Genomic DNA, 56,682 nt, shown 5'->3' on the forward strand with positions numbered 1-56,682 from the left:
GATCGACAACCCGAACGCGACGGGCTCCTGCGCCTGCGGCGACTCCTTCAGCTGAGTCCCGGCCGACTGCCGAACCATCAGCCAGCCCATGCACCGCCGGCCAGGTTCAGGATCCGCCGGGTCCGGGTGACGGGCCGCCACACCGCCGACCGCTCGAGGTGCCGAAGGATCTCCCACCGGGTAGAGATCGTGTGGGGCCTCGGGTATGGAGTCGCGGATCAGCATGATGGTGGGATGCCACAGGGCGCGGGCCCTGCGAGCGGAGGCGTCGGCGTGCCGGAGCACGGCGCCGCCGGTCTTCCGGTTCCCGGCCGCCGCGCCGAACCGGACGATCGGTCGGTACCCCCATGGTGCCCCGCCGGGGCCGACCGGCCCCGAACGGGTGGCGCGTCGATCCGGCCCCGCACGGGGAGCGCGTCGATCCGGCCCCGTCGATTTCGGCGGCTGCCGTGGCACGTGTCATGTCCCCGGCCGCCCGCGTCCGCTGGGCCGCTCCTCCGGTCCCCGTCCGCCGCCCTCGTCGCGTGCCGACGGTATCCTGCGCCATACGACCCGGAGTGTCCCATGAACACACCCTCACTCGCGGTGCGCGATCGCATCCTGACCCTGCCGCCCACGGAACTTCCCGCCTACGTGTACGACTTGGCGGCACTGCGCGCACACGCCGCGTCGGTGCGGGCCGCGCTGCCCGAGCGCGTCGAGCTGTACTACGCGACCCAGGCCAACCGGGAACCGGAGATCCTGACCGCGCTCGCCCCGTACGTCGACGGCTACAAGGTCTCCACCGACAGCGAACTGGCCCACGTCACCCGGGCGGCGCCGGACCACCCACTGGCCTTCGGCGGCCAGGACAAGACCCCGACGGAGCTCCTGGACGCGCTGGAGCGGGGCGTGACACGCTTCCTCGTGGAGAGCGAGTACGAGCTGTACATGCTGGCCGGGCTGGCCCAGCGGCACGCTGCGGCCGGCCGGGTGGCGGTCCTGCCGCGCTTCAACCTCCCGGTGGCCGGCCATCTGTTCGCCGACGGCGGCCGGAACCGCAGGACCTCCGGCCTCGACCCGGCACAGGCGGACACGATCGTCGGCCTGCTCACCGACGGCAGCTACCCGAACCTCGAACTGCGCGGCGTGTACGCCCACTTGGCCAACGGCCTGCACGCCCCCGAACACCTCGCGGTGGCCGAGAGCGTCGTCGCCTGGACCGGTGAACTCGCCGCGCGGCACGGCCTGCGCCTCCCCGAGGTGAACGTCGGGGGCGGCATGGCGGTGGACTACGAGCACCCCGAACGCCGTTTCGACTGGCAGTCGTACGGCGAGGGACTCGCCCGACTCGTCGCCGCCCACCCGGAACTGACCCTGAGTATCGAGCCCGGTCGCGCGCTGACCGCGTACTGCGGCTGGTACGCGAGCGAGGTGCTGGATGTCGAGCACGGCGCACACGAGGACTTCGCCGTCGTCCGCGGTGGCGCGGTGAACCTGCGCACGTCGGCGTCCAGGAGGCCCGACCAGCCGTGGCCCGACCAGCCCTGGTCCGTACTCGAAGTGGACGTGTGGCCCTACTCCTGGCCGCGGCCCGTGGTACGCCGTGAACGGGTCACGCTCACCGGCCAGTTGAGCACCTCCAGGGACGTCCTGGTCCGGCACGTCCGGGCGCCGGGGCTGCGGGCCGGCGACCGTGTGGTGTTCTCCCTCGCGGGTGCCTACACCTCGTCCGTGCCCCACCGGGCGTTCGCCAGGTTTCCCGAGCCCGGCTTCCACTTCGTGGACCCGGGCACCGACGGCGACCAGTCCCGATAGCACCACGAGGAGCGGCATGACAGACGAACCGAACCGTTCGACGACGGCCGATGCCGCGACCGACTTCACGCACGGCATCACCGACGCCGTCGTCGACAGCCTCCGGGGCACGGCCGATCCGCGTCTGCGTGAACTGCTCGGCGCGCTCACCCGTCATCTGCACGACTTCGTGCGCGAGACGGAGCCGACGATGGCGGAATGGGAACGCGCGATCGGATTCCTGACCGCGACCGGACAGCAGTGCACCGACACCCGCCAGGAGTTCATCCTGCTGTCGGACGTGCTCGGTGTCTCGATGCTCGTGGAGACGCTGGGCGGCCACCGCGACCCGGGTGCCACCGAGTCGACGGTCCTCGGCCCGTTCCACCTGACCAGATCGCCGATCCGCGCACTCGGCGCGAACCTCGACCTGGTGGGCAGGGGTGAGCCGTGCGTGGTCAGCGGCCGGGTACTGGGCAAGGGCGGCACCCCGCTGCCGGGCGCGGTCCTCGACGTGTGGCAGGCCGACTCCGAGGGCTACTACGACGTCCAGCAGCCGGACGTCCAGCCGGCCGGCAACGGGCGGGGACTGTTCACGGCCGACGCCGAGGGCCGCTTCTGGTTCCGCACCTGCGTACCGAGCCCGTACCCGATCCCCACCGACGGCCCGGTCGGTGAACTGCTGCGCGCCACGGCCCGGCACCCCTACCGCCCCGCCCACATCCACTTCATCGCCTCGGCCGAGGGCCACGCCCCGGTCACCACGCACATCTTCGTCGCGGGCAGCGACTACCTCGACTCCGACGCGGTGTTCGCGGTCAAGAAGAGCCTGGTCCAGGACTTCACGGAGACCGACGACCCGTCCCTGGCGGGGGAGTTCGGCGTCCCGAACCCCTTCCGCCACGCCCGCTTCGACCTCGTACTGGAACCGGAACGAGCACCATGACCGACATGAACACCCCGCTCGACTTCTCGTACGAGACCCAGCCCGCGCGGATCGTCTTCCGGCCCGGCGCCGCCGTCTCCGCGACCCCCGACGAGGCCGCCCGGCTCGGGCTGCGCAGGGTGCTGGTGGTCTGCGGCGGCAGGGGCGAGGACACGGCACGCGCGGTCGCGGACGCCCTGGGCGACGCCTGCGCGGGGCTGCACGCCGAGGCCCGGATGCACGTACCCGTAGAGGTCGCCGACCGGGCCGTCGAGGCGGCGCGCGCGGCAGGCGCCGACGGGTGTGTCGCGGTCGGCGGTGGCTCGGCGATCGGCCTCGGCAAGGCGATCGCGCTGCGCACCGGCCTGCCCCTGATCGCCGTGCCCTCCACCTACTCCGGCTCCGAGATGACCCCGGTCTGGGGACTCACCGAGCACGGCGCCAAGCGCACCGGACGCGACCTCGCCGTCCAGCCCCGCAGCGTCGTCTACGACCCCGAGCTCACCCTCTCGCTCCCCGTGCCCCTCACCGTCACCAGCGGCGTCAACGCGCTCGCCCACGCCGTCGAGGCCCTCTACGCGCCCGACGCCTCGCCCCTCGTCTCGCTCATGGCCGAGGAGGGCGTACGGGCGATGACAGGGGCCCTGCCGCTGGTGGCCGCCGCCCCAGGCGACCTCGACGCGCGCGGCCGGGCCCTGTACGGCGCCTGGCTCTGCGGCGCCTGTCTCGGCGCCACCACCATGGGCCTGCACCACAAGCTGTGCCACGTTCTCGGCGGCACCTTCGGCCTGCCGCACGCCGAGACGCACACGGTGGTCCTCCCGTACGCCCTCGCTTTCAACGCGCCCGCCGCGCCCCGGGCGATCACCGCGCTCTCGCGGGCCCTGGGCTGCACCGACGACGTCCCCCATGCCCTGCGGGCGCTGGCCGGGGACCTCGGTGCTCCCCGGAGCCTCGCCGAACTCGGTCTCAAGAAGACCGACCTGGCGGTGGCCGCCGAACAGGCCGTCGCACAGACGTATCCGAACCCGCGCGAGGTCACCGTGGACGGTGTGCTGGCGCTGCTGACGGCGGCGTACGAGGGCAGGGAGCCGAGCGCCGACGCGTAGCAGCGGTGCCGTGCGGACCCCTCCCCCTGGGGCATACCGCGCCCGCCGGGCTATCCTGACCGCCGAACCGGACACGGGGTGCCCCGCACGAGGGCTGAGATCACACCCGTCGAACCTGAACCAGTTAGGACTGGCGGAGGGATGTCTCATGTCGTTGCCGTATGCCCGTAACGCTCGCGCTGAGGTGGCCGTCGGAGGCCCGCAGGGCGTATTCGACGGGCGGATGCCCACCGCCCCTGGGGATCTGCACGTCGAGGCGCGCGGAATCGCCCCGGTCCCGGAGGACCACCGCTACGGCGGCCCCGGCCGTCTGTTCACCGTGTGGTTCGCCCCCAACCTGACCATGACCGGCGTGTTCACCGGCACCGTCGGCATCGCGCTCGGCCTGGACTTCTCCACCGCGCTCGCCGCCGTCGTGCTGGGCACCCTCCTGGGGGCGGTTCCGACCGCGTACCTCGGCACCTGGGGGAGCCAGACCGGCGCCGGACAGCTGCCGCTCGCCCGCCTCGCGTTCGGCCGGGCCGTGGTCGTCCCCGGCGCCCTGCAGTGGCTGTCGTCCATCGCCTGGGACGCGCTGATCGGCCTCTTCGGCGGGGACGCGCTGGCCCAGCTGTGCGGCTGGCCGTTCTGGCTGGGTGTGCTCGTCATGATGGCGGCGCAGGGGGCGCTCGGCGTCCTCGGCTACGAGGCGATCCACCGGCTCCAGACCGTGATGACCTTCGCCCTCGCCGCCGCGTTCGTGGCCCTGACCGTGAAGCTCCTGAGCGGCGCCCACACCACCCCCGCCGCAACCGCCCATGGCGCCGACCGGGCCGGGGCCTTCGTCCTGACCTGCACCATCGCGCTCAGCCTTGCGCTGTCGTGGGCCCCGTACGCGAGCGACTTCAGCCGCTATCTGCCGCGCACGGCGTCCCGCCCGCGCATGTTCTGGTACACCCTGGCCGGCGTCAGCGTGTCCTTCGTGGCCGTCCAGGCGCTCGGACTGTGGGGCGCAGCCGTCTTCACCGACCAGACCGCCCGCGGCGTCGACACCCTGCTCGGCGGGGGCGCCCTCGGCGCGTTCGGCCTGCTCGCCGTGGCGCTCGCCGCACTGAGCAGCAACGCCATGAACGACTACAGCGGCTCGCTCGCCCTGCAGACCATGGGCGTACGGCTGCCGCGCCCGGCCGCCGCGGCGCTGGCCGCCGTCCTGGGCTTCCCGCTCGTGCTGTGGATGCACGCCGCCGACACCACGGCCCGCTTCCAGAACGTCCTGCTGTTCGTCGGCTACTGGATTCCCGGGTTCGTCGCGATCGTCGCCGTCGACTGGCTCGCCCGGGCCAGGGCCCGCGGCGGCGCACCCGTCGACCTGGCCGACGAGAGCGCCCGCCCGCGTCCGTGGTGGCCCGCGCTCGTGGCGTTCGTCGCCGCCTTCGCCGCCGCGGTGCCGTTCATGAGCACCAGCCTGTACGTCGGCCCCGTCGCGCATGCCCTGCACGGCGCCGACACCGCCTACGGGGTGGCGTTCGTCGCGGCCCTGCTGGTCTATGTCCCGCTGCGCCTGCGCCGCTGACCCCGCCCCCTCACCCCCTTCGTACGGAGTGACACCCACCATGCCCGCGAACAAGCCGACCGCCCCGCCCCGCGTCCTGACCATCGCCGGATCGGACTCCGGGGGCGGCGCCGGCATCCAGGCCGACCTGAAGACCATGCTCGCGCTGGGCGCGCACGGGATGAGCGTGCTCACCGCCGTCACCGCGCAGAACTCCCTCGGCGTACAGGGAGCCTGGGAGCTTCCCGCCGAGGCGGTGCGCGCGCAGTACCGCAGCGTCGTGGACGACATCGGTGTGCAGGCCGTGAAGACCGGCATGCTCGCCTCGCCCCTGCTCGTCGAGACCGTGGCCGAACTGCTCTCGGACGTCGGCGCGCCCGTGGTGGTGGACCCGGTGAGCGTCTCCAAGCACGGCGACCGGCTGCTGGCGGACGACGCGCTGGACGCCGTACGGACCGCTCTGCTGCCGCTGGCGACGGTGGCCACCCCGAATCTCGACGAGACCGCCGAGCTGACCGGGATCAAGGCCACCGGTGAGCGGGACATGTGCCGGGCCGCGGAACAACTGCTGTCGTACGGGCCCCGCTGGGTCCTGGTGAAGGGCGGCCACCTGCCCGGCGAGGCCGTCGACCTGCTGACCGACGGCACCGAACAGCACTGGTTCCGGGCCCCGCGCCACGACAACCGCCATACGCACGGCACCGGTTGCACCCTGGCCTCGGCCATCGCGGTGGGGCTGGCGCAGGGGCGGGCGGTGCCGGAGGCGGTGCGGCTGGCGAAGGAGTACGTCACCGGCGCGATCGCGGCGGGATTCGCCCTGGGCTCGGGCCTCGGACCGGTCGACCACGGCTGGCGGACGCGCGCCTGAACGCCGCGGGTCCGTCCGCACGGCGGACGAGGCCGTCGTCCGCTGCGACCGACGGGGAACCCGGACGTCAGCCGGTCGGCGTGATCGTTGTCTTCAGGACGTCCGCCAAGGCCGTCGTGGGGCGGTCGAGCAGGCGGCCCAGCGTGGGGTCGACCGGAGCGAACTGTCCCTGCCGGCTCGCGGCGAACAGGCCGAGAAGCAGGTCGGCGCCGGCCTCGGGCAGACCGCGGGCGAGCAGGCTCGCGCGGTAGTCGGCGTCGGAGACGACCACCCGGCGGACTTCGCGGCCCGTGAGCCGCGCGGCGATCGCCGCGATATCCGCCAGGTCGAGCGACTCGGGGCCGGTGAGCGCGGGTGTCGTCCCGTCGAGGCCCCCGCCGGTGAGTGCGAGCGCCGCAGCCTCGGCGAGGTCGGCGTGGGCGGTCCAGGCGACCGGTCCGTCCTCCGGCGCGGCCAGCTCGCCCGTCTCGAGCGCGTGGCCCAGCAGCATCACGGCTGAGGAGGCGTAGAAGCCGTTGCGCAGCGAGGTGAAGAAGACCCCGGACTCCCGGAGCGCCGCCTCGGTGGCGGCGTGGTCGCGCATCGGAGCGAAGGGGGAGGACGGGTCCGCGCCCATGTGGCTGGTGTAGAGGATGCGCTCGGCTCCGGCTGCCGCCGCGGCCTCGATGGCGGTGCGGTGGTGGTGGACGGCGTCCACGCCGGTGCTGTCCGTCGACACGACGAGGACCTGCTGGGCGCCCTCGAAGGCGTCCGCGAGGCCAGCGGGGTCGCCGAAATCGCCCTGGCGGACGCGCACGCCCCGGTCTTCGAGCTCCCGTGCCTTCTGCGGGTCGCGCACACTGACGCCGATCCGCTCGGAGGGGACGCGCTCCAGCAGCCGCTCGGTGATCAGCCGGCCGAGTGCGCCATTGGCGCCGGTGACGATGATCATGACAACCTCTTCCCTGTTTCCATCGATAACGCGATGACGGTACCACTGGAAACTCACATCGGTAACAGGATTCTGTTATCGTCGGAATCATGGAGAGTGAGGACGTCACCGCGGCGGACGGGCACCGTGAACGCATCGTCGTGGCCGCCGCCCGGCTGCTGGCCGAAGGCGGGCCGGACGCGGTCTCCACCCGGGCGGTGAGCGCCGCGGCGGGCGTGCAGCCGCCGGCCATCTACCGGCTCTTCGGCGACAAAGAGGGCCTGCTCGACGCGGTCGTCGCCCACGGCTTCACCGCGTACCTGACCAGCAAGACCGCCCGGAAACCCACCGATGACCCGGTCGAGGACCTTCGCGCCGGCTGGGATCTGCACGTCGGCCTCGGCCTGGCCAACCCTGCGCTGTACACCCTGATGTACGGCCGGTACCGCCCCGGCGCACCCTCGCCCGCGGCGCTCGCCGCCTTCGGGGTCCTCGCCGGGCACATACGGCGCGTCGCCGAGGCGGGCCGGCTGCGCGTCCCCGAGGACCGCGCCGCGGACCTCGTCCACGCGGCCGGCTGCGGTACGACGCTCACGCTCATCGCCACCCCCGAAGACCGCCGCGACCCGGAGCTGTCCCGCACCGCCCGCGAGGCGGTCATCGCGGCGATCGCCACGGACGCCCCTGCCGCGCCCGCACCCGGGCCCGTGGCTGCCGCCGTCACCCTCCGGGCCGTACTCCCGCAGACCGACGCCCTGACGGCGCCGGAACGCGGCCTCATGGAGGAGTGGCTCAACCGAATCGCCGACCGGGACTGAGGGCGGCTCGGTCGGGCGGGGTCGGCCGCCCCGTGCCTACGCGGAATCGGGTAGGACGGCCCACCGCATCCGAGTACGCGTACTCATGATCGACTTCCTTGCCTCGCGCAGGCTGGTCCCACAAGCCGTCCAAAGGGAGTCATCGTGGGTATGGCAAGCCGAGTTCACCGCCCGTCGTCCGTGATCAGCAGTGGCCCGGCCCGGTCCGCACTGGGCCTCGCGCTGGCCTGCGTGACCCTCGCGATGCTGACCGGCTGCTCCACCGAGGACGCGAGCTGCGGTGGTGGCGAGTACCCGGTCATGGCGGTGGGCGGCACCGGCAGCACCTGCGTGTCCAACGGTGACGAGCCGCCGAAGGGGTACGTCCGCTATCCCGAAGGGAAGGTCCCCCAGCACGTCGGCGACAAGTGGGACACCTACTGGAGCACCCACACCATCGACGAGAACGGCAAGATCATCGAGGCTCCCGACGCCGGGGTGTGACCACCGGCTGCTCGGCGACGCCCGGCCGCTTCGGTCAGGACCGGGCCGTCCGGCGGTGCATGGGCGGTCGATCAATGATCTCGATGTACATGATCCGGCCGTCCGCGACGTCCAGGATCAGCATGCCTTTCGAGGGCGTGAGCGGTACACGCCGATGGCCCGGGCCGAACGGCTTCCCCTGCGGATGATCTGCCGTCCGGATGCTCTGGCGGAAGTCGTCACCGCAGTCGCACTCACCCGCCAGGCGGACATCCCGCACGCAGATGGCCGGCTCGCTTTCCCCCTCCTCCTCCAGGAGGGTGGCCACAGTTCGGCGACGAGGTCCGGGAAGACATCGCGAACGAGGGGGTGCTCCTGCTTCGTGCGGGAGGGTGGCCGCAGCGGTCGACCGGGCGCCGATCAGGGCCGTCCACCGCTGAACGTCGCACGAGTGGCGGGTGGTCGTGCGCTGAAAATCGAACACGTGCTTGAATTCGGGTATGACGTACCCACACTTCCAGGGCCGGGATGCAGGCCGGGACCGGAGAGGCGAGGCTGGATCCATGTCTGAACCGTTGCCTGTCATCGTGGCTCCGCCGAGTGACACCGGTGGCCGCCGAGTCCGAGTGCACGGCGAGAACCTCGGGTTGGCCTACAACCTGGAGGACCTGTCCGAATTCCTGCGACGCGCGGGTCTTGACGTGGACCCCGTGACCGCGGCGGTGTCCCCCCTCATCGACTGGCGCGGTGTCGGTCCGGAGTACTGGGGGCCCGAGACCCGCAGATGAGGGCGCCCCTGTGGCCGCCCCGTGTGGCCGCCCCGCGCGGACTGCCACACGTGCAGCCGTCGTACGTACGTCCGTCCGACGGCACTGGGTGGTGCCGTCGATCGTGCGTCTTGTCGTGCCGATCGGTGACCGGTGCAACGGGAGCGTGACCGACCCGTTCGCGCCACCCCCGGAGGCGGGGTCCGCAATCGCTACGTCGGAGGGGCGGCGGTGGACCAAGGAGTCGGCCGGGGGCTTCTTCGCGGCCACCGCCGCCTTCGTGGTCGTGCAGGCGCTGGTCTTCGAACCCGTCGGCCGGTTGCTTCCCGACTGCACGCACCGTGTCACCACCCTGGCGGGGATCCTGGCCGCGACGCTCGCCTGCCCACTCGCCACCCGGTGGCTCAAGCGCCTGCCCTCGTCGGCTCCGCCGAAGTGACGTCCGGGGTGTAGCCGTACCCTCGGGGCGCCATCGAGGAAGACCCGTTGGACGGGGTCGCTCACCGCGCCCAGGTCCCGTGCGGCAGTCGCGGTGCAGCCGCCGCGCTGCCGTCGGGTGGCCTCGTCGTACTGGCCGTACCGGCCGCACTCGCGACACCGCCTCCTCGCGCGTGTCCTGCGCCGTGCGCCGTGCGCCGTGCGCCCTGTGCCCCGCGCCCCGGCGGCAGGGCGGGGCGCCGTTGCCAACTCCGCCTCCTTGTCAGTTGGTTGACCTTTCATCACTCAGACACCCCCTGACGCTTGCGTTGTCGACGAGAGGGGGAATGGTGATCTGGGCATGCCAATCCGACCGGGTGTGCCCGGCCCGCCCCCACATCGCGGTCGATCAGGAGGACGCAGTGAAGAGAAGCTCGCGCATCCGCAAGGTCTCGCTCATCCTCGGCAGTGCGGTCGCCCTGGTCGTCGCCTTCCCCGGCAGCGCCCTCGCCGCCCCGCCCCAGGCCCTGCCCGCCGACGCGGACGGACTGGAGCAGACGTTCCAGCCGGCCTTCGACTACGACACGGACGGCTGCTACCCCACCCCCGCCATCGGTCCCGACGGGACGATCAATCCCGGCCTCAACCCGTCCGGCGCCCTCAACGGTCAGTGCCACGACGCCTCGGACCTCGACAACACCAACGGCTACTCGCGCGAGAAGTGCAACAACGGCTGGTGCGCCATCATGTACGGCCTCTACTTCGAGAAGGACCAGGCCGTGCTCGGCAGCGGCCTCGGCGGGCACCGCAACGACTGGGAACACGTCGTGGTGTGGGTGCAGAACAACGAGGCCCAGTACGTTTCCACCTCCGCCCACGGCAACTTCAACGTCTACGGCCGTGACCAGATCCGTTGGGACGGAACCCACCCCAAGGTCGTCTATCACAAGGACGGTCTGAGCACCCACTGCTTCCGCCCCGCGAACGCGAACGACGAACCGCCGGAGAACCACTACCACGCCTGGCAGTTCCCCGACCTGGTCGGCTGGAACGGCTACCCCGCCGGTCTGCGCGACAAGCTGAGCGCCTACGACTTCGGCAGTGCCGTCTTCGGCCTCAAGGACGGCAACTTCAACTACCACCTGGAGAAGGCGAAGCCGGCCGGTATCCCGTTCGACCCCAATGCGTGATAGTCCGTCAATTGAGGTGACACTCGGATGAGTTGATGAGGCTATCGGCCACTCTCGACGCGTGATCGTGGCGTACATCACCCCTGGAGGGGGTGGAAACGTGAAGCAGGGCTTCACGTCTTCATGGCATGCTCACATCTAGTTACTCGCTGGTAATCCCATGCCACCCCCACCCCCCCCTCAGGACTGATCTTGCGCATCCGCAAGCGGCCCTTGCGCGCCCTCGTGCCCGCGCTCGCCGCCTCCGCCCTCCTCCTCGCCGCCGGCTGCTCCGCAGACCCGGGCCAGAGCTCCGCCGCCGAACGGACCCCGGACTCCGGCGCATCCGCGACCGCGACTGCGAACAGCGACCAACCGCTCGCCGTCGCCGCCGCCCCCGCCGCGGCGGCCACCTCGACCGCCGTCGCGCGCCCCGGTACGGCCGGCGGGAAGGCCCGCAAGACCTCGCTCACGGTGAAGTCGTACGACAACCACACCCGACGAGCCGTCATATCGACTGTCGGCAAGGGGACTTCATCGCCGTCCCCGACCGGGACCCCGACCTCCGCGGGCACCGCGACGCCGGGCCGCACCGCCGTCGGCGACGTCATCGCCAGTGCCCCCGCGCCCGGCGCCCCGGACGGACTCCTCGCCAAGGTCACCAAGGTGATCGGTGAGACGGCCGACGGCACCGAGGTCCAGACCGCGCCGACGACCCTGGACACGCTGCTGGGCGACGACGACGCGAAGGGCACCGTCCCGGTCGACCCGGCCTCCTTCGACGTCGAGCGGCTGCTGCCCGACGTGAAGGTCTCCTGGGCGAAGACGGGAGACATCCACTCCGGCCTCGAGGGGACGAAGGTCCCGCTCGGCAGCCTGCGGGTCGATGTCGCGACGAAGGTCGCCACGGCCGAGGGGGCACCGGCCTCGGCGGCCGCATCCGTGTCCGGCTTCGTCCAGGTCAAGCCCGAGGTGGACTTCTCCTACGGAGGCGACAGCTCCACCGCCTCCAACGGTTCCACCGGCTCCGCCGCTTCCGGACCGCGGGCGGCCTACCTCGGGGTCTCCGGCGACTGGACCTCGCAGTGGGCGCTCAAGGGGCGCGCTGCCGCCTCCACCAAGCCGGTCCGGCTGCCGTTCGCGAAGCTGCACGCCGACCCCGTCCTCCAGGTCGGCCCCATCCCCGTCGTCGTGAACCTCGACCTGACCTGCTACTTCGAGATCGGCGGCGACGGCAACGTCACCGTCGACGTCGAACAGGACCTCAAGGGCGACTTCAAGGCGGGCGGCACCTTCGGCACGGCGGCGGGCTGGACACCGGTCAACGAGTCCCACATGGCAGGCTCTCCGGTCCGTACGTCCGTCACGACCGCCGGAAGCGTGAAGGCGGCCCTCGGCGCACAGGCCACCGTCGGCCTGTACGGCGCCGTGGGCGTCACCGCCGACCTGGCCCCCTACCTGCGCGGTGAGGCCGCGGGCACGGTCACCGCGACCACCCCGGTCGGCTCCGAGGCCAAGTCCGACGTCGCGGCGAGTGGTTCCTGGGCCCTCTACGGCGGCCTCGACCTGAGCGGCACCCTCCAGATCCAGCTGGCCATCTTCGGCACCCCCGTCATCCAGCACGCCGTCCCCCTGGGCACACTGCACCGGGAGTGGAAGCTCGCCGACGGCAAGATGTAGGTCCGGCGAACGCGGCTCGCGCCGTGCCGTGACCAGCGCCCCCGCACCCGCCGTACCTTCACGTGTGCGGGGGCGCCCCCTGACGTGCGGTAGGGTTTACCTGCACGATCACGCGGAACACCGCGGGTGAACGCACCGGGACGTGGCGCAGCTTGGTAGCGCACTTGACTGGGGGTCAAGGGGTCGCAGGTTCAAATCCTGTCGTCCCGACTTTATGAAGTCGCAGGTCAGGGGTCGTTTCAGAGGAGATCTGAAGCGGCCCCTTGATCATTCCTGGGGACCGCTTGGGGACCAGGGCGCTTGACGAGGGCTGTGGCGCACTTTGACCCGGTCAAGGTGCGCCACGGGGCGGTCGGTAAGGCGCAGAGCGGGCGGTTCGTGGAGTTGTCTATGTGTTCCCGATGACGTATCACGTGGAGTGCGTCGCCATCCTTGAATCGGCCGTGAAAGCAGCCTGACCTGCGGTTTATGCGCTCGCAATGTGTGCGGTGTGGGCGTTACGGGCGACATCGTGACGCTCATCTGACGCTCGTTCTGATGGGGTGTCAGGTGACCTGTGAGCAGGTCAGGCTCTGTCAGGGTGGCGGATATCCCTCAGGTGCTGAGGGTGGTGAAGCTCTACGCGGAGCTGCTGGTCCCTGATGGCCAGTTGTCCCGCAAAGGGCCAGCGAGCTCGGCGATCGGCCAGCCCGAGGTGTTGGTGGCGAAACAGGTCAACCGCATGCACCCTCGGCCAGCCGCCCAGGACGTCGCCGGTGAGTTCAGCGACCCAGGCGCCGTCGCGGATCTCGCCGTCCGGCTCGACGGCCGATGCCCAGGCCGTTGCCGCAACCTTCAGCACATGCTGGTGGATCGCTTCGGTGATCACTATGCCGTCCGAGTAGGGCAGCCACCGTCCCCGCTGAGCGAGCCAGGCGACGAAGTCGTGGGTGCCGCCCGCGGAGTCGGTGCGGATCAGGGTCCGGCGCCCGCGCCGGTACTTCTTCGGCAGCTGGGCCAAGGCCAGGCCGGCGGTGATGTGGCCGGTGGCCGTGATCGATTCCGCGTTGCCTGTTCTGAACAGGGCCGCGACCTGTTCACCCGTGCCGCCCGGTCCGTGGTCGACGAACCCCATCAGCGGGTGGTGGCCGTAGGTTTGCTTCCACGTGGGTGCGGCGTGCTCCTTGTCCGAGTGCGCGATCACCAGCACCCCGTCGAGGTCCACGGTCACCGGCCCGCCCGCATCAGGGGCTTCCTGGTCGGCCAATTGCCAGACACGTTGGCGGACCTCGGCCCGCGCGGCACGAATGGCCGGCAGTGCCTTCTCTCTGGAGGCTGCGAGGGTGTTGATGAGGCGGGAGACCGTCGGGTCGGAGGCCACCGGCCCGAACACGGTCGGCTCGGCCCGCAGCACCCCGACATCTGCGAGGCAGCCCCCGCCCAACGCGACCGCCAGGGCCACGTCCAGCAGGATCTTGCCCGGATCGTGCACCGCCCGAGCCTTCCGCCACGGCGTCAGCCTCGCCGATATCGCGGTGCCCAAGCCGGCCTTGCGGACCGTCTCGACCAGCAGCACGCCCCCGGCCTGCGAGACCACCGCCCGGCCGCCGCTTTCGATGCGGAGACGCGGGTACGACCCGATACGCTTCTTCACCTGGAGAGTACTTCTTTCCGCGCGGCCAACAGGACCCTCGACAAGTCCTGTCGTTGCAGGTCAGAAGTGCTCTCCACTTATTTGATCAAACATCGGACACCCCACCTCGTGAAAGCGTGAGGTTGAGTTGTCGGGGTAGAGGACGGGACCTGGAGCGATTCTTCCAAGCCTTGGTTGACCAGCGAGTTTCTGTCTTTCAGCGTCTTTCACGGCCGCGTCGCCTTATACGAACGATCCTCCCCACGCGCTCCCCAGCGGTGCGGATACTCCCCAGAGAGGACCGGCGTCACCTGCTACAGGGCAGCGGAGCCAGCTAGTGCCGCAACAGGCAACGTTCGCCCCGTCGCGACGCCCGGCACGCACTCTCGCCGCACCGGCCGAAAGCCCAAGTACGCCCAGTACGAGGACTTCCGGCCGGCACGCCGAGAGCACGCACCGGACGCCGCTCCTTGACGGGCAAACGTTGCCTGCCGCGGCACTAGCCCAGCGGACACGCCGAGTGATCACTGCTGGACCCCGCCCCTGTCGGCTGGCTCGGCTGCGGTCAGATGCCCCGGAAGAGACCGGCGAGCTCGGTGACCTGCAGCGATGAGGGGTCTTTGGCCGCTGACCTGCGCGAATGATCTTTCGGTGTTTCACGCTCGTGCCGGTTGATGGGGCCCGAAGTCCCAGGAAAGTCCTAGAGGGCTCCTACTCCGCCCATGCTGCAAGCGGGCGGCCTGTCGCCTCCTCGTCGGTGCAAGAGGCGTGGTGTGATCACAATCTAGAGCGTCGATGGACGCCTGGGGAAAAATGTCACGCGCCCTCGCCCTCGGTCAGGGCGCATTCACGAGCGGGCCGCAACCGAGGGCAGCGGCCTACGGTCTGCTCTTCGGCTACAGCGTTCAGGCCGAGCTGGGGAGCGTTCTGGCCGAGGCGGCCAGCCTCCAGTGATCGCATCTGTCCAACGAGTTGGTGTGTGTCAGCGGTTGGTCAGTGTTTTCCTGTTCAGGGCTTGAATTCAGGCGGTGATGGTTCGGTCGGAGACGAGGCCGGCGGTAGCGCGGTAGGTGTCGGGCAGGCGGTCGCGCCGGTGGGTCCAGCGCATCAGTTGCTTCCAGCGTTTGTGGTCGGCGAGGGCATGCTCGACGGTGATGCGGTCGGAGGAGTGCCCGTGGCGGTCGCGTTCTCACTGCTCGACTCTGCCGGGCAGTGCTCCCGGCCGCGGTTTTTGGGCGGTGTGATCGCTTGCCCGCAGTGGTCGCGGCTCAGGCCGAGGTAGCCGTCGTCCAGGAGGACTTCGACGTCGGGGAAGTGCTGGAAGCAGACGGCGATGCCTTCGTTCGGGCGGCTGTGGTGTCGTGCATACATCCAGGTCGCAGGGTGTCGGTCCATAACGTGCGGCCCCGCCAGTCGGCGATGGCGGTGGCCTTCATGGTGTTCTGTTTCTTCTTGCCGGAGACGAACGCGCGCCGGCCGCCGCGGTTGGCCGGCGGACCTGGATCTCAGTGGCGTCCAGCCGCAGCTCGACACCTTCCGCCTGGGCGTAGGCGAACACGTCGGTCAGAATCCGCAGTCGCAGGCCGGGGCGGTCGGGGACCGCGCACCCTCGCTCGGCCAAGAGCGCGCGTATCTGTGCGATCGCGCGGGTGATGGTGGAGCGGTCGACGCCGAACAGCAGTCCGAGCACCGAGTGCGGCAGGTCGTGGCGCAGATGGATCAGCGTGGCCACCAGCCGGTCGATGAAGACCAGCTGGTGGCGGGCGCCGGTACCCGCGGCTCGCTTCCTGGCCCCGCCTCGTGCAGCATGGCAGCGGCCCTCAAGGTCAGCATGCCGCGGCACCGCCAACTCCTCGACCAGATGCGCGAGATGACGCCGAGAGATCCCCGTGAACTGCCAATGCGCCAGCACCGTCCGATTGATCATGATCGCCACATCCGGATCATGCGACCTGCCAGGCACGGTGCCTCACCCGATATCACGCACCAACTCGTAAATGGCGTAACGCCTGCCTGAGTCGCCGTCTGCCAAGTCGACGGCGGGCGCTGGGCGACGCTTGAAGGTACGGCGGAGGTGCGCGACGACGAAGCCGTCGTCGAAGACGCGGTGACCGCTTCGCGCGACGCTACGGGCGCAGGCCGGCACCGGACCCGGAACGGGTCGTGGTCGAGATCGCGATGGACCGTGCCATGGGGCGGGCTGTCCTCCCTCAGTTGCGGCCTGCCGCTGCCTACCGGTAGTTCGTTAAACCGGGCGGTAGGCGGGGTTGACGGCTGGGCGGGTCGGTCGTACGTGGGTGGTGTGTCGAATTTCGGGGGTGAGGATGACCGCCCCTGCCTCGGACGACTCACCAGGCGATCGCGATGGACGGCAAGACGGTCCGCGGCTCACGAACGAGTGAGGAGCGGGCCGTGGCCCTGCTCGTGGCGATGGACCATAACGGCACGGTCCCGGCCCAATGGCAGATCGCTGACAAGAGCAACGAGATCCCCGCCTTCGCCCCGCTGCTGGACACGTTCGACGACCTGGACGGCGGCGTGATCACTGCCGATGCCCTGCACACCCAGCATGGCCACGGCACCTACATGCGCCGACTACTACGTGGCGATCGTGACTACCGCCGGCCGCATCGGAGGTCTCTGGGATTCGGTCGTAAAGGGGCGATGGGTCCGAATTCGGATATCAAGATCAAAGTCGAGAGCCGATTATGAAACTATCGGAGTGATGGAAATCGGGCTCGACCGAAGGATGTGTGACTGCCCAATACGCGAGTCCGCACGCGGAGTCCTCGATGACGGCGGACACGGCCATTGTGCCGGTACAGGGACGGCCGCTGAAGTCGGCCCGGACCTGAACCTCCAGCCGGTCCTCGGCTTGGATGGCGTGGACCCTTGGGGGGCGGGTAGGGATCACAGGGGTCATGTTCTTGTGATAGGCGTCGAAGCTGTAGAGCGCCCATTGCCCGGACGGCGAAATATTCAACTCGTAGTACGCGGGAGAGTTGCTGTCCTTGTGCACGAACATTTCGAAACACGTGTGCCGCCACAGCTCATCCGTAGGGGAGGTGTGACATGACGGGCGAACGCTGGGCACTCGAACCCGAGACATGTCGGCACACAAGACATAACGCAGGTCAATGATTCCTGAATCAAAACGCTGAACTTCTGCTGCCAGGGAATGCGCGATGCCGGAGCGTCCGGTGAACGGATGGAGTGAAACCTTAGATATCCACATATTGCTCCGTCGCGGCATCGAGGATGGCTTCCACGGCTTCATGGCTGGGCAGGATCGAGGCGGCTTCGGCCCGCGGATCTGATGTACCCTCGATGATGTCCACAAAATGATCCCATTGCGCAGCGAGCGGGTCGCGGCGCTCAGAGCAATCCAGGTGCTCAAGGACCGGAAACGCAGGGGGATCTGTGCAGGGGAGACCGGGCGGACTCGACGACGGCGCGTACATGGTCACCGTCGGATTCAGCAGGTCCGCCACGATGATCGCGCCCGGCTGAGAAATGGTCATGATGCGCGCGCGATGGTCCGCCACCCTGCTGGCCGACAGAATGGCGGCGTTCGTGTCGGCGAACTTCACCAATGCGGTGGCCGTGTCCTCGCCGATCCGCTCCTCGCCGCTGTGGCGCCCGGTGGTGGCTCCTTCGACGATCGGCTTCTGTCCGTCGAAAATACCCAGGACCAGATCCACGTCATGGACCAGAAGGTCCCAGGAAACCCCCGCGTTCATGCGGGGCGAGTAACCGGAGAAGCGATAGGTGAAGACCGCTTCCGGTGCGTTGACGCGTGGCATGACCTCCCGCACGGCGGGGTTGAACCGCTCGATGAATCCGCACATGAGTGGGGTGCCTCGCGCGAGTGCGGCATCGACGATTTCCTGACTCTCCGCGAGGCTCGCGGACAGCGGCTTCTCGACGAAGAGCGGAATGTTCTCGCCGAGCACGTCGAGGGCGGTTCTCCTGTGCTGTCCGGTGGGGGAGGCCACCACCACGGCGTCCACGCCGGACAAGGTGTCGATCTCCGGCGCCCAGTCCGTCCCGTAGCGCCTGGCCAGCCTGCGTCCGCGGTGCTCGTCCGGGTCCACCACGGCCGCCAGGTCACAGCGTGCGCTCTCGGCGATCACCCGCCCGTGGTGGCCTCCCATCACGCCGGCTCCCACCAGCAGGACGCGGGGGAGCGCTGCCCCCGTCATCCGCGCAGGGCCGCTCGGGTCTCACGAATGACGCGGTCGAGGTCCGCATCGGTGAGACCGGGATGCACGGGCAGCGAGAGGACCTCTGCCGCTGTCCGGGCGGCCACCGGCACAGCGGCCGGAACGATCTGCGGGTGGCCTCGGTAACACGGGTAGTCGAAGACCGGGCGCGGGTAGAAAAGGCCCGACGCTATCCCGTTTCGGGCCAGTCGTGCGGCGAGTTCGTCACGCGAACAGGAAGCGTCCTCGGTGACGCGCACGGTGTACTGGTTCCAGACGTGCGTGTGCCCCGGAATTGTTCGCGGAAGCAGCAATCCCGGTATTCCGGCCAGTCCGTCGGACAGCCGGTCCGCGTTGTACGCACGCTTTTCGCTGAATTCTTGGAGATGCGCGAACTGGGAGAGGCCGACCGCCGCGTGCAGATCCGAGAGCCGATGATTCCCGCCGATGCGGCGATAGTCGTACCGATCGCGCATTCCCTGATTCCGTAAAAGGCGTATTCTGTCGGCGAATTCGCCGTCGTCCGTCGTGACGACACCGCCCTCCCCGGCCGTCACATTCTTCGTCGCATAAAGAGAGAAGCAGCCTGCGCCAAAGCTTCCGGCCGGTCTCCCGAACTGGCTGGAGCCGATGGCTTGAGCCGCGTCCTCGACGATCTTGAGGCGGTTCTTCACCGCGATCTTCTCTATGCTTGCCATGTCCGCTGTCTGCCCGTAGAGATCCACGGGCAGGAGCACCTTGGTCCGGTCGTTGATGCGCGCTTCCAGCAGTTCCGGGTCCATATTGAAATCATCGGGATGAATGTCTACGAACGAGGCGGTGGCGCCGCTCGTGATGATGGCGTTCAGCGTCGCGGAGAAGGTGAAGGGCGAGGTGATGACCTCGTCACCCGGCTTCAGCTCCCAAGCCTGAAGGCTCAGCAGGATCGCGGCCGTCCCGCTGCTGACCGCGACGGCGTGCTCGACCCCCGCCCACTGCCCGATCACCTTCTCAAGACGCTCCACCATGGGCCCCTGAGCGAGTTGACCGGAGCGCAAAACCTCAAGCACCAGAGATTCCGCTTCGTGCACATCGATAGAAACCAGCGAGATCATCGGCGACTCCATGGGCTACCCATTCCGTGCACTACGCGAGGAACTTTCCCGGATGAGATCCTTGATCGTGTCGTGCACGTGGGGTGCGCAGGCCAGCATCGAATACACGTCATTGATGCGCGCGGTCGGATCGGTGTAATCGAGCCTGCGTCCTTCCATGTCGGTGAATATTCCACCAGCCTCTTCGATGATGATCTGCGCGGCGACACAGTCCCATAGGCGATTGTGCCGATGCATGAATGCGGTGTACGCGGATTTCGCGACCATCATGCAGTCAAAGATGCTGTTGCTCATGCGCAGACCTCGGCAGCGTGGTGCGAGAAGGCGCAGCGCGCGGAAGTCGAGATCGATGTCTTCCTGGTGGACGTCAATTCCGTACGAGATGAGGTCCTGTGCCATGTCGCCGTCGCCGCGGATCGTCAACCGGCTCCCGTTCAGGAAGGCGCCGTGGCCGGCCTGCGCGACGTACGTCTCGACGAAGACCGGCAGCGCCACCGCGCCCGCCACCGGCCGCGCACGGTGCAGGACGCCCACCATGACGCCGTACAGCGGGGCCCCGGCCGCGAAGTTGGACGAGCCGTCGATCGGGTCGATGACCCAGGTCACCGGCGTCGTCCCGCGGACGGGACCGGACTCCTCGTCCACGATGCCGTCGTCGGGGAACCGGTCGTGGATCCGGTGCTTCAGGAAGGCGGAGACCGCAGTGTCGGTCGGCGTCACCACCTGGTCCGCGTCCTCGGCCTTGACCCGCACCGGCCCGTCCGGCGGGGCGGCCAGGGCCAGTTTCGCCGCGTCAGCCAGTGTGGATTCCAGGAACGCAAGGTAGTCCATGAAGCTGGGCTCCGGTTTTCATGGAGAGTTTTTTGTCGTTCGCGCATAGAATTCGAGAATCGGCACCTCGGGCGCGATGACGGTATCCGGAATTCGATGCAGGGGGAAGAACTCCGCTGTGGTGACCTCGCCGGGATCCAGGCGAAAGTTCTGGTCCGGCGCCGTCGCGGTGAACACGGCCGTCACATTAAAAACCTGGTCGCCATTCGGGTAGCGGAAGTACTGGTCGGCTCCGGAGAAGACGTTCAACAGGGTGAGATCGCCCAACTCAAGGCCGACTTCCTCCCGAACTTCCCTGCGCGCGGCCTCCTCCAGCGACTCACCCGGATCCAAGAATCCGCCGGGGAGCCCCCAGCCCCCGGTGTCCGCGCGCCCCATCAGCAGGACCGAACCGTGCGAGTCCACGACGATGACGGACGCCCCGGGAAGAATCAGCGGGCGGGTTCCCACCTGGGCGCGCAATTCTGCGATATAGGACATCGGGCCTCTCCGGTGACGGGCCTTCGGGCGACCGGACCCTGCCGGCGGCGGGCGTTGCGGAGGAGAGAGTATCCCGGCTCCGCAGCGATAAGAAAGCGTTTCGCCGGTAACCGAATCCCCCCTTTTGGCCTGCCGGATTCCGGCCCTCGAAGATATCGACGATCTTGCGGAAGAGTCTTGACAGAACCGCCTTGCACGCCCTCATAGTGGGGTGCGTTCTGTCGGAGAAGGAGAGGCGACGACCTCGTGGATATGTCAGATTTCTCTGAGTTCGAATCCGAGAATCCGGAGGTGCAGCCGCACATCGGTCCCGACACTCTCCAGCGGATCGTCGCAGCCTGGCCCCGGCGGGCGAGCATACGCACGGACATGGCCGCCTTTATGCAGTCGGCTACCCGGGACTCCGACGTCACCGACTATCCGGCGCACCTCATTCCGTTTTCCGGGCACCCCTGTTTCCTGGAGGCTCCCGAGGAGTCGCGGCGCCTCGTCAACACGCTGGGCTGGCAGGCGTACAACGCGCGCGTGATCGCCGCCGAGGAGTACGTCGCCAATCCGACCTTCGAAATGCTGACACACGGGGTATTTCCGGGCGTCGAACGGTACACGGCGAAAGAAGCCCTCCAGCAGTCGCACATCGACGAGGTGTGGCACACCTACATGCACATGACCGCCATGCGGCGCACCAAGGAGGCGCGCGGCCTCACGGAAGAACCCGACTACTCCCACCCGGTGACGAACCGTCGACTCTTCGAACTGACCGCGGCGCGCAGTGAGAAATGGGAGCGGGACATCCTGTTTCTAGTCTGGACCGTCGTGGGTGAACTGCACATCAACAAATTCCTCGAACTGCTCGCTCGGGACACGACGATTCAGCCGGTACACGCCCTGGTGGCGCGGCTGCATGCACGGGACGAGGCAGCACACGGCCCGATCGTGGCAGAAGTCATGAAAGACGTGTTCGTGCACCTGAACGAGGAACAGCGCGACCTGTTCATCCAGACGATTCCCGAGGCGATTCGGGCGCTCGGTGCACAGGACTACGAGATCTGGTCGGACATTCTCGCCTTCGTGGGCGTGGCCGGCGCCGAGGAAATCATCGCCGATACGCGCCGCGCGCCCGATTCCGGCCCGATGCTCACGGACTTCAGCACGGTGGAACGCCTGGTCCGCGACCTGGAGATCGAAGAGCGCGTCGACCACGACTTCTCGCCCGCGCACACCCCGAGCCGGCGCGGGTAGATGCATGTCCGTGCTGTTCGGCGCCGAACGGGACAAGCTGCCCGAACGGCTCTGGTCCCGCAACTTCACCCTGTTGTTCCTAGCCCGCACCGTGTCTGTCTTCGGCGACCAGATGCTCATGCCGATCACGATCACGGTGGCGGTGCTGCGCGCCGGATACGGCGTCACCGGCGTGGGATACGCCCTGGCGGCCAACACCGCGCCGCTGGCCCTGCTCGTCATCCTCGGCGGGGTGCTCGCTGACCGGTTCACCCCGGTCCGCGTCATGATCGTCGCGGACGTGGCGCGGCTGGTCCTGCACGGCGTTCTCGCGCTTTCCTTCGCGGCCGGCCGCCCCGACCTGTGGCTGATCCTCACCCTGCTGGCGCTCAGCGGAGTGTGCACCGCCGCCTTCCAACCGGGGTACGGCAGCGTCATCCCGCGCACCGCGCGCGATGTGCAGCGGGCCAACGCGGCGATCCGCGTCACGGAGTCCCTGATGACCGTCGCCGGGCCGGCCGCGGCCGGGCTCCTTCTGGCCTTCTGCCCGGTGTGGGCCGTCGTGCTGATCGACGCCGGGACGTTCGCCCTCAGCGCCGGCTGCCTGCTAGCCATGCGCCTGACGTTCGCGCGCCCGACGCTACGGACGTCGTTCCGGCTGGACCTGGTGCAGGGCTGGCACGAGTTCCGCGCGCGGACCTGGCTGTGGAGCGTGATCGTGATCTTCATGCTCTATCAGGTGGCGGTGAACGGCCCCGTCCTGACACTGGGGCAGAGCCTGATCACCCTGCGACACGGGGAACGCGCACTCGGTCTCATCATGTCCGTCTTCGGTCTGGGCGCGGTGCTCGGGGGACTGCTGGCCGCACGCATCCGGCCCATCTTCCCGCTGCGCGCGGGCAGCATCGCCATGGCCTGCACGGTCATCGGCATTCTCGCGGTCGCGCTGGACTGGCCGCCGCCCCTGCTCGCGGTCGGTTACGCGATGGAAGGGGTGGGCGGCGCCTTCTGGCTCGTCATGTTCCATTCGAGCGTGCAGACGAAGATTCCCCCCGACGTCCTGGGCCGGGTGCACGCCTACGACGTCGCGGGATCGCTCGTCATGAAGCCGGTCGGGCAGATGGCCGCGGGTCCGGCCTCCGTCTGGATCGGCGCCGTGCCGGTCCTGTACTTCTCCTCGGTGATGCTGCTGGTCACGGTCGGCCTCCTGCTCGCCGTCCCGGCCGTACGCAATCTGCGCAGAACCGGCTGACCGTCGTACGGCCCCGGGGCTCAGGCACCCAGCTCGGCGAGCAGGGTGACGCCGGAGTCCTCCAACTCGTAGAGCACAAGTGGCCCCACCCGGTGGCGTCGGACCAGGCCGGCCGAGGAGAGCACGGCCAGGTGCTGCGAGACGGTGCTCGGCGCCAGTCCGATGGAACTGGCCAGTCCCGTGGTCGTCGTCGGCGACGCCAGCGCCCGCAGCACCTTGGCCCGACCGCGCCCGAGCAGCGTCGTCAGCCGGTCCCTTGGACGTACGTCGTCGACGTCCCTGGCGCTGACCTGGGACGAACTGCTCACGACGGCTGCTCCGTGCGCCTGGTAGGAGAAGGCGAAGGTGTCCCGCACCGCGCAGAAGACCCGCGCGCCGCGCCCGAACAGCATGGGGACGATGATGAGCCGCCCGTCCGTCATGCGGCAGTCCATGTCGGTCCGGTGCGGCACACTCAACTCCTGGCGGTGCCAGCGGATCCGCCCGCCCAGATCCTCCAGCATCCGGTCCGCGCCCTCGGTGACCAGCGTGCGGCCGCGGACCAGGATCTCCTCTTCCAGCACACCCCGCATCGCCGGCCACGACGAGGCGATCGTGGCCGTCCAGTACTCACCGATGAGGTACGCGAACCGGTCGTGCCCCGCGCTTCGCAGCGCCGCCAACTCCTCCTCGATGTCGGGCGAGGGGGAGCGCGGAATGGGGGTGAGGGAGGACGACGGTTCCAGGGCGTGCGCCCGGATCGTCGTGTTCAGTTCGCCGAGAAGGTCACGCGAGACGCGACGCATGGCCGCCGCGGCCCACTTGGCGTACGGGTAGGGGATCTCGGCGCGGTACCGGGTGGTCAGCGCCACGCTGGACACCGCCTCCCACAGCGGGCTGACGGCCATGCGCACCCGCCCCAGCGTCAGGTCGTCGAGCTGGATGCGGATCATGAGGCCCGGGGCCGAGCACGCCGACGGGTGCGTCCGGCCGCGCGGGCCACAGCGCGCCTCAGACTTCTATCTTCAACGACAAGTCCTGGCATAGCGTGAGAACCTCGTTGATCCATTTTGACGGGTCGCGGGGATCGAAGCCCTGCATCGTCTCAAGCTCCCAGTACTTCGAGAAAGGCAGCGCCGTCGGATCGGCCTCCTGGAAGCGGCGCGCCCGCCACTTCGGAATGTAACTGCCGTACTGGCCCCGCTCTTCGAGCAGGGCGTCGACGATGTGCGAGAGCGCGGTGCGGGCCGAGAGCACGGCACTGTTCACATCGCCGTCCTCCAACTGCCCGAGCGTGTCCTCGACGGCCATGTCCGCCGCGCCCAACGACCGGGTGACCAGGATGGAGCGGTAGGCCGACGACTCGACCTCGGCGCGTCGACGCGCCAGCCAGTCCTCGCCCATCAGCGGCACGCACGTGGTCACGCGCTCCAGAAAGACCTCTTCCCGTGGCGCGAGAGCGTCCCCGCTCGCGGCGCGCGTCCGGTCGTAGTCCGTCCACGAGACCTTGGCGAGCATCTGGTCGACCTGGGTGTCCAGCCAATAAGCCAGGTCCCACCCGCGGTCGTCGATGTACGAGGAGTGCCAGCCGACCTCTGCGGGTTCCAGCGGCACCGGTACCCCCACCAGGTCGGGCATCGGCCAGGGATCCGTGCTGACCAGGTACACATCGATGTCGCTCTTTTTGTTGCTCCAGCCGCGGGCGGCAGAGCCGACGAGGAATGCCGCCTGGCAGGTGTCCGGCAGGAGGCGACGACTCTTCAGCGTTTCCAGAATCCGAGCCACGTCTATCTTCATCAGCATCTCCGGCAGTAGATGACCACGCGGACACTAGAGGGGAGCAGCAAGAGTAACGACACCGTCGTGCGGCGGAACACCCATTCGCCGCTCGCCGAATCTCCCTGTTTCGTCGTGGCACAACTGAGGTCCCTTGACCGGATATTCGCGGCTGCCCAGAATAAGTCCCTTCCATGTCGCGACAATCGACGGGAGAAAACATGAACGATGTCGATCCAGTTGCGAGTCTGGCGCCGAATCTGACGGCCAGCCTTGCTCCTGACCTCTCGCCCGCGGCGAGTCTGGCGCCGAATCTGACGGCCAGTCTCGCTCCTGACCTCTCGCCCGCGGCGAGTCTGGCGCCGAATCTGACGGCCAGTCTCGCTCCTGACCTCTCGCCCGCGGCGAGCCTGGCACCCAGCCTGACCGCCAGCCTCGCTCCCGAGCTGGTACCCGCGGGTCTGGCGGTCTGAGAGACACGTCCCACGGCCGACCAGGGCACGCCGTCCGGGCACGTCCGTACGGCGTGGCGGCCCGGCCGCAGCGCCAGTGGGCCCGGCAGGAGTCGTACGCGGCCCTGCCGGGCTTTCCCGTCGGTGCCACCACGGAGGAGCCTTGTCCCAGCCCGCGCCGCCCACGCCCACGACCGAGCCCCCCATCGTCACGCCGCCGTACCCGCCGCTGTACGCGCCCTTCAAGTTCCTGAGCCTGCGTCTGGCCGCGCGGCTCACCCCCACGCGGCTGAGCTCGAACGCGCTGACCGTGGTGTGGGCCCTGCTCCTCATCACCGCGTCCGTGGCCCTCGCCTACGAGCACACGGTGTACGCGCTTGCTCTGATCCTGCTCTCCGTCCTGCTCGACTGCCTCGACGGCGACCTTGCGCGGCACCGCCGACAGCCCTCCCTCGCCGGCACGCTGCTGGAGCAACTCGCCCACTGGACAGGGAACATGGGCTTGGTCGCGGGGGCGGCGGCCGCGCTGCTGCTCGACGACCCACGGCCCGGCAACATCCTGCTCGCCGCCGCGCTGGCGGTCGTGCAGGCCGTGTACATCGCTGTCGTCCGGCAGGTGCGCCCCGACGCGGCGAGCGTGGCCGGGTATCCGCGGTTGCGGGCGGCGTTCCGACGCATCGTCAAGGGCATCTACAACCTCTCGCCCATCGAGTTACCGATGGCCGTGGCCCTGGTCGTCAGCGGGGTCACCCAAGAGGCCCTGATCGCGCTCACCGGGCTCTTCGCGGTGCTGTCCGGCCTCGTGTTCGTCCCCCACTTCGTGCTCGTCCGCGCGGCGGATCGCAGCCAGTGGGGACCGGCCGCGCCCGCTCGCCCCGGCGCGTTCACCAGCCTGCCGGCCCAGCACCGGACCACCGTCGCCCAGGTCATTCCGGACGCGCGATGGTGGACCCCTGGTGTCCCGCGGCTGCCCGCCGAGGTGCAGGCCCTGCTGGGCCGTCAGGCGCCCGCCTCCGGGGCACCGGTCCTGGAAGCGGTGTGGCGTGACGTCACCGCCAAACTGCCCGAACTGTTCCGCACCAAAGGCGCGGTACTGCCGTTCTCGGGACCCGACGACCTCGCCTGGGAGGCCGTCCTGCGGACGCTCTGCGCCCCCGGCGACGCCATCCTGATCGTCGGCGGCCGCACCTCGGTCGAACGACGCCGGAAGGCCGCCGACCGATTCGGGGGACGGGTCTCCTCACTGCTGACGCCGTTCGGCACCGGGGCGACGCCCACGGAACTGGACCGGCTGCTCGCCGATCACCCCGCGGTACGCCTCGTCCTGCTCTCCCAGACGGAGGCGGAGGACGGGACACGCACCGACCTCCCGGCCGTCGCGGAGGTCCTGCGGGCGAACGACGCTCTCTTCGCGGTCGACGCGTGCCTCGGGCTCTGCGCCGACGACCTGCGCATGGACGAGTGGGGCGTCGACATCGCCCTGTCCTCGTCGGACAGCGGCATGATGGCACCGCCCGGCGTGAGCCTGGTGGCACTGGGACCCAGCGCCCTGCGCCTCCTCGACGAACCGGCGGCCGACGGCGGCTGCGCCGGCACCTCGCTGGACCTGCGCACGCACCGTGAGGCGGAGAGTTCCGGCCGGCGCCTCGCGGCACCGGCCCTGGCCGGACTACAGATGTCCGTCGGGTTGATTCTTGAGGCCGGCCTCGACCACGTACTCGCCCACCACCAGCGTCTGGCGGAGCGGTTCCGGCGCGGATGCGTGGACGTGGCGGGCCTTGAACTGGCCAGTACGCGGCCCAGCGCGGCCTGCACCACGGCGCTGCTCCCCGCCGCGGTCGACGTGCGGGAACTGCAGAACCAGATGTTCGCGACGGCACGCATGGTCGTGGCGACCGGGGCGGATCCGCAGGGCGCGCCCACCCTGCACTTCGGCCATGTCGGCTGGCTGGCGGACGACGACGTCGACCTGGCGGTGCGGACGCTGGCGGCGGCGCTGGACGCCGCACGCGACCTCGCTCCCACCCACGTCGACTGAACTACCCGAGGGGCTCGGCGAGGGCGGCCGAGAACGCGTCGAGCAGCCGCGTCAGATCCTTCCCGCCGATGTCGCCCATCGCCGAGACCCGGAAGATGTCGTCGGACAGCGGGCCCTGGCCCGCGTAGATGACGAATCCCTCCTGCTTTAGCCGGTAGTGCAAGGCGGCGTAGCCGTGGCCGGGAAGCAGCCGGAAGGAACGCAGCACACAGGACGTCTCGTCGTCCCGCAGAAGAGGAGCGACGCCGCAGGCGCGCAGCCGCTCGCTGATCCGGCCCATGCGGGTGCGGAACAGAGCGCGCCGGGCCCGCAGCCCGCCCTCCTCGGCGAACTCGTCCAGCGCCTCGTCCCACGCGTAGAACGCCTGGACGGCATGGGTGAAGGGGGTCGAACCGACGTCCTGACGGGCGAGGTGCGCGGCGAGGTCCAAGTACACGGTGCGCTGCTCGGTGCCGCTCAGCGCGGCCCGGCGCACCAGGACGAAGGCGGCGCCGGACACGCCGTGCAGGCACTTGTTCGCCGTGGCCGCGCAGCCGTCCACACACCAGTCGTCGAGCCGGATCGCCTCCGCACCGAAGCTGCTGACCGCGTCGATCAGCAGCCGCGCGCCGTGAGCCCGTGCGAGGCCCGCCAGGCCGTCGAGGTCGTTGAGCCGTCCCGTGGTCGTCTCGTGATGCACCACCGCGATGTGAGTGAACGCGGCCGAGCGCAGCGCCCGCTCGACGGCGGCGAGCTCGATGGGGGCGGACCACGCCGCGGTGACGTGCTGGTGGGGCAGACCGTGCGCCCGGGCGATCTGCGTCATGCGCTCGCCGTAGACACCGTTCTCGACGATGAGCACGCGGCCGTGCGACGGCACGAGACTGGTCAGCATGGCTTCGACCGCCGCGGTGCCGGACCCGGTGAGCAGCACGGGCGCCCAGCGCTCCGGGTCGCTCGCGTACACGGCGAGCAGCTTGCGGCGCAGCCCTTCCTGAAGGGCACCGAACTCGGGCTCGCGATGGCACAGATCCGGCCGGAGCATCGCATCCCGTACGCGCTGCGACAGTGTCACGGGACCGGGGTTGAGCAGAATGGTCCTCATCGGGACCCTCCTGTGTGATCCACGAATCGGTCGAGTACGTCGGGCGGCGCCAGATGGGGCCGGGGCAGTCCGGCCCGGGTGCCGGGAGCGATCTTCACGTGCGCGAAGTGCGGTCCTGCCGCTCGCGCCGGCCCGGCGCAGAACTCCCGCAGCTCGTCCACCGCGTCGGTCCGCAGCACCCTGCGGTACCCGCAGGCCGCGGCGATGCCCGCGAAGTCGGTGTGCGCGCTGACCGTGGCCTGTGCGCCGGTCGAGTCGTGCACCTCGTTGTCCAGGACGATGTGCAGCAGGTTCGCGGGCCCGTACGCGCCGATCGTCGCGAGGTTGCCCATGCGCATGAGCAGCGCGCCGTCGCCGTCCGCCACGACGACCCGCAGGTCGGGCCGGGCCCGCGCCAGGCCGAGCGCCAACGAGGACGCGCAGCCCATGGAGCCCACCATGTAGAGGTGGTTCGGCCGGTCCGCGAGCGCGTACAGCTCCCGTCCCGTGTAGCCGGTGGTGGCCACCACCACGGTCCGTGGAGCGGCGCCGATCTCCACGACGGTCTCCAAGAACGCCTGGCGCGGCGAGCGCTGCCCCGCCGCCAGCACATGCCCGCGCCCCTCGACGGCGGCGGTCGCCGCGCGGGGAGCCGGCTCCGCCGTGGCCAGGGGATACGGGGCACAGCAGCCCCGTTCGAGGACCAGCGCGGCGGGCTCCCGCTTCCCGAAGCGTTGATCGACCTCGTCCAGTACGCCCGCTATCGCGTCCGGCTCGTCGGGGAAGCGCGCGGACGGGACGGCCATGGTCTCCAGGAGCCTGTCGGTGATCCGTCCCATCAACGCGTGCTGCGGCTCGTCGTCCACGCCAGGAGCCCCGCGATGGGTACAGATGACCAGGACGGGGATGCGGAAGGTGTGCACCAGCGAGGTCAGCGGGTTGAGCGCGTTGCCGAGACCGGAGTTCTGCATGAGCGCGACGCCGCGCCGGCCGCCGATCCAGGCCCCGGCAGCCATGGCGACCGCGTCGCCCTCGTTGGCCGCCGACACATAGCCGGTGCGCGCGTCGCCGATGACGCGGTTGATGAGGGGAGTGAGGAAGGAGCACGGAACTCCTGCGTACGAGTCGAAGCGCCGGGCGAGCGCACGGTCGACGAAATCGCGAGCCTGGATCACGGGGGCTCCTTCACGGCTGGCCGGCGGTGAACCGGCCGGCCTGTTCGAGGTCGCCGAGCGAGTTCACGTCGAGCCAGTGCCCGTGGATGTACAGGACGCGCACGGGATGGCCCGCCTCGACGATGTGATTGAGCAGGTCGCTCAAGGTCAGGTGATCGAAGCGCGGGCTGACGCTGAGGGCGTCGAGGGCCTCCTCGATCCAGGCCCGGCCACCGGCGCGGGCCCGGAACATGCCGATCCAGCGGCCTTGTGGGCCGGCCGTGTCGCCGCGTTCGTCGCCTCCGATGTGCTGGAGCAGGACGTTGTGCCCCCACAGGGACCGGTCGTCGGGGGAGGCGCAGTACGCGTCGTCGCGGATCGTGCCCGGATGGGCTTCCTGGGAGTCGACGACCACGGTGAGTTCGCTCTCAGACTCCAGCAACTCCCGCAGGATGTAGCTGCGGAACAACAAGTCGCCGTAGAGGATCACCATCTCGTCGCTGAAGGCGTGGCGGGCGCAGGCGAGCGAGGCGAGTTCGCCGTTCGTCGCGTGGTCGTCGTTGACAATCAGGCCGATGTCCTTGACGTCGACGCTGTCGGCCCGGTATCCCGCCACCACCGAGATGTCGCCGATCCCCTGGGTCCTGCACAGCTCGACGAGCCGGGTGAGCAGCGGCTTCCCGTTGACGGAGAGCATCGTCTTGGGCCGGTCGCTGGTGAGGTCGGTCAGCTCGTCGCCGCGGCTCGCGGCGAGGACCACCGCCGTCGTGGCAGGCGCCCCGGCGGCGTACCGGTGCTCCGCCTCGGCCAGCTCCTCCGTGCACTGGAGCCGGAAGATCTCCGTGATGCTCGCGATGCGGTCCTCGACCTCGACCAGCGACTCGTCCTCGAAGATCCGCCGCGCGGTGGCCTGCATCGAGTCGACGGCGCTGCGGATGAGGTGGTTGGCCCAGATCACCAGGCTGACCCCCGCGTCCCGGAACACCTGCGTGGGCGTGCTGTAGTACTTGGTCGGCACGATCACGAGCGGAGCGCGGCCCGCCCACTCCCGGGCGAATTCGAGAATCTGGTCCGGCTTCGACTGGGAACTGTGGATGAGGATCCCGTCCGCGCCGGCCCGCCGGTACGCCTCCGCGCGCGCCAGCGCCTCCCGGGTGTCCCGCCCCGCGATGTACGCCTCCACGCGGGCCACGACACAGAAGTCGTCGTCGAGCTGGGAGTCCTTCGCCGCGGCGATCTTCCCGCAGAACTCGTCGATGTCGGCAAGCTCTTGGCGCTGGCCGTTGATGAAACTGTTGGTTTTCGGGAACGACTTGTCCTCGATGCACACGCCCGCGATACCGCGCTGTTCGAGTTTGCGCACCAACCGGCGGGCGTTGTTGAAGTTTCCGTACCCCGTGTCCCCGTCGAGCAGAATCGGCACCGACGTCGCATCGGCCATGAACTCGACCATGTCGACGACCTGCGACCAACTCGTCTCATTGTTGTCCCGCACGCCGAACTGTGCGGACAGCGCGAGCCCGGAGGCCCAGATACCCCGGAACCCCGCCTCCTCGGCGATGGAGGCACTGATCCCGTTATGGGCTTCGAGGATGAATTCGAGGTGATCCGACCGCAGCATGCGACGGAGCCGAGTGCTCTTGGGGAGAGAGCGGTCGGCGTCGGAAAGCATTCCCGGAAGAAGTTTCTTCGGTGCGAAAGTCAACGAGGTCACCCCATGTCCGCTTCAGGTCGCATCAGCCTAAAGACTCTTCAGTTTCCCGGGCAACACTGGTCAGTTGGAGCTGAGCCCCTGTTGGCTGTAGACAGAAATACGGTGACGCACCGCGAGCCGCGCTCCGCCGCCGACCGAGTAGGCACCAGGACGGGAGAGCCCCATGACCGACGCGCTGCAGGAGTTGTTCCCGGGTACAAGCGCGTACGACGCGCCGCGCAAACACTGGGCAGAAGGACGCCATCTCATCGAACACGGCGACCAGAAAGCCCTTGAGGAACAGATAGCCAAACGCTTTTCCACACCGGAAGCGCTGGCCGAGTTCGCGCCCGACATGGAGGTGTCGGTCTACGGATTTCGCGACCCGGCACGCGACGAGGGAAGCGCGGCCGCGACCCAGGACGTGCAGGACCTGTACACCTTTCCCCCGACGACGATCAGCGACGCGGTTCCGCTGTACCATGCGGGACACACCATCATCTGCTGGAAGATGCTGGAGCACCTGCCCGAGGCCCTGCGGCGCAGCACGGGCATCCTGGAGGCGATCGGCCTGCCGCACCAGCCGATCGCGGCCCGCGGCCTGGCCGATCCGTGGAACAGCGCGTGGCCGTTCGTGCTGAGCCTGGTGTACACACCGGCAGGCGCCGGCTCGGGCCTTGGGATGCACTACGACCGGTTCGACAGCGTCGTGGTGCACCTGCGGGGCCACAAGCGCTGGCGCGTTGGACGGCATCCGTTCCTCGAATTCCCGCTATACAACGAGGAGTTGTCGGCGCGCCTTGACTTCCCGCCCTCGATTCCCCGGGTGGCCACCCGCTCCGAGTTCGTCACCGGCCTGGAGGAGATCGACATGCGGGCCGGGTCCGTGCTGCTGCTGCCGCGGGGCATCTACCACACGACGCTCGCCGACGACGAGGCATCACTGTCCCTCGGCTACCACTTCGCCCTGCCCACGTGGTCGCACGTGCTGCTCGCCGCACTGGAACGCCGGCTCACCCGGGAACCGTGGATGCGCACCACGCCCTTCGGCGCGTTCGGCCTGGCCGGTCCGACCGACGAGGCCCGGCAGGGGATGGCCGCAGCCGCCGAGCGCGCACGGGAGGCGCTCGCGGACCCGCGCTCGCTCCTCGACGACGACCTGCTCGGCAACCTCGCCTCCCACCACCAGGCGGCCTTCCAGGTGGAACCGGACGCCGGCGCACGGCTGTTGACCGCCGAACCGCCGGTCGTGGTGGATTATGGGGGACGGGGCATCGACGTCGAACTGCCCGCTGAGGCCGCGCCGCTGTGCCGCTGGATGCTGGGCGAGGCCCCGGAGTGGTTCGACTTCGACGAGGCGCTCAAGGCCGCGGAGAGGCAGTTGAGTCCCCGGGCCGTGTGGAATCTGCTGCAGGAGTGCGAGGAGGCCGGAGTGCTGCGGCGCCGCTGGGGCACGCCGGGGCGCTGAGCGTCCGGTGGCCGGGCCCGCACCGCGCACGACGTCAGTCGGCCCGGCCCTTGCGCTCCTCGACGGCCGTGCTGAAGTGCAGCCACGCCGCGACATGGCTGCGCGCGAGCCGCAGCGCCTGATCGAGACAGTGCGGCGGCAGACCCTCCACCAGCCGGTCCCAGGTCTGTACGTCGTTGGGGTGGGCCAGGGCGAGCCGCAGGAACGTGCGGCCGACGTCGGTCAGCCGCAGCGACGGGTCCTGGGTGAGGGTCACCAGCAGTTGCTGGTGACCGTCCAGCCGCAGCGGAGTGACGCAGGCGTCCTCCTCGGCGGCCTCGGTCCGCGACGTACGGGAGCCCTGCCGCACGGCGTCCGGCAGGGGGGAGAGGCCCTTGCTTAATCGGTCCTTGACGTCGCGTGCGGTGCCGACGGAGATCCCCGATGCCCGCGCGATGTGCCGTAAGGAGGCGCCCGGCTGTTCGGCCAGCAGTCTCGCCGCCCGTTGCCGTCCCTCCTGCGTGGTCAGCGGTCTGGTCCGGCCGTCGGATCCGGTGCGGGTGTGCGACTGCGGAAGGTCCGAGGTTGTACACCGCAGTCGTGCCACCGACTTGTCCGAGATGCCGCTGAGTTCGGCGACGAGCCGGTCGGACCAGTGGGGATGGGTGCGCAGGATCCGCCCTGCGGCAGCCTGCCGGTCCGCGCGGGTCAGGGGGAGTCCGTGCTCGACGTTGAGGTGGACGGCGAGCACGAACGCCTCGTCGTCGGACCCGTCGAAGAACTGGACCCCGATGTGGTCGTCCCCGCGCAGCAGCGCCGCGTGGACCCGATGGTGACCGTCGATGACGTGCAGGTTCCGTCGGCACGCCACGATCGGCGGCAGTTGTGCTCCGGATTCGGCCAGGACCCGAATGTGTTCCTCGTCCTCTCCGCTCAGCCGAGGGGATTCACAGGTGATCAGGGTCGACAACCTTACGCTGGTCACCGGGGCCGATTCGTCGAGACGGTGCCGGGGCCAGGAATCCACGCTGTGCAGACGAGGCTTGTCCTGAGTTGCGATGGTGCTGGTCGAGTGGGTATTTGTGTCTTCCTTCGACGGACTCAGCGTCAAGTCGCCGCCTCCTTATCGTCGCCATGCAGTTCGGGGGAACGCTTGCTTGATCAACGAGGAGCAGCGTTGATTTTCGCACCTGGTGCACCATGCATCAAGTGATCGAGCACGGGCGCCGAAGCGTCCGCCGGGTCCGGCGTCCCGACGAGGCCATCCGCAGCGGGTCCGGGCGATGCGCCGTCCGCGAACAGAAGACCGGGAGCGTGCCCAACTGCGCGACACATGAGCGCAGTTGACCGTGCGCAATCGTGCATGGCACGTTCGGAACTCCTTCTCGCGGCACCAGTGACTCCGGTTGGAGCAGAGATGGCACAGGAATTCGTACAACTGCAGACCCGAGGCGCCAAGAGGTACTCGAAGAAGAAGCCCAAGGACTTCCGGGTTCTGCTGGTCTACCCGAATATCCAGCAGTCGGCGATGATGCCCTATTCGATGGGGCTCTTTACCTCGCTGCTCCGCGAAAAAGACTTTCAGGTGGACTTGTTCGACAGCACCTTCTACGCGGAGCCGCTGACCGACAACTACATTCACTACCGGACCTTCGTGAAGCAGTTCGACTGGCTCGACCGGGACGTTCATTTCCGGCAGTCCAGCATGCTGGAGGACTTCCGGGCCAAGGTGGCGGAGTACCAGCCGGACCTGATCGCCGTCTCCGTGGTCGAGAACACGTACTCCGTCGGCCGCGCCATGATCCGGGCGCTGCCCGAGAAGGGCCGGCGCATCCCCACCATCTGGGGCGGCCCCTTCGCCACGTTCGCCCCGGACTTCATCCTCCGGGACCACGTCGGGGACTACGTGTGCCGCGGCGAGGGCGAGATCGCGCTGATCGAACTCTGCGAGCGGATGTGCGAGGGCCGGTCCGTCACCGACATCCCGAACCTGTGGGTGCGCGAGGACGGCCAGCTGTACCGCAATCCGCTGGGCCCCCGGGTGGACCTCGACCAACTGCCGTTCGCCGACTACTCTCTCTTCGAGGAGCAGGCGATCTACCGCCCCATGGAGGGCAAGCTCTGGCGGACGATCGGCATCGAGAGCCAGCGCGGCTGCCCCTTTCAGTGCACGTACTGCAACTCTCCCGGGCAGAACCGCATCGCCAACGCCGAACAGGGCAGCAAGTTCTACCGGCGCAAGTCGCTCGACCGCACGATGGCGGAGCTGGACCACCAGCACAAGGAACACAACATCGAGCTGGTCTACTGGCTGGCCGACACCTTCCTGGCGTTGCCCACGCGAGCCTTCGACGAACTCGTCGAGCGCTACGACGACTACCGCATCCCGTTCTGGATGAACACCCGCTCCGAGACGATGACGGAGCACACCGCCGACGGGCTGGAACGCATGAACATGCTCCGTACCAGCATCGGGATCGAGCACGGCAACCCCGAGTACCGGCGCAAGATGCTCAAACGGTTCCAGACCAACGACCAACTGCGCAAAGCCTTCGAGATCTGCTCGGGCCGCAGCTTCTCCACGACCGGCAACTGCATTATCGGGATGCCCGAGGAGACCCGTGAACTCGTCTTCGAGACAGTGGAGTTCACCCGGCGGCTGCCCGACGACATCGACACCGTCGGGTGCTTCATCTTCTCGCCGTTGCACGGCACCGAGCTGCGCAAGATCGCGGAGCAGAACGGCTACCTGGACCCCGACACCTTCTGCGACATCGCGGACGCCGACGTGAGCATCCTCGACCAGCCGCAGCTCAGCCGCGCCGAGGTCATCGGGATCGCTAAGTGCTACGGCCTCTACCAGACCGCGCCGGAATCGGAGTGGCACCGCGTACGGGAGGCCGAACCGGACACCCCGGCCGGTGACGCCGCCTTCGACCAGCTGGTCCGGGAGTACCGCCCGGGAGACGTGGGCGCCGCCGCGGCCTCCGCATGAGCGACCACGGCCGGCGGCGCCCCCACCCCGCCCCGGGTCAGGGGGTGTCCGCCGGCGCGCGCCCGAGCGCCCACCGGACCGCGTCGTCGATGTCCAGGGCGGTGAAGTGGGCGCGCGCCTCCGGTCCGTGGAGCAGCCACAGGGCGCGGGTCCGATCGAACTCCAGGGCGGCGGCGAGGAGTTCGCGCGCCGCGGCACGGTCGCCGCGGCGCGCGAGGACGAGCGCGAGGGCGATGTGCACCTCGATGCTCGTCGGCGTCATCGCCAAGGCGCGGCGCAGGTGCTCCTCGGCCACTTCCAGGGTGAGCGCGCTGTCCCAGCAGGAGGAGTGCTTGTAGTAGTACATGCCGATGCGCCACAGGACGTCGGCGTCGAACGCGGCGTCGATGCCGTGGTGCGCGCGGACATCGTCCACCGGAGGGACCCGCGGCGCGGCCCCCGTGCCGGCGAGGTCGGCGACGTGGGCGTTGAGCAGTGCGGCGATGCGCCGGTATCCCCCCAGGGTCGGATGGCAGTCGTCCCAGAAGTCACCGCGACCGCACACGCCGCCGGCGGCCGCGGTGAAGGCGGCCTCGACGTCCAGCAACCGCACGCCGTGCGTGTCGGCGAGCGAACGGATGGTGCGGTTGATGTCGGTGGTGGCGCGCAGCGGGCGGCCGTCACAGTCGTTGGCGGCCACCAGGTGCCGGCGGGCTTCGTCGGCCCGGCCGGAGTGCAGGTACAGGCGCCCGAGGAGGAAGTGGGCCTGCGCGAACCGGTGCTGCTCCGCGAGGAGTTCACGGAGTCGGCGCACCGCCTGCTCCGTACGGCCCGCACGCGCGTCGTCCTGCGCGCGCTGGTAGCGGAGCACCAGGTCGGCCGCGTCGGCTGCGTCGAGCGCGCTGTAAGTGGGCGGCCAGTCGCGCAGGTTGGTGGGAATGGTCGCGAGGACGGACTCGATGTGGGCGCGGCGCAGGGCGAGGACCCCCGCTTCGAGGTTCGCGCGGTGCCGGGCGATGATGGCGGCGTGCTCCTCCGGCGTCATGAGCGCCGGCCCCCACCCCTGCGTGGCACCACGCCCGGGCGCCAGGTGCAGGAACTCGTTATTGCCCGAATACACCAGCGCCAGCGCGGAGTTGGGGCGGTGCGGCTGCTGGGTCACCGAGCGGATGCGCTCCAGGGCGTAACGCGAGGGAGCCCCGTACCGGGCCTCGTTGCGGACGACGAGCGGTGCGCCGCCGACCGAGCCGGACCAGGACTGCGCGACGATCGTGCCGATGTCGCACGTGGGAGCGTAGGGAAACCCCCAGGGCACCGAGCTGCCGAACAGGTAGAGCGTGAATTCCGGTGCGTTCATGACGTCTCCGATGCGTCCATGACGTCTCCGATGTCCCTGGTGCCGGTGAAGTCGCCCGGCCCGCTGGCGTGGCCCAGGCAGGCGGGCGTGCTCACGTCGCCCGCGCGCTCAGCGACTCCTCCAGCACGTTCAGAGCCCGGTCGACGTGTTCCTCGGTGTTGTACAGATGGAAGGAGCAGCGCAGCCCGCTCCGGTCGGTGGCGGTGATCCCGGCGCGGTGCAGGTGCCCGACGGCGTGCGCGGCGCCGGGGACGAGGACGATCGCGGAGCCCGGCGCCGGGGCCGGTTCGAGACCGAGCCGGACGGCTCCGGCGCGAAACCGGTCGGCCAGCGCGATGTTGTGGCGGCCGACGCGTTCCACACCGAGTTCCGCGATCAGCTCCAGGCTGTGCCGGCCAGCCGCGTACGGCAGCGCGGGCACCGACTGGTCGTAACGGCGGGCGTCACGGGCGAGTTGGACGGCGTCGGCCGGTGGGCCGAGCGGGTCCGCGCCCGCCATCCAGCAGGCGTGCCGCGGCAGGATCCACTCCTGCGCTTCCTCCGACACCGTCAGGAAGGACACACCGCGGGGGCACAACAGCCATTTGTGGGCGCTGCACACGGTGACGTCGAAGCCCGCGGCGCGGACGGGCCGCCACCCGCACTCCTGCGTCGTGTCGACCAGGGTCCGGGCGCCGTGGGACCTGGCGGCCGCACGGACCGCCGCCAGGTCCGCCAGCCGCCCGGTGCCGGACTGGACGGAGCTGACCGCCACCAGATCCGTGCCCGGACGCACCGAGGCCGCCAGATCCGCCAGCGGCACCGTCCGCACCTTCAGGTCGGGCCGGACGGCGAAGGGGTTGGTGAGGGAGATGAACTCGCCCTCCGCGCACAGCACTTCCGCCCCGGCGGGCAGCGCCGACGCCACCAGGCCCACGCTCACGGACACGGCGCTGCCCAGCGCCACGCGCCCGGTCGGCACGCCGGAGATCCTCGCGAAAGAACGCCGGCACGCGTCGATGTCCTCGAACGGGCCGGCGCCCATGACGCGGTGAGCACCCAGCTCCCGCAGCAGCAGGTGCGCGGCGTCCGCCGCGGGCGCGGGGAGCAGCCCGTAGCAGGCGGTGTCGAGATGCACATAGGCCGAACCGAACTGGGCGCGTATCGCGGCATCCACCTGCCGGGCTCCTCACCTAGTCGAAGTAGCTCTTGAGCTCACCGCGCCGACGGACGTCGAGCGTGGCGCAGTGCAGACCGCCGCCGAACACGTAGTGGTCCTTGAAGTCCACGAGCACCGGCTTCATGCCGAGGTTCTTGAGCATGCGAATGGTCGGCTCCTCGTGCTGGTCGACGACGACCCGCTCCTCGTCGAGGACGAGGAGATTCATGGACAGCCAGCGGCTGGAGAGCTGGAACTCGGCGGGCGCAACCCCTTCCGGCGCCTCGATGATCTCCCAGCCGGCCCGCTTGAACATGTCGAGGAGGTCGGGGGAGAGACACGGCCGCGCAGGGCAGGTCAGCACCCGGCCCTCGCCGAGCGGCACCCAGGTCGTGTCGATGTGCACCGGGCCCGAGGAGCGGAACCGCGCCCGGTGGATCCGGTACTCACTGCCCAGATGGCGCTCCAGCCACTTGATGCCCAGCTCGTTGGTCACCTGGCTGCGCTGGACGACGATGTCGCGGCCGAACCGGACGAAGTCCGCTGCGTCGAAGCAGGGTTCCGCCTCGTTCGTCATGTAACGCCCCGCCAAGGGGCCCACGTCGTCGGGAATGTTGGGGTCCCCGCGGAAGAACGCGAGGTGCTCGTCCGGGTAGTCGTAGTCGTACATGTGCCGACCCATCGAGCACTTGGGGGCCGCGGTCCAGCGGGCGCCGCGCTCGAAGTACCGCTGGAGCAGGGAGTGGTACTTCACGTGCTCGAAGTAGCGCGGGGGAAGCGCCATCGGCGCCTCGATGAGTTCGTCCCCGATGGCCAGGACGACATCGCGGATGTCGGCGTTGAAGAAGCCGGTGGATTCGAAGTGCGGTGTGCGGAACGACGTCTGCGCGCAGTCGACGGGGTCGGGGCGGGTGACCGTGACGCCCTCGTCCTCCAGGACCCGCTGCAGGTTCTCGAGCGCCTTCGCCGCGCCGCGCACCAGATGTTCGGGATACGGCTCACCGGCGTGCTCCCGGTAAAAGTCCCAGTAGTTGCGGCGCACCATGACCTTCATTTCGTGCGTCAGGGGTGGGACCGTCACCCCTTCGATGGTGCCCACGACTACTTCCTCAAGTGGATCCCATTCGTTGTGTGAACTGACCGCTGAAGTGGTGGGGACGGCTGCTGTGGGTGAATCCGCGATGTTCAAGTTCTGTCCTCGTCTTGAGCCGGATTGCGGACGATACTGACGGCGATGACTGGATCCCGCGGAGCTGATGAGGTGGCAACGACCATGACAGGCCGAATCGTCGAGGGCAACCGTAAGCGTGTGTACGTCGATATGGTGGGAGACCTCTTTCACGCCGGGCATGTGGAACTCCTGAAAGCCGCACGGGCTTTGGGCGACGTGTTGCTGGTCGGTGTGCTCTCCGACGAGGTGGTGGCCTCGTACAAACGCCGCCCGATCCTGACGATGGCCGAACGCGTCGCGGTGATCGAGGCGTGCCGGTATGTCGATGAGGTCCTGCCGGACTCGCCGTATCAGGTCACACCGGAATTCCTGGATGAAATGGACATTTCTTTGGTTGTGCATGGTGATGACATATCGCCTGAGGTGGTCCGCGAGGTGTTCGGCGCGGTCGCCGACGCGGGCCGACTCCGCCTGGTCAGGTATACGCCGGGAATCTCCACGACCGACTTGATTCTCCGGTGCAAGAAAGCCGGTTAGCCGCCGCAGCGGGCGCGCATAAAGTTTCCGACCTCGAACAGGTCCAGGATGTTAGGAGAATGGTCGCGTGCCATCCCATGTCCTAGGTATTTCCTGCTTCTACCATGATGCCGCGGCGGCTCTCGTGCGGGACGGAGAGATCGTGGCTGCCGCCGAGGAGGAGCGGTTCACCCGGCGCAAGCACGATGCCGGTTTCCCGTCGCACGCCGTTCAGTACTGCCTGGACGAGGCGGGCATCACGGCGAACGACGTGGACCTCGTGATGTTCTACGAGAATCCGGTGCTCAGCCTCGACCGGAACCTCACGACGTTCCTCTCCGTCGCGCCCCGCGGCAGGGAACGCTGGGGCGAGTTCGCCGACACCTTCCTCGCGAGGAAAGTACTGCTGGCCCGCGAGATACGGCAACGGCTGAACGTCAGCGCACCGATCCGTTTCACCCGACACCACCTCAGCCACGGCGCGTCCGCCTTCTACCCCTCCCCGTTCGAGGACGCGGCCGTCCTCACCGTCGACGGAGTGGGCGAATGGGAGACCACGTCGATCGCGCACGGCGTCGGCACGCAGATCCGCCCGCTCACCTCGATCCGCTTCCCGCACTCCCTGGGGCTCCTGTACAGCGCGTTCACCGGGTTCTGCGGATTCCGGGTGAACTCGGGCGAGTACAAGCTGATGGGACTCGCCCCGTACGGCCGTCCACGCTACGCCGACACGATCCGCGAGCACCTGCTCCACCTCCAGTCGGACGGCTCTTTCCGGCTCGGTCTTGAGCACTTCGGGTTCCTCGACGGCGACCGTCTCACCAATGCCCGGTTCGCCGAACTGTTCGGCGGCGGGCCGCGCCGACCCGAGTCCCGCATCACGAGCAGGGAGACGGACCTTGCTGCCTCCGTCCAACTCGTCACTCAGGAAGCGGTCCTGGGCCTGGCCCGGCACGCGCGCGAGCTGACCGGCTCGAAGAACCTGTGCATGGCCGGCGGTGTCGCACTCAACTGCGTGGCGAACGGACAGCTCCAGCGGGCGGGCGTGTTCGAGAACATCTGGGTCCAGCCCGCGGCCGGTGACGCGGGCGGCGCGCTCGGCGCGGCACTCCTCGGCGCACACGTGCTGCTGGACGAGCCGCGCCGCAAGGACACCAAAGCCCCCGACGGCCAGCGGGGAAGCCTCCTCGGCCCGAGCTACGCCACCGACGAACTCCGCACGCTGCTCGATGAGTTGGGCTGCGCGTACGAGGAGGTGCCCGACCCTGACAAGCGTGCCGTGCGCATCGCGGAACATCTCGCGGCGGGCGATGTCGTCGGTCTGTGCTCGGGCCCCATGGAGTTCGGGCCGCGCGCTTTGGGCAGCCGGTCGATCCTCGCCGATCCGCGACGGCCCGACACACAGTCCCGGCTCAATCTCAAGGTCAAGTTCCGTGAGACGTTCCGGCCGTTCGCGCCCGCCGTGCTGGCCGAGGCGTGCCAGGAGTACTTCGACTTCAGCGGCGACAGTCCCTACATGCTGATGACGGCTCCGGTGCGCGAGGAGCGGCGCGTCACACCGGAACCCGACGCGGCGTCCGACGGCGACACCGACGCCGATCTGCTCGCCCTCGTCCGGCAGGTCCGCAGCGACGTACCCGCGGTCACCCACGTCGACCACAGTGCCCGACTGCAGACCGTGGGACCCGGCAGCAACCCGGAGCTCCGCGCCGTGCTGGGGGCGTTCCGTGAGCTGACGGGGTGCCCGGTGCTCGTGAACACGTCGATGAACGTGCGCGGGGAGCCGATCGTGTGCACCCCGCACGACGCGTGGGAGTGCTACCGGCGTACGGACATCGACGTGCTGGTCGTGAACCACCTGATCGTCACGGGCAAACCAACGGCTGCCGCACCGCCCGTGAGCATCTCGGAAGACCAGCAACCGGTTCCCGCACCGCGGCCCGTGGACGGCACGAGCCGCAGCGACCTGTTCTTCGGACTGTTCCTGGCCCCGCTGGCTGAGCGGCTGGGGGAGGACTTCCGGCGTCGGCTGGCCGCGGAAGGGGTGGACGGCAGCGCGTACAGCCCTGCCGAGACCGGGCCGACGGGCGGCGAGTTCTGGGAACTCGAAAGCCTCGACGCCATCGGCGAACAATTGCGCGGGATCTGGTCGGCGTACGGATTCGAGGACGCGAACGCGCTTGTGCGGCCCCTCATGGAACTCACCGAGGAGATCATCGGCGAACGCCGGGACGTCGACCTCGGCGAAGTGACGCCGTACATCTACACGCTGTTTTAGCCCCGGGAGCGCGTGGCCCCTGGGGTACCCGGAGGCGAGCGGCTCGTGGCTGACCGTGACCGTACGAACCGCTCGCTTCGGACAGGTACGTCGGACAGGTACGTCGGACAGGTACGTCGGACAGGTACGTCGGGCGGGCTCAGATGTAGTGGCTCTGTTCCAGCACGGCGGATTCCATGTCCGACAGATAGACATCTGCGGCGCGGATCGCCTCTTGGAGGGGTGCCCAGTGCTCGGAGGACCCCATGAGCACGTCGGAGAGCCTGTACACGGCGTTCTCCGTGGCCGGGTCCTGTGCGGTACGGACGGCATCCCGCAGCAGTTCCTGCACCCGGCCGTTGTGCGCCCGTGCGGCGGCGGTGCGAGCGGGGCTCGTTTCGATGCTGAGGAGTTCGTCGCGCTCCTCCAGCAGGGCGAGCCGCGCCTTCTCCAGCAGGGGCAGCAGGTTCGGCAGGGCGATTCCGGTGATCGCCATATGCTGCACGACGCGCAGGCGGAGTCGGTTCACGGCCAACGGCAGCGACAAGGCGTGCGGACCGTCGAACAAGGGCGCCGCCTCCTCGATGCTGCCGACGGTGAGCAGACGGACCCGGTCGTCGAACAGGGTGGCCTGAGTCAGGAGCGCCTCGGCGCGCCGGCGACCCAGCAGTTGGGGCAACTCGGCGCGTGCGGAGGGTTCGTCGTCGGGGCAGTGCACCAGATTCATCAGGACGTTCTCGCCGGCGTGCCGGACGGTACCGGGCCGCGCCGCAGCCGGATCCGTGGCCCCTTTCAGCCGACCCATCGCCGCACACGCATCGGCTCCGTCGTACCGCAGGAGCGTAAGACAGGCCGGGCCGAGGTCGTACCACAACTGGAAGGCGCGGTGCGGTGGCAGGGCGACCGGGCGACCGCGCGTCGGAACGTCGTAGAGACGCACCATTGTCTCCGCGTCCTGACGGATCAGCTCGGCGGCGACCGGGTCGAGCCCGGCCGAGCGGAACGTGTCCAGCAAGCGGGGCAGCGCCTGGGTGACCAGCCCGTCCGGCGTCACGAGTGCGTAGGTCCAACTGGTGCCGCTCACGGCCATGGAGATCCTCTCTTCGAAGGGCAGGGTGCCGAAGTGCTATGCGGTGAGAGACATCACCCGCACGTCGGCGGTGGAAAAGGAGACGGAGACGCGCGCGCCGACGGCGAGCCCCTGCATCTTCGCGCTGGGCACGTCGGCGGAGAGCGTGCCGAGCTGGTCGGCCCTGGCCTTCAACCGCGTGACGGGCCCGAGGAAGGCGTGCGCGATCACCCGGGCCGCGGCGGTACACCTGCCTGGGCCCGGCTCGGCCCCGCTCCCGGACAGCGGGGCGACCGTCAGGGCCTCGGGCCGGATCAGGATCAGCACGGGAGCGCCGTCCGGCAGGCCGCGTGCGGCGTGCAGGCGCAGGACCGCGTCGTTGTGTCTGACCTCACCGCTCGCTCCGTCGACCACGTGGGCCTCGATGCGGTTCATGGCTCCGACGAACTCCGCGACGAAGCGGGTGCGCGGAGCGTCGTAGATCTCCGACGGGGTGCCGACCTGCTCGACGCCGCCCTGCTGCATCACGGCCACCCGGTCGGAGACGGACAGCGCCTCGTCCTGGTCGTGCGTCACGTAGAGCACGGTGGTCCCGAGGCGCACCTGGATGTCGCGGAGCGCCTCGCGCAGTTGTAGGCGGATCTGGCTGTCGAGGGCCGACAGCGGTTCGTCCATGAGCAGGACGCGCGGTTCGACGGCCAACGCCCTTGCGACGGCGACGCGTTGCTGCTGGCCGCCGGAGAGCTGGTGCGGATAGCGCCTACCGAGCTCGGGTAGGCCGACCAACTCCAATAGCTGGGCGGCCTTTTCGGCCCGCGCGCTTTTCTGCCGTCGTCGTACACGCAGCCCGTACTCGATGTTCTGCTGAACTGTCATGTTCGGAAAGAGGTTGTACGACTGGAAGACGACGCCCATGTCCCGTTTCCGGGACGGCACTTCGTTGATCGGGACGCCGTCGAGGAGCACCTTTCCGTCGTCGGGCTGGTCGAAGCCCGCCACGATCCGCAGCGCGGTGGTTTTTCCGCAGCCGCTCGGCCCCAGCAGCGAGAAGAACTCTCCCGATTCCAGCGCGAACGTGAGGTCGTTCAAGGCCACGGCCGACCCGAAGCGCTTGTGGACGGCCTGGAGTTCCAGGTACGGCATCAGCCGGTACCGCCGATCTGTGTCATGCCACGGCCGAGTCTATTGCCGACGACGATGATGGCGAGCATCCCGGTCCAGGTGATGAGGAAACTGAGTACCGACAGGGCCGCGGCCCCGGTCGCCCGCGACTCCCATATGTAGCTCATGTACACGGAGAAGGTGGTGAACTGCATGATGACGGCGATGGTGAACTCTCCCATCACGATGGCGAAGGTCAGCAGGGCCGCGGTGAGGACGGACGAGCGCAGGTTGGGAAGAACGATGGTCCGGAAAATGGTTGGCCAGCCGGCGCCGAGGCTGCGCGCGGCTTCCGTGAGCGTTCTGATGTTCAGGGAGTCCAGGCCGTTGTCGATGGTGCGATGGGCGTAGGGCAGGGCGAGTACGGAATACGCCCCGACGAGAACTGCGTAACTTCCGTAGAGCCAGGCGGGAGCCCAGCTGAATTCCCGGATCAGCCCCACCACGAGAGCGATCGGGGGTACGACCACGGGGAGCGTCGCCACGAACCCGACGGCCGACTGCAGCCGGGGAAGCCGGAGATGCACCCAGAACCCGGTCACGGTCACCAACGTGATGGTCAACACGATGGTGCCGGCCGCGAGTTGCAGCGAGAGCGCGAAGCTCTCCCGGAACGCGGGATCGGCGAGCACCTCATGGTAGGCCCTGAAGGAGGCCCCCGCGCGCCCGTTGCGGAGGCTGAACCAGCAGGTGGCCATGAGGGGGACCAAGGCGTACAGGGCTCCGGCCGCGATGACGTACAGACCTGCCCGTGACGGGTGTGTCTTCATGGGCGCCGCCATTTCGCGGTGGTCCGCATCAGACCGGCGTAGAGGGCCAGCGTCACCGCGAGCACCACGATCATGCCGAGCGCCAGCGTGTCCCCGAAGTTCGCGTCGGCCACGACATCACCGGTCTGCGTCTGTCCGATGAGCAGGGGCACGAGGGAGAACTGGCCGGAGGTGAGCGCGTACGCGGCGGAGTGGGCGCCGAAGGCATTGCCGAAGAGCAGCACCGTGCCACCGAGGACGGACGGCCGGATCACGGGAAGGGCCACCTGACGCCAGTAGGCCGCCGAAGTGGCGCCGAGACTGGTCGCGGCCTCCTGCCATTCGTGGCGCAGGCTGTCGAGGGAGGGGCCGACGACCAGGACCATGAGCGGCACTTGGAAGTAGAGGTAGACGAGGCAGAGTCCCCAGAACGAGTAGAGGGAGAACCCGGCGTCCGCAGGAGTGACGCCGAAGGCGTTGCGCAGTAGGACGGTCACCAGGCCGTTCGTGCCGAGGGTGGCGATGAACGCGAAGGCCAGGGGGACACCGGCGAAGTTGGCCGTGACCGCGGACAGCGTGGTCAGTTGATTCCTCACCCAGTGCGGGGTGCCGCGCGCGATGGCGGCGAAGGCGAGGAGCGTTCCGAGCGCGCCGCCCAGCAGGGCCGTGACCAGGCTCAGCAGCAGGCTGGTCCGGTAGGCCTTGAGCGTGTCCGGGGCGACGAGGTGGTGGATGTTCTCCAGGCTCGGACTGCCGTCGCCGCCCTCAAAGGCGCGTGCGACGAGCAGCAGGAGTGGAAAGATCAGAAAGACGAGGAGGAAGAGAGCGAACGGTACGACGCCGAGCCAGGACAGTCGCATCCCGCGCCACCGCGTTCGGCTCGGTTTCACTGCCGCCTCCGGAGGTGCTGCAAGGACTTTCACCGGTTTGCTACCTTGGACGACCAATTATCGCGGACCACTGCGATGGCAGCCTTGGTCTGGCGGGCAGTGGGAAATTGCAATCCCTGGTACGAGGAGTCAAGGGGAAGCCGGTCCAGAACCTTCTTCGGAATGACGCCCCGTGACCGCATGTCGGCGTACCGGGCGGGGTGTGCGTAGCCCTTGAGCCACAGCAGCTGTCCTTCGTCCGAGAAGAGAAATTCTTGCCACAGCCGTGCCGCCAAGGGATGCGGTGCGTTCCGATTGATCGCCTGGCAGTAGTAGTTGCCGAATATGCCGTCCTTCGGGATGTAGACCTGCCAGTCGATCTTCCCTCGGAGCTCGTCCGCGAGAGACATGAGACCGTAGTCCCAGCTGATCATGACAGGGGTTTCTCCCTGAAGTGCAGTGGCCGGGGTGGCATTTACCGGGATGAACGTGCCTGCCTTCTTCATCTCGGAGAAGAAATCTATGCCCGGCTCGATGTCGTCCAGGGAGCCGCCGTTGGCGAGGGCGGCAGAGAACACCGCGGCGAACGCGGACCCTGATTCGCGAGGATCCCCATCCAACGCGACTTTTCCTTTGTAGATGGCGTCGAGGAGATCGTGCCAGGTTCTGGGCGTCGTCCCACCCACCGCGTCGGCATTGACGCCCCAGCCGATCACGCCCCAGTAGTCGCCGACCCAACGGCCCTCGGGGTGTTTGAGCTCGGACGGTATCGAGTCCCATGTGCTGACCTTGTAGCGAGCGGTCAGCGAGTCGCCAACTGCCTGGAGGGCAAAGGGGGGACCGATGTCGACCACGTCCGGCGCCCGACCTGCCCCTTTCAACATGCGGACCGCGGAGAGTTGTTCCGCCGAGCTCGCATTCGGTGATCCGCGCACGATGTGAAGTCCGAACTTCTTCTCGTACGTGTTCATGATCGTGCCGTAGTTGACGAAGTCGGGTGGTAATGCGATGGTGTTGAGTGAGTGCTCCTTGCTTGCGTCACGAATTAATTGGTCGAGACCGCTGGAAAGACTCGTCGGTTGGGGGCCTGCAGCGTTCTGGCTCATGCATCCTGTGAGCCATCCGGTCGTGCCGAGTGCCGCCCCGTAGCGCAGCACATCCCTTCGGGAGGAACTCGAATCGCGAAACGTACTGAGCAGCGGTCGGTTTTCGTAGCGTGACATGCCACTCCTCTTGTGCCACGTCGGTGGCGAGGCTCCGGGAAACGCGTTTCAACCAGTGCAACAGGAGCCTATAAATGGTCCTGTACTTGCACAACGGGCCACCGATGGACACCGTGCGTGGCAAGGATCTGCCGCACACCGCGGCTGGAGCGGGTGCCGGCGAAGATCTCCCGGACGAGGGGGCGTTGTCCTACTTGACGTCTGTGACGCGGGACATGGCGTCACAGCACACGCGGGGACGGGCAGGCGGAGACTGCAACTCGCCGCTGCGCGCAACAGTGGAGGCCAAGGCATTTGCTTGCAGGAACGCGGAAAACAGCCTCGGGGGGTGACGGTTGGCGGCTGAGGACGGGGATGGTCGGTGTTCCGTGGGCCGCGGAGGTCGTGTTCCTCAGTTTTCTGTTCGCCCTGCGCCGTCTCGTACGGAGCGACCAGAGAGGCACCTTGTGGGTCGGGTACGCAGGGGTGTCCCTCATGCTGATCGCGACACCCTGCGACTGTGGGCGGTCGGCCCGCACGGCCCCGAGGTGATGTCCTGTCAGCTGGTCGACGCCTGCGTTACCGCGGGACTGCTGGTGGTCGCTGTCGGCCCTTGGGCGCCCGGTGGGGCGAGCGCCCTGGGCACTGCTCAACCGAGGTTGCGATGGAGGATGGAGGGTGCGGCGGCGTTCATTCCCCTGACAGTCTGCACGGCCACGGCGCTGGGATATGTGCTGGCTCCGCCTGCCCGAGACCCGGTGCCGCTGTTGGTCGGCGGAACGGCACTGCTGAGTCTCTGGGCTCGCCAGAGGTTCCTGCCCAGGGAGAACTCCAGAGACGACGACAGAGTCCTCGTGCGGCTGCCCTCCCCGTCAGATGTCGAGCACCAGCAGGGGGTCGCAGGAACGCGAGACGCAGATCAGCATGGTGTTGTCTGAGGCCCGCTCGTCCTCGTCGAGAGTTGAGTCCCGGTGGTCCGACGTACCGTCCAGCACGTCCGTCTCACAGGTGCCGCAGGTGCCTTCCCGGCAGGAGAACAGCACCGGGACACCCGCATCCTTCACCACTTCGAGCACCGATCGGTTCGGCGGCACGGTGAGCGTGCACCCCGACCGGGCGAGCGCCACGTCGAAGGCGCCCGCCGGAGCAGCCTCGGCGGTTGGCCGGACCTGGGCGAACCGCTCGATGTCCTGGGTACCAGCGATCCAGCCGACGTAACTCTCCAGCGGCCCCAAGCAGCGGCTCCGGGCCGCAGGCGTGCACCAGCGTGCCAACGCGGGGCGAGCCGATGAAGGAGGCGAGGTCCAGCAGGCCGCACGCGTCCTGCGGCCGGATCCGCGCGCGGTCCCCGTAGCGCTCCAGGCAGTCCAGAAACGCCATGGAGCCGCGCGTGCGGCCGCCGCCAGCCGGTTGTCGTCCTGCTTGGGTATGCCGGAGCGGTAGAGGAGCGCGCAGACGATCAGTTCCGCGGCGAAGGAGCCGGCCGACCCCCTGTAGGCGGTGGAGTAGCTTTCCAGCATCGCCTTCGCCTGTATCGCCCCATGCGCACTCGTTGTCCCGGCGGTGATCCGTCCGGCACCTGCTGGTCTATGGCAGGCAGATACCCACGCTGTCACCACTGCCCTGGGGACCATTTGGGGGCCACACGGTGCTCGCGACCCTGAACAGCACCCTCGGGGATGCACGTCCTGCACCCTAGTTTTGCCTGATATGTGCAGGTAATTCCTATGGCCCTCACTCCTGGGGGTCAAGGGGTCGCAGGTTCAAATCCTGTCGTCCCGACGGTGCGAGGGGTCTTCGCAGGCGAGAGCCTGCGGGGGCCCTTTTCGCGTGAAACTTTCCGGCTTCGGGGTTGAGCATGGGGGGAGGAGCCTGCCGACAGCGAGGCCCGTCCCGGTAAGGGACCCGCCGCGGACCCTGTGTCGCCGACCTCAGATGCGACCCTTCGGCGGACGGCCGACACGACCCTTTCGTCCTCGAAGCAGATCCATGCCGGCCATTCGCCACCGGCGTCCGTCACACGAGCCTGCCCCGCCCTGTCTGTGTGGTGTCGACCAACAGGCAGAGGGAATCATGCGTGAGATTGTGATCACCGGTGGCGGCTACGCAGGCTTCTGCACGGCATGGGGCCTGGAAAAAGAGGTTGTGTGCGGGTGAGGCACGGGTGACGGTTGTCGATCCCCGTCCCTGCATGACCCATCAGCCCTGTCCGCCGGAGGTGACGGCCGGATCGGTCGAAGCGCGTCATGCCGCAGTGTCATTGCGGCGGCATCTGCGCCACACCAGGCTGATCGCGGGGAGCGCGATCGAGATCCGTGACGAACAGGCCTTGTGCCGCCCGCCAGTTGCTCGAACGCCTGCTCGGCGAGCGCGCGCTCGCCGGTGTGCGTGGCCGCCTCGATCGCTTCGCGCTGCGGGGCGGGCAGACGGGCGAGCCCGTCATGTGCCCGCACAACTGCTGCAGGCCGGCACAGGCCGGCTCCATCTCGGACTCCGAGGCAACGATGCGCTGTGTTGGATATATCGATGCCGAGTGCCTCATGCCATGCCTCGCTTCCGGGGAGCGGCTCCGGGTGAGGGTGTGTGCTTCCGCGCGCCGTATGACGTGGGTCTCCGCGCTCTCACGCCACCGCCGGGGGCGCCCGCACACTGCTGTTCATGGAACTGCACCGTTATCGGTTCAGAAGCGTGTGGGACTTCGCACGACCGCCGGACGAGGTGTTCGCGGTGCTGCGCGTGGTCGACGACTGGCCCCTGTGGTGGCCCGGAGTGCGGCGGGCGCGCCGTATCGATGAGCAGTCGGGGGCGTTCCTGTTGCGCTCGCTGCTGCCGTTCGACCTCCACCTCACCATCACCGGCGCGTTCGAGGACACGGAGTCGAGGGTGCTGCGCGGCGTGGTCGGCGGGGACCTGGAGGGTGTGTCGGGGTGGAGTGTGCGCCCGCACGGGACCGGCAGCCGGGCGGTCCTCGAACAGGACATGATGGCGCGCAAGGCACTCATCCGCCGACTGGAGGTGCCGTTTCGCCCGCGGTTCCGCGCCAACCACTATCTCCTGACGTACCGGGGGCACCGTGGTCTGAAGGCATGGCTGGACGGCGGTCAGGAGGCTCGGCGGGCACGCCCGGAGGACCGGCGGCCGGGTACCCGTTCCGAGTGACCCTCGGCTCGGCCGCAACGGGTACCGGCGCGCTCTGCCGACGCGGACGTCGGGATCGCGGTGTGACCGGAGCCGTCAGCCCCGGTCCAGGATCGCCGCGAGAGCCTCCCGCAGTGCCGTTTCCGGGTTCGCCGACGGGCCCTCGGAGCGCCAGGCGACGAATCCGTCGGGGCGGACCAGCACCGCCCCGTCCTCGGTGACACCGTGTACATCCGCCCAGTCCGTGTCGCTCGCGGGGGAGAGCTCCGCGTCGGGGCCGCTGCCGATCCGGTACGCGTCGAGCGGGACGGACAGCCGCTGCGCGACGTCCTTCGCCGCGCTGTGCCACTTGTCCGACGAGGTCAGGAGCACCATGGACCGCTCGTACAGGTCGAGGGTGGAGACCTGGGTGCCGGCTCGGTGCAACCACATGTGCGGTGCCCGGCTGCCGGGCTCGCCGGTCAGGCGCAGGCCGTCGGGAACGATCGGCGCCGACTGGTCGGCGCCCAGGACCGCGCCACGCGGATAGCGGTAGGCCAGCGCCACGTTGAGGATGCCACCCTTCTTACCGCCGGGGCCGGCGGCTCCCGGGGCGGGGATGTACCCGGGGTGGCTGTGCTCGACCGAACGGGACGAGGCGCGGGCGCTGGTCGCCTCCGCGACCGGGCGGCGCTCGGCGTCGTAGGACTTCAGCAGTCCGGGACCGGCCCAGCCGCCCAGCACGGCGGCCAGTTTCCAGGCGAGGTTGTGCGCGTCCTGGATACCGGTGTTGGAGCCGAACGCACCGGTGGGAGACATCTCGTGGGCCGAGTCGCCGGCCAGGAACACCCTGCCGTCCGAGTAGCGCTCGGCGACCCGCTCGGCGGCGTGCCAGGCGGCCCTGCCGGTGATCCGCACATCGAGGTCGGCTACGCCCACGGCGCGTCGGATGTGGTCCGCGCACCGCTCGTCGGTGAACTCCTCCAGGGTCTCGCCGTGTTCGGGGTGCCAGGGCGCGTGGAAGACCCAGTGCTCCTTGTTGTCGACCGGCAGCAGCGCCCCGTCGGCCTCCGGATCGGTCAGATAGCAGACGATGAAGCGCCGGTCACCGACGACGTCCGCGAGGCCCCGGGAGGTGAACGTGACGCTCACGTTGTGGAACAGGTCGCCCGGTCCGCTCTGCCCGATGGCGAGCCGCTCGCGGATCGGGCTGCGCGGACCGTCCGCCGCGACCAGGTAGTCCGCGCGGACGGTGCTGTGCTCGCCCGTCTCCCGGCTCTTGAGCTGCGCCGTGATCCCCTGGGCGTCCTGCTCGAACGACAGCAGCTCGGTGGAGAAGCGCAGGTCTCCGCCCAGCTCCCGGGCGCTCTTCAGCAGCACCGGCTCCAGGTCGTTCTGGCTGCACAGGCACCACGCACCGGGGCTGAAGCGGGCGAGCCCGCCGCCCGGGTCGATCTCCTTGAACAGCCATTCACCGGCGTCGCCCACCAGCGTCGGGGTCTGCATGATGCCGTGGTTCTCCGCCAGGACCGACGCGGCCTCCTCGATGCGCCGCTGCACCCCGGCCACCCGGAACAGCTCCATCGTGCGCACGTTGTTGCCGCGCCCACGCGGATGGATCGAGGTGCCCGAATGGCGTTCGACGAGCAGGTGCGGCACACCGAGCCGGCCCAGGAACAGCGAGGTGGACAGGCCCACCAGGGAGCCGCCGACGATGAGGACCGGCGTGTGCTGACCGACCTCGCCGGCCTCTTCCAATCGGTTCATTGATTGCCTCCAGCGTCACCCGCGAGGTGAGTCAGGGATGGGATGCCGGCCGCTATGAACGGCCATCAGTTTCCATGCCCTGTGCGGAGCGGATCGCGCGCTCCGGGCACCCGGATGGCACACAGTTCACTCGTCCGCACCGGCGGGCTCGCGCGCCTCGGGGGTCGCGTCAACGATCGGCACATGGCGACCCCGGCCTTTGGGACACGGCGGTCGTTCCTGACCTTCCGTGAAGAAGAGAAGAGGTGTGCCGGATGACTACTTCGGGACGTATATCGCAATCGGCGTTCGACGGTTCCAGGCTTCGGGTGATCCTGCTGCTGGACCTGTACGAAGGCGCCCAGGAGCAGTTCCTCGACGCATACGAGCACATGCGCAATCAGGTCGCGTCCGTCCCCGGACACCTCAGCGACCAGCTCTGCCAGTCGATCGAGAACCCCTCGCAGTGGCTCATCACCAGCGAATGGGAGAGCGCCCCGCCCTTCCTCGCCTGGGTGAACAGCGAGGAGCACGTCGAGACGGTCCGGCCGATGCACAACTGCGTCCGGGACACCCGCTCGATGCGCTACAGCATCCTTCGGGAGACCAGCCCCGCCCAGCCGAACGGCCACAAGTCGGCCCAGGCGGGTATGCAGGTCGAGGCCCGGGTGGGCGAAGGTGTGGCACGCCATGCACTCACCTTTACCGTCAAGCCGGGCACCGAGTCGAAGGTCGCGGAGATCCTCGCCGGATACGAGTCCCCCCAGGCCCAGGTCGACGACACCACGCGGCTGCGGCGCACCTCCCTCTTCATGCACGGCAACCGTGTCGTGCGTGCGGTGGAGGTGGAGGGCGACCTCATGGCGGCACTGCGTCACGTCGCCCGCCAGCCGGAGGTACGGGCGGTCGAGGAGGCCATCAACCCGTACCTGGAGCAGGACCGGGACCTGAGGGACCCCGACTCGGCGCGGGTCTTCTTCACCCGGGCCGCGCTCCCGGCCGTGCACCACGTGGTGGCCGGCGGCAAGGCACCCGCGGACCTGCGCCGCCACGCGCTCTACTACCCGGCCAAGCACGGCTGCGGTATGGAGCTGGCCAGGTTGCTCGCCCACCAGGACGAGGCCGCGGCGGAGGACCCGAAGAGCCCGGTGTACGGGAGCACGGTCTTCCAGCGGGACGACATCGTGGTGCGTCTCATCGACGTGACGGGCGAGCTGGACGTGGACCCCGTCGCCGCGCTCGGAGTCAAGGGCGCGAAGAAGGCCGCGGAGCTGGAGCGTCTCCTCGACGGTGCCGCGATCGGCGTCGAGGGCTCCCTGGAGACGGAACGCAACATCAACCGCCTCCTGTCGCACGTCGACATGATGCCCGTCACCGACCGCTCGGCGGATTCCTGACGGAGGGCCGCGGCTCCGTCCGCGGCCCTCCCTCCCCGGACGTCACTGCCCCACCCGGAGGTATCAAGCATGTTCAAGAAGCATCCACGCATCGTGGACCTGAGCGAGACGGAACCCAACCGCAGGCGCGGAGGCGACATCCGGGCCATGCTCACGCCCGCCACGGCGGGGTCCACCAGCGGCTTCATGGGCCTGGCCCTCATCCAGCCCGGCGAGCGCATCGGTGAGCACTACCACCCGTACTCCGAGGAGTTCGTGTACGTCGTCAACGGCGCCCTCGAGGTGGACCTGGACGGCGACAGCTACGCCCTGCGGCCCGATCAGGGTCTGCTGATCCCGATCAACATGCGGCACCGCTTCCGCAACGTCGGCGACACGGAAGCCCGCATGGTCTTCCACCTGGGCCCGCTCGCTCCGCGTCCGAGCCTCGGCCACGTCGACACGGAGGTGACCGACGACACCGCGCCCGACCCCGAGTTCGCCACCGCCGGGGCGGACCTGTCCGCGCCGGACCACGGACAGCCGTCCGAGCGAAGTGGGGCCATAAAGTGACCCGGCGGGTGGCCGTCACCGGTATCGGTGTGGTCGCTCCGGGCGGCACCGGGGCGACGGCGTTCTGGGACCTCCTGTCCAACGGCCGCACCGCGACCCGCGGCATCTCGCTGTTCGACCCGGCGGGCCTGCGTTCCCGCATAGCCGCCGAATGCGACTTCGACCCGCTCGCGCACGGCCTCGACCCGGAGCTGAGTGCACACGCCGACCGGTACATCCAGTTCGCGGTGGTCGCGGCCGGGGAAGCCGTCCGCGACTCCGGACTCGACACCGGCAAGGAGGACCCCTGGCGGGTCGCGGTCTCCCTGGGCAGCGCCGTCGGCGGCACCACCCGCCTGGAACACGACTATGTCCAGGTCAGCGAAAGGGGCCGGCGGTGGGACGTGGACCACCGCGCGGCCGACCCGCAGCTGCACCTGGCGTTCTCGCCCAGCACGCTGGCCTCGGTCGTCGCCGAGGAGTTCGGTGCCCAGGGACCGGTGCAGACCGTCTCCACCGGCTGCACCTCCGGACTCGACGCGGTCGGCTACGCCTTCCACACCATCGAGGAGGGCCGGGCGGACGTCTGCATAGCCGGGGCGTCGGACTCTCCGATATCCCCGATCACCATGGCCTGCTTCGACGCCATCAAGGCCACCTCACCCAACAACGACGACCCCGAGCACGCCTCCCGGCCCTTCGACGCCCACCGCAACGGCTTCGTCATGGGCGAGGGCGGCGCGGTACTGGTCCTGGAGGAGTACGAGCACGCCCGAGCCCGCGGCGCGCACATCTACTGCGAGATAAGCGGCTACGCCACCTACGGCAACGCCTACCACATGACCGGTCTGACCAGCGAGGGGCTGGAGATGGCCCGGGCGATCGACACCACGCTCGCCCAGGCCCGCGTCGACCCCACTCTGATCGACTACGTCAACGCGCACGGTTCGGGCACCCGACAGAACGACCGGCACGAGACCGCCGCCGTCAAGCGGTCCCTGGGCGAGCACGCCTACAAGACGCCCATGAGCTCCATCAAATCCATGGTGGGGCACTCGCTGGGCGCGATCGGCGCGATCGAGGTCGTCGCCTGCGTCCTCGCCCTGAAGCACCAAGTGGTGCCGCCCACGGCGAACTACGAAACTCCCGACCCCGAGTGCGACCTGGACTACGTGCCGCGCACCGCACGCCCGCGGAAGCTGAACAACGTGCTCTCCGTGGGCAGCGGATTCGGCGGATTCCAGTCCGCGGTGCTCCTGACCGGGCCGGGTGGGAGGAACCGATGACCACTCAGCGCACTCAGCGTCCCCGGCGTGCGGCCATCACCGGCATCGGTGTGATCGCGCCCAACGGACTGCGCGCCGACGCGTACTGGAAGTCCGTCAGGGAAGGCCTCGTCGTCCTGGACCGGATCACCCGCGAGGGATGCGAGCACCTGCCGCTCCGTATCGCGGGCGAGGTCCGGTCCTTCGACGCCGCGGCGCTCATCGAGGAGCGGTTCCTCGTCCAGACGGACCGCTTCAGCCACTTCGCGATGGCCGCGACCGTGCTCGCCCTCGACGACGCCGGCCTCGGCCACGGTGACCCCGCGGACCCGTACGACATCGGCGTGATCACCGCCGCCGGATCAGGTGGCGGCGAGTTCGGGCAGCGGGAGCTCCAGAAGCTGTGGGGCCAGGGATCCCGGTACGTGGGCCCGTACCAGTCCATCGCCTGGTTCTACGCGGCCAGCACCGGCCAGATCTCCATCCGGGGCGGCTTCAAGGGGCCCTGTGGAGTGATCGCGAGCGACGAGGCGGGTGGCCTGGACTCCATCGCGCTCGCCGCCCGGGGTGTACGGCGCGGCACCGGGGCGGTGGTCGTCGGATCGGCGGAGGCCCCCCTCGCCCCGTACTCGATGGTGTGCCAGCTCGGATATCCCGAGATCAGCACCGCCGAGGATCCCGGTCAGGCCTATCGGCCCTTCACCGCGGGAGCGTGCGGCTTCGCTCCCGCGGAGGGGGGAGCCATGCTCGTCGTGGAGGACGAGACCCGCGCCCGAGAGCGCGGGGCGGCCGTCCGGGCCACCGTGGCCGGCCATGGGGCCACGTTCACCGGAGCCTCCCGCTGGGAGCGGTCCAGAGAGGGTCTCGCCCACGCGATCCGTGGCGCCCTCGACGAGGCCGGCTGCGCTCCGGAGGAGATCGACGTCGTGTTCGCCGACGCCCTGGGCGTTCCGGAGGCGGACCGCGCCGAAGCCCTGGCCATCGCCGACGCCCTCGGTAAGCACGGCACCCGCGTCCCCGTCACGGCGCCCAAGACGGGCATCGGGCGGGCCTACTGCGGGGCACCCGTGCTGGACACCGCGGCCGCGGTGCTCGCCATGGAGAACGGTCAGGTACCCCCCACCCCCAACGTGTTCGACATCTGCCACGACCTCGACCTGGTGATGTCGAGCGCTCGCCCCGCCGAGCTGCAGACGGCCCTGGTCCTCAGCAGGGGACTGATGGGCTCCAACGCGGCGCTGGTAGTGCGCCGCGGCGGCGACTCCGCCCGATAGGACCGGGCGGGAAGGAGAACAGACCCATGATCACCACTGAAGTGACCCTCATCGAACTGGCCTCGCTGATGAAGAAGGCGGCCGGTGTCTCCGTCGACCCCGAGGACCTCGAGAAGTCGTCGGACTCCCCGTTCGGCACCCTCGGCCTCGACTCCCTCGGCCT

49 protein-coding genes, 1 tRNA gene, 4 pseudogenes and 1 riboswitch (1 of these 55 only partly in view) are annotated in these 56,682 nt (G+C 69.1%); of the genes and pseudogenes, 30 read left to right on the forward strand and 24 right to left on the reverse strand.

What is annotated here, in order from left to right; all coding sequences use genetic code 11:
• Positions 1-564 precede the first annotated feature (564 nt).
• From ABZ656_RS10395 to thiD, 5 genes are all read left to right on the forward strand, one after another.
• Positions 565-1,797 (forward strand): alanine racemase, encoded by a 1,233-nt coding sequence (locus tag ABZ656_RS10395; RefSeq protein ID WP_360266426.1) that lies wholly within the window; start codon positions 565-567, stop codon positions 1,795-1,797.
• Between the two features lie 16 nt (positions 1,798-1,813).
• Complete coding sequence (locus ABZ656_RS10400; protein WP_101402221.1) at positions 1,814-2,722, forward strand: intradiol ring-cleavage dioxygenase; 909 nt, start codon at positions 1,814-1,816, stop codon at positions 2,720-2,722.
• A gap of 5 nt (positions 2,723-2,727) precedes the next feature.
• Positions 2,728-3,810, forward strand: coding sequence for a maleylacetate reductase (locus tag ABZ656_RS10405; RefSeq protein ID WP_101403947.1), 1,083 nt, complete (start codon positions 2,728-2,730; stop codon positions 3,808-3,810).
• A 64-nt stretch (positions 3,811-3,874) separates the two neighbouring features.
• Positions 3,875-3,969: riboswitch (TPP riboswitch) on the forward strand.
• A complete protein-coding gene (locus ABZ656_RS10410) occupies positions 3,959-5,362 on the forward strand; it encodes a cytosine permease (RefSeq protein ID WP_101402222.1) in 1,404 nt (467 codons plus the stop codon). It overlaps the preceding riboswitch by 11 nt.
• A gap of 40 nt (positions 5,363-5,402) precedes the next feature.
• Positions 5,403-6,209, forward strand: a complete 807-nt coding sequence (thiD, locus tag ABZ656_RS10415; protein WP_101402223.1) for a bifunctional hydroxymethylpyrimidine kinase/phosphomethylpyrimidine kinase — start codon at positions 5,403-5,405, stop codon at positions 6,207-6,209.
• 67 nt (positions 6,210-6,276) lie between these two features.
• On the opposite strand, the gene ABZ656_RS10420 is transcribed toward thiD, so the two are convergent.
• Complete coding sequence (locus tag ABZ656_RS10420; protein WP_360266431.1) at positions 6,277-7,140, reverse strand: NAD(P)H-binding protein; 864 nt, start codon at positions 7,138-7,140, stop codon at positions 6,277-6,279.
• 89 nt (positions 7,141-7,229) lie between these two features.
• On the opposite strand from ABZ656_RS10420, the gene ABZ656_RS10425 reads away from it, so the two are divergent.
• The 7 genes from ABZ656_RS10425 (at position 7,230) to ABZ656_RS10455 (ending at position 12,642) form a co-directional block, all read left to right on the forward strand.
• A complete protein-coding gene (locus tag ABZ656_RS10425) occupies positions 7,230-7,937 on the forward strand; it encodes a helix-turn-helix domain-containing protein (RefSeq protein WP_360266434.1) in 708 nt (235 codons plus the stop codon).
• A 150-nt stretch (positions 7,938-8,087) separates the two neighbouring features.
• The gene (locus tag ABZ656_RS10430) at positions 8,088-8,420 is read left to right on the forward strand and encodes a hypothetical protein (RefSeq protein WP_360266437.1); all 333 of its coding nucleotides are present in this window, start codon (positions 8,088-8,090) and stop codon (positions 8,418-8,420) included.
• Positions 8,421-8,962: 542 nt separating this feature from the next.
• Positions 8,963-9,187 (forward strand): hypothetical protein, encoded by a 225-nt coding sequence (locus tag ABZ656_RS10435; RefSeq protein WP_180362196.1) that lies wholly within the window; start codon positions 8,963-8,965, stop codon positions 9,185-9,187.
• A 145-nt stretch (positions 9,188-9,332) separates the two neighbouring features.
• Positions 9,333-9,605 (forward strand): hypothetical protein, encoded by a 273-nt coding sequence (locus tag ABZ656_RS10440; RefSeq protein ID WP_129592159.1) that lies wholly within the window; start codon positions 9,333-9,335, stop codon positions 9,603-9,605.
• 400 nt (positions 9,606-10,005) lie between these two features.
• On the forward strand, positions 10,006-10,773 hold the full coding sequence (locus ABZ656_RS10445; RefSeq protein WP_360266441.1) for an NPP1 family protein: 768 nt from the start codon (positions 10,006-10,008) through the stop codon (positions 10,771-10,773).
• Between the two features lie 198 nt (positions 10,774-10,971).
• Positions 10,972-12,432, forward strand: coding sequence for a hypothetical protein (locus ABZ656_RS10450; protein ID WP_360266508.1), 1,461 nt, complete (start codon positions 10,972-10,974; stop codon positions 12,430-12,432).
• Positions 12,433-12,568: 136 nt separating this feature from the next.
• Positions 12,569-12,642: transfer RNA gene (locus ABZ656_RS10455), tRNA-Pro, on the forward strand.
• 459 nt (positions 12,643-13,101) lie between these two features.
• Here the strand turns inward: ABZ656_RS10455 and ABZ656_RS10460 are convergent.
• Positions 13,102-14,065: pseudogene (locus ABZ656_RS10460) on the reverse strand (transposase); the annotation flags it as partial.
• Positions 14,066-14,857: 792 nt separating this feature from the next.
• Here ABZ656_RS10460 and ABZ656_RS10465 point away from each other — a divergent pair.
• On the forward strand, positions 14,858-14,998 hold the full coding sequence (locus ABZ656_RS10465) for a hypothetical protein (protein ID WP_180362197.1): 141 nt from the start codon (positions 14,858-14,860) through the stop codon (positions 14,996-14,998).
• A 67-nt stretch (positions 14,999-15,065) separates the two neighbouring features.
• Here ABZ656_RS10465 and ABZ656_RS10470 read toward each other — a convergent pair.
• Positions 15,066-15,971, reverse strand: a pseudogene (locus ABZ656_RS10470) (transposase family protein).
• Between the two features lie 84 nt (positions 15,972-16,055).
• Here ABZ656_RS10470 and ABZ656_RS10475 point away from each other — a divergent pair.
• Both ABZ656_RS10475 and ABZ656_RS10480 read left to right on the forward strand, forming a co-directional pair.
• Positions 16,056-16,285 (forward strand): annotated as a pseudogene (locus tag ABZ656_RS10475) (nitrilase); the annotation flags it as partial.
• 123 nt (positions 16,286-16,408) lie between these two features.
• Positions 16,409-16,756, forward strand: coding sequence for a hypothetical protein (locus tag ABZ656_RS10480; RefSeq protein ID WP_360266444.1), 348 nt, complete (start codon positions 16,409-16,411; stop codon positions 16,754-16,756).
• On the opposite strand, the gene ABZ656_RS10485 is transcribed toward ABZ656_RS10480, so the two are convergent.
• From ABZ656_RS10485 to ABZ656_RS10505, 5 genes are all read right to left on the reverse strand, one after another.
• The gene (locus tag ABZ656_RS10485; RefSeq protein WP_101402231.1) at positions 16,734-17,069 is read right to left on the reverse strand and encodes a hypothetical protein; all 336 of its coding nucleotides are present in this window, start codon (positions 17,067-17,069) and stop codon (positions 16,734-16,736) included. The two genes, ABZ656_RS10480 and ABZ656_RS10485, sit on opposite strands and share 23 nt — an antisense overlap.
• 196 nt (positions 17,070-17,265) lie before the next feature.
• Positions 17,266-18,246, reverse strand: a complete 981-nt coding sequence (locus ABZ656_RS10490) for a Gfo/Idh/MocA family oxidoreductase (protein WP_101402232.1) — start codon at positions 18,244-18,246, stop codon at positions 17,266-17,268.
• Positions 18,243-19,340 (reverse strand): DegT/DnrJ/EryC1/StrS family aminotransferase, encoded by a 1,098-nt coding sequence (locus ABZ656_RS10495; protein ID WP_101402233.1) that lies wholly within the window; start codon positions 19,338-19,340, stop codon positions 18,243-18,245. Before ABZ656_RS10495 ends, ABZ656_RS10490 begins: the two co-directional genes overlap by 4 nt.
• A gap of 15 nt (positions 19,341-19,355) precedes the next feature.
• On the reverse strand, positions 19,356-20,093 hold the full coding sequence (locus ABZ656_RS10500) for an inositol monophosphatase (protein WP_360266449.1): 738 nt from the start codon (positions 20,091-20,093) through the stop codon (positions 19,356-19,358).
• A 96-nt stretch (positions 20,094-20,189) separates the two neighbouring features.
• Positions 20,190-20,651, reverse strand: coding sequence for an NUDIX domain-containing protein (locus ABZ656_RS10505; protein ID WP_101402235.1), 462 nt, complete (start codon positions 20,649-20,651; stop codon positions 20,190-20,192).
• Positions 20,652-20,903: 252 nt separating this feature from the next.
• On the opposite strand from ABZ656_RS10505, the gene ABZ656_RS10510 reads away from it, so the two are divergent.
• The gene (locus ABZ656_RS10510; protein WP_101402236.1) at positions 20,904-21,893 is read left to right on the forward strand and encodes a diiron oxygenase; all 990 of its coding nucleotides are present in this window, start codon (positions 20,904-20,906) and stop codon (positions 21,891-21,893) included.
• 4 nt (positions 21,894-21,897) lie between these two features.
• Positions 21,898-23,124 carry an MFS transporter gene (locus ABZ656_RS10515; protein WP_360266452.1) on the forward strand — a complete coding sequence of 409 codons (1,227 nt, stop codon included), beginning with the start codon at positions 21,898-21,900 and terminating at the stop codon, positions 23,122-23,124.
• A 20-nt stretch (positions 23,125-23,144) separates the two neighbouring features.
• On the opposite strand, the gene ABZ656_RS10520 is transcribed toward ABZ656_RS10515, so the two are convergent.
• Positions 23,145-24,056, reverse strand: a complete 912-nt coding sequence (locus ABZ656_RS10520; protein WP_101402238.1) for a helix-turn-helix domain-containing protein — start codon at positions 24,054-24,056, stop codon at positions 23,145-23,147.
• Between the two features lie 58 nt (positions 24,057-24,114).
• A complete protein-coding gene (locus ABZ656_RS10525; RefSeq protein ID WP_101402239.1) occupies positions 24,115-24,906 on the reverse strand; it encodes a nucleotidyltransferase domain-containing protein in 792 nt (263 codons plus the stop codon).
• A 194-nt stretch (positions 24,907-25,100) separates the two neighbouring features.
• On the opposite strand from ABZ656_RS10525, the gene ABZ656_RS10530 reads away from it, so the two are divergent.
• A complete protein-coding gene (locus ABZ656_RS10530) occupies positions 25,101-25,352 on the forward strand; it encodes a hypothetical protein (RefSeq protein WP_360266456.1) in 252 nt (83 codons plus the stop codon).
• Positions 25,353-25,494: 142 nt separating this feature from the next.
• Positions 25,495-27,369, forward strand: coding sequence for an aminotransferase class V-fold PLP-dependent enzyme (locus ABZ656_RS10535; RefSeq protein ID WP_360266459.1), 1,875 nt, complete (start codon positions 25,495-25,497; stop codon positions 27,367-27,369).
• Position 27,370: 1 nt separating this feature from the next.
• Here ABZ656_RS10535 and ABZ656_RS10540 read toward each other — a convergent pair whose 3' ends face one another.
• Genes ABZ656_RS10540 through aepX form a run of 3 tightly spaced genes read right to left on the reverse strand, consistent with a single transcriptional unit; the run spans position 27,371 to position 31,207 of the window.
• The gene (locus ABZ656_RS10540; RefSeq protein WP_101402241.1) at positions 27,371-28,453 is read right to left on the reverse strand and encodes a 2-aminoethylphosphonate aminotransferase; all 1,083 of its coding nucleotides are present in this window, start codon (positions 28,451-28,453) and stop codon (positions 27,371-27,373) included.
• A complete protein-coding gene (aepY, locus tag ABZ656_RS10545) occupies positions 28,450-29,607 on the reverse strand; it encodes a phosphonopyruvate decarboxylase (RefSeq protein WP_360266463.1) in 1,158 nt (385 codons plus the stop codon). Before aepY ends, ABZ656_RS10540 begins: the two co-directional genes overlap by 4 nt.
• Before the next feature lie 10 nt (positions 29,608-29,617).
• Positions 29,618-31,207: a phosphoenolpyruvate mutase gene (gene aepX / locus ABZ656_RS10550; protein WP_218977919.1), complete on the reverse strand. Its 1,590-nt coding sequence runs from the start codon at positions 31,205-31,207 to the stop codon at positions 29,618-29,620.
• 256 nt (positions 31,208-31,463) lie between these two features.
• Here aepX and ABZ656_RS10555 point away from each other — a divergent pair, with 256 nt between their 5' ends.
• On the forward strand, positions 31,464-32,747 hold the full coding sequence (locus ABZ656_RS10555; protein ID WP_101402244.1) for a cupin domain-containing protein: 1,284 nt from the start codon (positions 31,464-31,466) through the stop codon (positions 32,745-32,747).
• 34 nt (positions 32,748-32,781) lie between these two features.
• Here ABZ656_RS10555 and ABZ656_RS10560 read toward each other — a convergent pair whose 3' ends face one another.
• A complete protein-coding gene (locus ABZ656_RS10560; protein WP_180362199.1) occupies positions 32,782-33,696 on the reverse strand; it encodes a ParB/RepB/Spo0J family partition protein in 915 nt (304 codons plus the stop codon).
• Between the two features lie 447 nt (positions 33,697-34,143).
• On the opposite strand from ABZ656_RS10560, the gene ABZ656_RS10565 reads away from it, so the two are divergent.
• Positions 34,144-35,721, forward strand: a complete 1,578-nt coding sequence (locus ABZ656_RS10565; RefSeq protein ID WP_180362200.1) for a radical SAM protein — start codon at positions 34,144-34,146, stop codon at positions 35,719-35,721.
• 37 nt (positions 35,722-35,758) lie between these two features.
• Here ABZ656_RS10565 and ABZ656_RS10570 read toward each other — a convergent pair whose 3' ends face one another.
• The 3 genes from ABZ656_RS10570 to ABZ656_RS10580 all read right to left on the reverse strand — a co-directional run bounded on the left by ABZ656_RS10570 (position 35,759) and on the right by ABZ656_RS10580 (position 39,294).
• Positions 35,759-37,057: a tetratricopeptide repeat protein gene (locus tag ABZ656_RS10570; RefSeq protein WP_360266468.1), complete on the reverse strand. Its 1,299-nt coding sequence runs from the start codon at positions 37,055-37,057 to the stop codon at positions 35,759-35,761.
• A 91-nt stretch (positions 37,058-37,148) separates the two neighbouring features.
• Positions 37,149-38,213 carry an aminotransferase class V-fold PLP-dependent enzyme gene (locus ABZ656_RS10575; RefSeq protein ID WP_180362201.1) on the reverse strand — a complete coding sequence of 355 codons (1,065 nt, stop codon included), beginning with the start codon at positions 38,211-38,213 and terminating at the stop codon, positions 37,149-37,151.
• Positions 38,214-38,229: 16 nt separating this feature from the next.
• The gene (locus tag ABZ656_RS10580) at positions 38,230-39,294 is read right to left on the reverse strand and encodes an amidinotransferase (protein WP_218977922.1); all 1,065 of its coding nucleotides are present in this window, start codon (positions 39,292-39,294) and stop codon (positions 38,230-38,232) included.
• A 162-nt stretch (positions 39,295-39,456) separates the two neighbouring features.
• On the opposite strand from ABZ656_RS10580, the gene ABZ656_RS10585 reads away from it, so the two are divergent.
• Together ABZ656_RS10585 and ABZ656_RS10590 are read left to right on the forward strand one after the other, a co-directional pair.
• Positions 39,457-39,903, forward strand: coding sequence for an adenylyltransferase/cytidyltransferase family protein (locus ABZ656_RS10585; RefSeq protein WP_180362202.1), 447 nt, complete (start codon positions 39,457-39,459; stop codon positions 39,901-39,903).
• A gap of 67 nt (positions 39,904-39,970) precedes the next feature.
• Positions 39,971-42,160, forward strand: a complete 2,190-nt coding sequence (locus ABZ656_RS10590; protein WP_101402249.1) for a carbamoyltransferase N-terminal domain-containing protein — start codon at positions 39,971-39,973, stop codon at positions 42,158-42,160.
• 139 nt (positions 42,161-42,299) lie between these two features.
• Here the strand turns inward: ABZ656_RS10590 and ABZ656_RS10595 are convergent, their stop codons facing one another.
• The 6 genes from ABZ656_RS10595 to ABZ656_RS10620 all read right to left on the reverse strand — a co-directional run bounded on the left by ABZ656_RS10595 (position 42,300) and on the right by ABZ656_RS10620 (position 48,709).
• Positions 42,300-43,223, reverse strand: a complete 924-nt coding sequence (locus ABZ656_RS10595) for a nucleoside-diphosphate kinase (RefSeq protein WP_180362203.1) — start codon at positions 43,221-43,223, stop codon at positions 42,300-42,302.
• 42 nt (positions 43,224-43,265) lie between these two features.
• Positions 43,266-44,351: an ABC transporter ATP-binding protein gene (locus tag ABZ656_RS10600; protein ID WP_101402251.1), complete on the reverse strand. Its 1,086-nt coding sequence runs from the start codon at positions 44,349-44,351 to the stop codon at positions 43,266-43,268.
• Entirely contained in the window at positions 44,351-45,139 is a 789-nt protein-coding gene (locus ABZ656_RS10605; protein WP_180362204.1) for an ABC transporter permease subunit, read from the reverse strand. The genes ABZ656_RS10600 and ABZ656_RS10605 overlap by 1 nt, the downstream gene beginning before the upstream one ends.
• A complete protein-coding gene (locus ABZ656_RS10610; RefSeq protein ID WP_101402253.1) occupies positions 45,136-45,978 on the reverse strand; it encodes an ABC transporter permease subunit in 843 nt (280 codons plus the stop codon). The genes ABZ656_RS10605 and ABZ656_RS10610 overlap by 4 nt, the downstream gene beginning before the upstream one ends.
• Before the next feature lie 59 nt (positions 45,979-46,037).
• Complete coding sequence (locus ABZ656_RS10615; RefSeq protein ID WP_101402254.1) at positions 46,038-47,210, reverse strand: extracellular solute-binding protein; 1,173 nt, start codon at positions 47,208-47,210, stop codon at positions 46,038-46,040.
• Positions 47,211-48,061: 851 nt separating this feature from the next.
• A complete protein-coding gene (locus ABZ656_RS10620) occupies positions 48,062-48,709 on the reverse strand; it encodes a 2Fe-2S iron-sulfur cluster binding domain-containing protein (protein WP_360266476.1) in 648 nt (215 codons plus the stop codon).
• A gap of 553 nt (positions 48,710-49,262) precedes the next feature.
• Between ABZ656_RS10620 and ABZ656_RS10625 the strand changes: the two are divergent.
• Both ABZ656_RS10625 and ABZ656_RS10630 read left to right on the forward strand, forming a co-directional pair.
• Positions 49,263-49,506: pseudogene (locus tag ABZ656_RS10625) on the forward strand (NAD(P)/FAD-dependent oxidoreductase); the annotation flags it as partial.
• Between the two features lie 341 nt (positions 49,507-49,847).
• Positions 49,848-50,348 carry an SRPBCC family protein gene (locus ABZ656_RS10630; protein ID WP_360266479.1) on the forward strand — a complete coding sequence of 167 codons (501 nt, stop codon included), beginning with the start codon at positions 49,848-49,850 and terminating at the stop codon, positions 50,346-50,348.
• A gap of 75 nt (positions 50,349-50,423) precedes the next feature.
• Here ABZ656_RS10630 and ABZ656_RS10635 read toward each other — a convergent pair whose 3' ends face one another.
• The gene (locus tag ABZ656_RS10635; protein WP_101402255.1) at positions 50,424-52,073 is read right to left on the reverse strand and encodes an FAD-dependent monooxygenase; all 1,650 of its coding nucleotides are present in this window, start codon (positions 52,071-52,073) and stop codon (positions 50,424-50,426) included.
• Positions 52,074-52,327: 254 nt separating this feature from the next.
• Between ABZ656_RS10635 and ABZ656_RS10640 the strand changes: the two genes are divergently transcribed.
• The 5 genes from ABZ656_RS10640 to ABZ656_RS10660 form a co-directional block, all read left to right on the forward strand.
• Positions 52,328-53,449: a SchA/CurD-like domain-containing protein gene (locus tag ABZ656_RS10640; RefSeq protein ID WP_101402256.1), complete on the forward strand. Its 1,122-nt coding sequence runs from the start codon at positions 52,328-52,330 to the stop codon at positions 53,447-53,449.
• Between the two features lie 69 nt (positions 53,450-53,518).
• Positions 53,519-54,001: a cupin domain-containing protein gene (locus tag ABZ656_RS10645; protein ID WP_360266483.1), complete on the forward strand. Its 483-nt coding sequence runs from the start codon at positions 53,519-53,521 to the stop codon at positions 53,999-54,001.
• The gene (locus tag ABZ656_RS10650) at positions 53,998-55,266 is read left to right on the forward strand and encodes a beta-ketoacyl-[acyl-carrier-protein] synthase family protein (protein WP_101402258.1); all 1,269 of its coding nucleotides are present in this window, start codon (positions 53,998-54,000) and stop codon (positions 55,264-55,266) included. The genes ABZ656_RS10645 and ABZ656_RS10650 overlap by 4 nt, the downstream gene beginning before the upstream one ends.
• Positions 55,263-56,519, forward strand: a complete 1,257-nt coding sequence (locus ABZ656_RS10655; protein WP_101402259.1) for a ketosynthase chain-length factor — start codon at positions 55,263-55,265, stop codon at positions 56,517-56,519. The genes ABZ656_RS10650 and ABZ656_RS10655 overlap by 4 nt, the downstream gene beginning before the upstream one ends.
• A gap of 26 nt (positions 56,520-56,545) precedes the next feature.
• Positions 56,546-56,682 carry the 5' portion of a phosphopantetheine-binding protein gene (locus ABZ656_RS10660; protein WP_054232640.1) on the forward strand. 124 nt of this gene lie beyond the right edge of the window, so 137 of the gene's 261 nt are visible here — the first part of the coding sequence; its start codon is at positions 56,546-56,548; its stop codon lies off the right edge, out of view.

Origin of the sequence: Streptomyces sp. NPDC007095 (assembly GCF_040634475.1) — a bacterium.
In the GTDB taxonomy this organism is placed as follows: Bacteria; Actinomycetota; Actinomycetes; order Streptomycetales; family Streptomycetaceae; genus Streptomyces.

Coding starts and splice junctions, on each gene's coding strand:
- ABZ656_RS10400 (WP_101402221.1), top strand. CDS start 1,814: ATGACAGACGAACCGAACCGTTCGACGACGGCCGATGCCGCGACCGAC.
- ABZ656_RS10430 (WP_360266437.1), top strand. CDS start 8,088: ATGGCAAGCCGAGTTCACCGCCCGTCGTCCGTGATCAGCAGTGGCCCG.
- ABZ656_RS10555 (WP_101402244.1), top strand. CDS start 31,464: ATGACCGACGCGCTGCAGGAGTTGTTCCCGGGTACAAGCGCGTACGAC.
- ABZ656_RS10480 (WP_360266444.1), top strand. CDS start 16,409: ATGGACGGCAAGACGGTCCGCGGCTCACGAACGAGTGAGGAGCGGGCC.
- ABZ656_RS10405 (WP_101403947.1), top strand. CDS start 2,728: ATGAACACCCCGCTCGACTTCTCGTACGAGACCCAGCCCGCGCGGATC.
- ABZ656_RS10615 (WP_101402254.1), bottom strand. CDS start 47,210: ATGTCACGCTACGAAAACCGACCGCTGCTCAGTACGTTTCGCGATTCG.
- ABZ656_RS10530 (WP_360266456.1), top strand. CDS start 25,101: ATGAACGATGTCGATCCAGTTGCGAGTCTGGCGCCGAATCTGACGGCC.
- ABZ656_RS10570 (WP_360266468.1), bottom strand. CDS start 37,057: ATGAACGCACCGGAATTCACGCTCTACCTGTTCGGCAGCTCGGTGCCC.
- ABZ656_RS10610 (WP_101402253.1), bottom strand. CDS start 45,978: ATGCGACTGTCCTGGCTCGGCGTCGTACCGTTCGCTCTCTTCCTCCTC.
- ABZ656_RS10465 (WP_180362197.1), top strand. CDS start 14,858: ATGTCACGCGCCCTCGCCCTCGGTCAGGGCGCATTCACGAGCGGGCCG.
- thiD (WP_101402223.1), top strand. CDS start 5,403: ATGCCCGCGAACAAGCCGACCGCCCCGCCCCGCGTCCTGACCATCGCC.
- ABZ656_RS10485 (WP_101402231.1), bottom strand. CDS start 17,069: ATGTTCGTGCACAAGGACAGCAACTCTCCCGCGTACTACGAGTTGAAT.
- aepX (WP_218977919.1), bottom strand. CDS start 31,207: ATGCTGCGGTCGGATCACCTCGAATTCATCCTCGAAGCCCATAACGGG.
- ABZ656_RS10520 (WP_101402238.1), bottom strand. CDS start 24,056: ATGATCCGCATCCAGCTCGACGACCTGACGCTGGGGCGGGTGCGCATG.
- ABZ656_RS10515 (WP_360266452.1), top strand. CDS start 21,898: ATGTCCGTGCTGTTCGGCGCCGAACGGGACAAGCTGCCCGAACGGCTC.
- ABZ656_RS10630 (WP_360266479.1), top strand. CDS start 49,848: ATGGAACTGCACCGTTATCGGTTCAGAAGCGTGTGGGACTTCGCACGA.
- ABZ656_RS10645 (WP_360266483.1), top strand. CDS start 53,519: ATGTTCAAGAAGCATCCACGCATCGTGGACCTGAGCGAGACGGAACCC.
- ABZ656_RS10510 (WP_101402236.1), top strand. CDS start 20,904: ATGTCAGATTTCTCTGAGTTCGAATCCGAGAATCCGGAGGTGCAGCCG.
- ABZ656_RS10565 (WP_180362200.1), top strand. CDS start 34,144: ATGGCACAGGAATTCGTACAACTGCAGACCCGAGGCGCCAAGAGGTAC.
- ABZ656_RS10435 (WP_180362196.1), top strand. CDS start 8,963: ATGTCTGAACCGTTGCCTGTCATCGTGGCTCCGCCGAGTGACACCGGT.
- ABZ656_RS10505 (WP_101402235.1), bottom strand. CDS start 20,651: ATGTCCTATATCGCAGAATTGCGCGCCCAGGTGGGAACCCGCCCGCTG.
- ABZ656_RS10635 (WP_101402255.1), bottom strand. CDS start 52,073: ATGAACCGATTGGAAGAGGCCGGCGAGGTCGGTCAGCACACGCCGGTC.
- ABZ656_RS10495 (WP_101402233.1), bottom strand. CDS start 19,340: ATGATCTCGCTGGTTTCTATCGATGTGCACGAAGCGGAATCTCTGGTG.
- ABZ656_RS10490 (WP_101402232.1), bottom strand. CDS start 18,246: ATGACGGGGGCAGCGCTCCCCCGCGTCCTGCTGGTGGGAGCCGGCGTG.
- ABZ656_RS10425 (WP_360266434.1), top strand. CDS start 7,230: ATGGAGAGTGAGGACGTCACCGCGGCGGACGGGCACCGTGAACGCATC.
- ABZ656_RS10540 (WP_101402241.1), bottom strand. CDS start 28,453: ATGAGGACCATTCTGCTCAACCCCGGTCCCGTGACACTGTCGCAGCGC.
- ABZ656_RS10525 (WP_101402239.1), bottom strand. CDS start 24,906: ATGCTGATGAAGATAGACGTGGCTCGGATTCTGGAAACGCTGAAGAGT.
- ABZ656_RS10395 (WP_360266426.1), top strand. CDS start 565: ATGAACACACCCTCACTCGCGGTGCGCGATCGCATCCTGACCCTGCCG.
- ABZ656_RS10655 (WP_101402259.1), top strand. CDS start 55,263: ATGACCACTCAGCGCACTCAGCGTCCCCGGCGTGCGGCCATCACCGGC.
- ABZ656_RS10640 (WP_101402256.1), top strand. CDS start 52,328: ATGACTACTTCGGGACGTATATCGCAATCGGCGTTCGACGGTTCCAGG.
- ABZ656_RS10420 (WP_360266431.1), bottom strand. CDS start 7,140: ATGATCATCGTCACCGGCGCCAATGGCGCACTCGGCCGGCTGATCACC.
- ABZ656_RS10600 (WP_101402251.1), bottom strand. CDS start 44,351: ATGCCGTACCTGGAACTCCAGGCCGTCCACAAGCGCTTCGGGTCGGCC.
- ABZ656_RS10620 (WP_360266476.1), bottom strand. CDS start 48,709: ATGCTGGAAAGCTACTCCACCGCCTACAGGGGGTCGGCCGGCTCCTTC.
- ABZ656_RS10410 (WP_101402222.1), top strand. CDS start 3,959: ATGTCGTTGCCGTATGCCCGTAACGCTCGCGCTGAGGTGGCCGTCGGA.
- ABZ656_RS10605 (WP_180362204.1), bottom strand. CDS start 45,139: ATGAAGACACACCCGTCACGGGCAGGTCTGTACGTCATCGCGGCCGGA.